General features: G+C 64.7%; 57 protein-coding genes, 1 tRNA gene and 1 other RNA gene (2 of these 59 running past the window's edge). 28 read left to right on the top strand and 31 right to left on the bottom strand.

Annotated elements, in window-relative coordinates; translation table 11 throughout:
- Together ACIPUD_RS32460 and ffs are read right to left on the bottom strand one after the other, a co-directional pair.
- A protein-coding gene (locus tag ACIPUD_RS32460; protein ID WP_247820943.1) for a DNA polymerase III subunit gamma/tau crosses the window boundary here: on the bottom strand, positions 1–514 show its start. The gene continues 1,304 nt to the left of window position 1, outside the view; 514 of the gene's 1,818 nt are visible here — the first part of the coding sequence; its start codon is at positions 512–514; the stop codon falls past the left edge of the window.
- 95 nt (positions 515–609) lie between these two features.
- Positions 610–706: signal recognition particle sRNA small type (ffs, locus tag ACIPUD_RS32455), an RNA gene on the bottom strand.
- Between the two features lie 193 nt (positions 707–899).
- On the opposite strand from ffs, the gene ACIPUD_RS32450 reads away from it, so the two are divergent.
- The 9 genes from ACIPUD_RS32450 to ACIPUD_RS32410 all read left to right on the top strand — a co-directional run bounded on the left by ACIPUD_RS32450 (position 900) and on the right by ACIPUD_RS32410 (position 8,383).
- Positions 900–1,745, top strand: coding sequence for a transporter substrate-binding domain-containing protein (locus ACIPUD_RS32450; RefSeq protein ID WP_446482266.1), 846 nt, complete (start codon positions 900–902; stop codon positions 1,743–1,745).
- Positions 1,746–1,870: 125 nt separating this feature from the next.
- Positions 1,871–2,533 (top strand): amino acid ABC transporter permease, encoded by a 663-nt coding sequence (locus tag ACIPUD_RS32445; protein WP_018453014.1) that lies wholly within the window; start codon positions 1,871–1,873, stop codon positions 2,531–2,533.
- Positions 2,530–3,327, top strand: a complete 798-nt coding sequence (locus tag ACIPUD_RS32440; protein ID WP_085351590.1) for an amino acid ABC transporter ATP-binding protein — start codon at positions 2,530–2,532, stop codon at positions 3,325–3,327. Before ACIPUD_RS32445 ends, ACIPUD_RS32440 begins: the two co-directional genes overlap by 4 nt.
- The gene (locus ACIPUD_RS32435; RefSeq protein WP_446482265.1) at positions 3,327–4,082 is read left to right on the top strand and encodes an SDR family NAD(P)-dependent oxidoreductase; all 756 of its coding nucleotides are present in this window, start codon (positions 3,327–3,329) and stop codon (positions 4,080–4,082) included. Before ACIPUD_RS32440 ends, ACIPUD_RS32435 begins: the two co-directional genes overlap by 1 nt.
- Entirely contained in the window at positions 4,079–5,206 is a 1,128-nt protein-coding gene (locus tag ACIPUD_RS32430; RefSeq protein WP_446482264.1) for a muconate cycloisomerase family protein, read from the top strand. The genes ACIPUD_RS32435 and ACIPUD_RS32430 overlap by 4 nt, the downstream gene beginning before the upstream one ends.
- Positions 5,207–5,481: 275 nt before the next feature.
- Complete coding sequence (locus ACIPUD_RS32425; RefSeq protein WP_018453010.1) at positions 5,482–5,901, top strand: HIT domain-containing protein; 420 nt, start codon at positions 5,482–5,484, stop codon at positions 5,899–5,901.
- Between the two features lie 11 nt (positions 5,902–5,912).
- Positions 5,913–6,851 carry an NAD(+) diphosphatase gene (nudC, locus tag ACIPUD_RS32420; protein ID WP_446482263.1) on the top strand — a complete coding sequence of 313 codons (939 nt, stop codon included), beginning with the start codon at positions 5,913–5,915 and terminating at the stop codon, positions 6,849–6,851.
- A gap of 7 nt (positions 6,852–6,858) precedes the next feature.
- Entirely contained in the window at positions 6,859–7,806 is a 948-nt protein-coding gene (locus ACIPUD_RS32415) for a sugar kinase (RefSeq protein ID WP_446482262.1), read from the top strand.
- Between the two features lie 67 nt (positions 7,807–7,873).
- Complete coding sequence (locus ACIPUD_RS32410) at positions 7,874–8,383, top strand: Lrp/AsnC family transcriptional regulator (RefSeq protein ID WP_018453007.1); 510 nt, start codon at positions 7,874–7,876, stop codon at positions 8,381–8,383.
- A gap of 145 nt (positions 8,384–8,528) precedes the next feature.
- Here ACIPUD_RS32410 and ACIPUD_RS32405 read toward each other — a convergent pair whose 3' ends face one another.
- The 6 genes from ACIPUD_RS32405 to ACIPUD_RS32380 form a co-directional block, all read right to left on the bottom strand.
- On the bottom strand, positions 8,529–10,028 hold the full coding sequence (locus ACIPUD_RS32405) for a phosphomannomutase/phosphoglucomutase (protein WP_446482261.1): 1,500 nt from the start codon (positions 10,026–10,028) through the stop codon (positions 8,529–8,531).
- A 190-nt stretch (positions 10,029–10,218) separates the two neighbouring features.
- Positions 10,219–10,728, bottom strand: coding sequence for a TIGR02281 family clan AA aspartic protease (locus tag ACIPUD_RS32400; RefSeq protein ID WP_204512763.1), 510 nt, complete (start codon positions 10,726–10,728; stop codon positions 10,219–10,221).
- Between the two features lie 260 nt (positions 10,729–10,988).
- Positions 10,989–11,924: a transporter substrate-binding domain-containing protein gene (locus tag ACIPUD_RS32395; RefSeq protein WP_018453004.1), complete on the bottom strand. Its 936-nt coding sequence runs from the start codon at positions 11,922–11,924 to the stop codon at positions 10,989–10,991.
- A 92-nt stretch (positions 11,925–12,016) separates the two neighbouring features.
- The gene (locus ACIPUD_RS32390; RefSeq protein ID WP_018453003.1) at positions 12,017–12,607 is read right to left on the bottom strand and encodes an SCO family protein; all 591 of its coding nucleotides are present in this window, start codon (positions 12,605–12,607) and stop codon (positions 12,017–12,019) included.
- Between the two features lie 24 nt (positions 12,608–12,631).
- Positions 12,632–12,826 (bottom strand): hypothetical protein, encoded by a 195-nt coding sequence (locus tag ACIPUD_RS32385; RefSeq protein WP_026232437.1) that lies wholly within the window; start codon positions 12,824–12,826, stop codon positions 12,632–12,634.
- Positions 12,827–13,079: 253 nt separating this feature from the next.
- On the bottom strand, positions 13,080–13,550 hold the full coding sequence (locus ACIPUD_RS32380; RefSeq protein WP_018453000.1) for a hypothetical protein: 471 nt from the start codon (positions 13,548–13,550) through the stop codon (positions 13,080–13,082).
- Between the two features lie 293 nt (positions 13,551–13,843).
- Between ACIPUD_RS32380 and ACIPUD_RS32375 the strand changes: the two genes are divergently transcribed.
- The 4 genes from ACIPUD_RS32375 to ACIPUD_RS32360 all read left to right on the top strand — a co-directional run bounded on the left by ACIPUD_RS32375 (position 13,844) and on the right by ACIPUD_RS32360 (position 17,439).
- Positions 13,844–15,502 (top strand): FAD-binding dehydrogenase, encoded by a 1,659-nt coding sequence (locus tag ACIPUD_RS32375; protein WP_204514025.1) that lies wholly within the window; start codon positions 13,844–13,846, stop codon positions 15,500–15,502.
- The gene (locus ACIPUD_RS32370) at positions 15,503–16,423 is read left to right on the top strand and encodes an extracellular catalytic domain type 1 short-chain-length polyhydroxyalkanoate depolymerase (RefSeq protein WP_085383583.1); all 921 of its coding nucleotides are present in this window, start codon (positions 15,503–15,505) and stop codon (positions 16,421–16,423) included.
- Between the two features lie 133 nt (positions 16,424–16,556).
- Positions 16,557–16,907, top strand: a complete 351-nt coding sequence (locus tag ACIPUD_RS32365) for a RidA family protein (protein ID WP_007599359.1) — start codon at positions 16,557–16,559, stop codon at positions 16,905–16,907.
- A 166-nt stretch (positions 16,908–17,073) separates the two neighbouring features.
- A complete protein-coding gene (locus ACIPUD_RS32360; RefSeq protein WP_018452997.1) occupies positions 17,074–17,439 on the top strand; it encodes a nuclear transport factor 2 family protein in 366 nt (121 codons plus the stop codon).
- A 72-nt stretch (positions 17,440–17,511) separates the two neighbouring features.
- Here ACIPUD_RS32360 and ACIPUD_RS32355 read toward each other — a convergent pair whose 3' ends face one another.
- Together ACIPUD_RS32355 and ACIPUD_RS32350 are read right to left on the bottom strand one after the other, a co-directional pair.
- The gene (locus tag ACIPUD_RS32355) at positions 17,512–18,432 is read right to left on the bottom strand and encodes an amino acid ABC transporter substrate-binding protein (RefSeq protein WP_247820938.1); all 921 of its coding nucleotides are present in this window, start codon (positions 18,430–18,432) and stop codon (positions 17,512–17,514) included.
- 12 nt (positions 18,433–18,444) lie between these two features.
- Positions 18,445–19,740: a dicarboxylate/amino acid:cation symporter gene (locus ACIPUD_RS32350; RefSeq protein WP_027569994.1), complete on the bottom strand. Its 1,296-nt coding sequence runs from the start codon at positions 19,738–19,740 to the stop codon at positions 18,445–18,447.
- Between the two features lie 207 nt (positions 19,741–19,947).
- On the opposite strand from ACIPUD_RS32350, the gene ACIPUD_RS32345 reads away from it, so the two are divergent.
- From ACIPUD_RS32345 to ACIPUD_RS32330, 4 genes are all read left to right on the top strand, one after another.
- Positions 19,948–20,949 (top strand): NADP-dependent oxidoreductase, encoded by a 1,002-nt coding sequence (locus ACIPUD_RS32345; protein ID WP_085351601.1) that lies wholly within the window; start codon positions 19,948–19,950, stop codon positions 20,947–20,949.
- Positions 20,950–21,100: 151 nt separating this feature from the next.
- Positions 21,101–21,946: a cysteine rich repeat-containing protein gene (locus tag ACIPUD_RS32340; RefSeq protein ID WP_446482260.1), complete on the top strand. Its 846-nt coding sequence runs from the start codon at positions 21,101–21,103 to the stop codon at positions 21,944–21,946.
- A gap of 267 nt (positions 21,947–22,213) precedes the next feature.
- A complete protein-coding gene (locus tag ACIPUD_RS32335; RefSeq protein WP_446482259.1) occupies positions 22,214–23,353 on the top strand; it encodes an FAD-dependent monooxygenase in 1,140 nt (379 codons plus the stop codon).
- Positions 23,350–24,963, top strand: a complete 1,614-nt coding sequence (locus ACIPUD_RS32330) for a benzoate-CoA ligase family protein (protein WP_018452991.1) — start codon at positions 23,350–23,352, stop codon at positions 24,961–24,963. Before ACIPUD_RS32335 ends, ACIPUD_RS32330 begins: the two co-directional genes overlap by 4 nt.
- 45 nt (positions 24,964–25,008) lie before the next feature.
- On the opposite strand, the gene ACIPUD_RS32325 is transcribed toward ACIPUD_RS32330, so the two are convergent.
- Complete coding sequence (locus tag ACIPUD_RS32325) at positions 25,009–25,521, bottom strand: MarR family winged helix-turn-helix transcriptional regulator (RefSeq protein WP_018452990.1); 513 nt, start codon at positions 25,519–25,521, stop codon at positions 25,009–25,011.
- Positions 25,511–26,143, bottom strand: coding sequence for a maleylacetoacetate isomerase (gene maiA / locus ACIPUD_RS32320; protein ID WP_018452989.1), 633 nt, complete (start codon positions 26,141–26,143; stop codon positions 25,511–25,513). The genes ACIPUD_RS32325 and maiA overlap by 11 nt, the downstream gene beginning before the upstream one ends.
- Before the next feature lie 90 nt (positions 26,144–26,233).
- On the opposite strand from maiA, the gene gtdA reads away from it, so the two are divergent.
- Complete coding sequence (gtdA, locus tag ACIPUD_RS32315; RefSeq protein ID WP_018452988.1) at positions 26,234–27,274, top strand: gentisate 1,2-dioxygenase; 1,041 nt, start codon at positions 26,234–26,236, stop codon at positions 27,272–27,274.
- Between the two features lie 108 nt (positions 27,275–27,382).
- On the opposite strand, the gene ACIPUD_RS32310 is transcribed toward gtdA, so the two are convergent.
- Genes ACIPUD_RS32310 through ACIPUD_RS32295 form a run of 4 tightly spaced genes read right to left on the bottom strand, consistent with a single transcriptional unit; the run spans position 27,383 to position 31,393 of the window.
- Complete coding sequence (locus ACIPUD_RS32310; protein WP_018452987.1) at positions 27,383–28,207, bottom strand: ABC transporter permease; 825 nt, start codon at positions 28,205–28,207, stop codon at positions 27,383–27,385.
- On the bottom strand, positions 28,200–28,973 hold the full coding sequence (locus tag ACIPUD_RS32305; RefSeq protein WP_247299209.1) for an ABC transporter ATP-binding protein: 774 nt from the start codon (positions 28,971–28,973) through the stop codon (positions 28,200–28,202). The genes ACIPUD_RS32310 and ACIPUD_RS32305 overlap by 8 nt, the downstream gene beginning before the upstream one ends.
- 16 nt (positions 28,974–28,989) lie before the next feature.
- On the bottom strand, positions 28,990–29,994 hold the full coding sequence (locus ACIPUD_RS32300) for an ABC transporter substrate-binding protein (protein WP_018452985.1): 1,005 nt from the start codon (positions 29,992–29,994) through the stop codon (positions 28,990–28,992).
- Between the two features lie 34 nt (positions 29,995–30,028).
- Positions 30,029–31,393: an FAD-dependent oxidoreductase gene (locus ACIPUD_RS32295; protein ID WP_018452984.1), complete on the bottom strand. Its 1,365-nt coding sequence runs from the start codon at positions 31,391–31,393 to the stop codon at positions 30,029–30,031.
- 113 nt (positions 31,394–31,506) lie between these two features.
- On the opposite strand from ACIPUD_RS32295, the gene ACIPUD_RS32290 reads away from it, so the two are divergent.
- Positions 31,507–32,391 carry a LysR family transcriptional regulator gene (locus ACIPUD_RS32290; protein WP_018452983.1) on the top strand — a complete coding sequence of 295 codons (885 nt, stop codon included), beginning with the start codon at positions 31,507–31,509 and terminating at the stop codon, positions 32,389–32,391.
- A 47-nt stretch (positions 32,392–32,438) separates the two neighbouring features.
- Here the strand turns inward: ACIPUD_RS32290 and ACIPUD_RS32285 are convergent, their stop codons facing one another.
- On the bottom strand, positions 32,439–33,242 hold the full coding sequence (locus ACIPUD_RS32285; RefSeq protein ID WP_085351611.1) for an enoyl-CoA hydratase-related protein: 804 nt from the start codon (positions 33,240–33,242) through the stop codon (positions 32,439–32,441).
- A gap of 154 nt (positions 33,243–33,396) precedes the next feature.
- Between ACIPUD_RS32285 and ACIPUD_RS32280 the strand changes: the two genes are divergently transcribed.
- Positions 33,397–34,371 carry a ketopantoate reductase family protein gene (locus ACIPUD_RS32280; RefSeq protein WP_446482258.1) on the top strand — a complete coding sequence of 325 codons (975 nt, stop codon included), beginning with the start codon at positions 33,397–33,399 and terminating at the stop codon, positions 34,369–34,371.
- Positions 34,372–34,375: 4 nt separating this feature from the next.
- Here ACIPUD_RS32280 and ACIPUD_RS32275 read toward each other — a convergent pair whose 3' ends face one another.
- Positions 34,376–35,074, bottom strand: a complete 699-nt coding sequence (locus ACIPUD_RS32275; protein ID WP_446482257.1) for an alpha/beta hydrolase family protein — start codon at positions 35,072–35,074, stop codon at positions 34,376–34,378.
- A gap of 121 nt (positions 35,075–35,195) precedes the next feature.
- On the opposite strand from ACIPUD_RS32275, the gene ACIPUD_RS32270 reads away from it, so the two are divergent.
- A complete protein-coding gene (locus ACIPUD_RS32270; protein ID WP_018452979.1) occupies positions 35,196–36,341 on the top strand; it encodes an acyl-CoA dehydrogenase family protein in 1,146 nt (381 codons plus the stop codon).
- A gap of 26 nt (positions 36,342–36,367) precedes the next feature.
- Here the strand turns inward: ACIPUD_RS32270 and ACIPUD_RS32265 are convergent, their stop codons facing one another.
- The 6 genes from ACIPUD_RS32265 to ACIPUD_RS32240 all read right to left on the bottom strand — a co-directional run bounded on the left by ACIPUD_RS32265 (position 36,368) and on the right by ACIPUD_RS32240 (position 41,391).
- A complete protein-coding gene (locus ACIPUD_RS32265) occupies positions 36,368–37,507 on the bottom strand; it encodes an amidohydrolase/deacetylase family metallohydrolase (RefSeq protein WP_018452978.1) in 1,140 nt (379 codons plus the stop codon).
- Positions 37,508–37,631: 124 nt separating this feature from the next.
- Positions 37,632–37,708: transfer RNA gene (locus ACIPUD_RS32260), tRNA-Arg, on the bottom strand.
- A gap of 97 nt (positions 37,709–37,805) precedes the next feature.
- The gene (locus ACIPUD_RS32255) at positions 37,806–38,762 is read right to left on the bottom strand and encodes a tripartite tricarboxylate transporter substrate-binding protein (RefSeq protein ID WP_018452977.1); all 957 of its coding nucleotides are present in this window, start codon (positions 38,760–38,762) and stop codon (positions 37,806–37,808) included.
- 48 nt (positions 38,763–38,810) lie between these two features.
- Positions 38,811–39,182 carry a cupin domain-containing protein gene (locus tag ACIPUD_RS32250; protein WP_018452976.1) on the bottom strand — a complete coding sequence of 124 codons (372 nt, stop codon included), beginning with the start codon at positions 39,180–39,182 and terminating at the stop codon, positions 38,811–38,813.
- 26 nt (positions 39,183–39,208) lie between these two features.
- Positions 39,209–39,847 (bottom strand): RraA family protein, encoded by a 639-nt coding sequence (locus ACIPUD_RS32245; protein WP_204514026.1) that lies wholly within the window; start codon positions 39,845–39,847, stop codon positions 39,209–39,211.
- A gap of 26 nt (positions 39,848–39,873) precedes the next feature.
- On the bottom strand, positions 39,874–41,391 hold the full coding sequence (locus ACIPUD_RS32240; RefSeq protein WP_446482256.1) for an AMP-binding protein: 1,518 nt from the start codon (positions 41,389–41,391) through the stop codon (positions 39,874–39,876).
- Positions 41,392–41,599: 208 nt separating this feature from the next.
- On the opposite strand from ACIPUD_RS32240, the gene ACIPUD_RS32235 reads away from it, so the two are divergent.
- Positions 41,600–42,232 carry a hypothetical protein gene (locus tag ACIPUD_RS32235; protein WP_018452973.1) on the top strand — a complete coding sequence of 211 codons (633 nt, stop codon included), beginning with the start codon at positions 41,600–41,602 and terminating at the stop codon, positions 42,230–42,232.
- 117 nt (positions 42,233–42,349) lie between these two features.
- Here ACIPUD_RS32235 and ACIPUD_RS32230 read toward each other — a convergent pair whose 3' ends face one another.
- Positions 42,350–42,565: a hypothetical protein gene (locus ACIPUD_RS32230; RefSeq protein WP_083926313.1), complete on the bottom strand. Its 216-nt coding sequence runs from the start codon at positions 42,563–42,565 to the stop codon at positions 42,350–42,352.
- A 28-nt stretch (positions 42,566–42,593) separates the two neighbouring features.
- Positions 42,594–43,601, bottom strand: coding sequence for a 2-dehydropantoate 2-reductase (locus tag ACIPUD_RS32225; RefSeq protein WP_446482255.1), 1,008 nt, complete (start codon positions 43,599–43,601; stop codon positions 42,594–42,596).
- A gap of 158 nt (positions 43,602–43,759) precedes the next feature.
- Here ACIPUD_RS32225 and ACIPUD_RS32220 point away from each other — a divergent pair, with 158 nt between their 5' ends.
- Positions 43,760–44,341, top strand: a complete 582-nt coding sequence (locus tag ACIPUD_RS32220; protein ID WP_026232432.1) for a YidB family protein — start codon at positions 43,760–43,762, stop codon at positions 44,339–44,341.
- A 30-nt stretch (positions 44,342–44,371) separates the two neighbouring features.
- Positions 44,372–44,644 carry a GlsB/YeaQ/YmgE family stress response membrane protein gene (locus ACIPUD_RS32215; protein ID WP_085384090.1) on the top strand — a complete coding sequence of 91 codons (273 nt, stop codon included), beginning with the start codon at positions 44,372–44,374 and terminating at the stop codon, positions 44,642–44,644.
- Positions 44,645–44,827: 183 nt separating this feature from the next.
- Here ACIPUD_RS32215 and ACIPUD_RS32210 read toward each other — a convergent pair whose 3' ends face one another.
- Positions 44,828–45,613: an SDR family NAD(P)-dependent oxidoreductase gene (locus ACIPUD_RS32210; RefSeq protein ID WP_085358831.1), complete on the bottom strand. Its 786-nt coding sequence runs from the start codon at positions 45,611–45,613 to the stop codon at positions 44,828–44,830.
- Between the two features lie 238 nt (positions 45,614–45,851).
- Here ACIPUD_RS32210 and ACIPUD_RS32205 point away from each other — a divergent pair, with 238 nt between their 5' ends.
- The 3 genes from ACIPUD_RS32205 to ACIPUD_RS32195 are packed head-to-tail and all read left to right on the top strand — an operon-like array spanning position 45,852 to position 48,928.
- Positions 45,852–46,916, top strand: a complete 1,065-nt coding sequence (locus ACIPUD_RS32205) for an acyl-CoA dehydrogenase family protein (RefSeq protein WP_247820925.1) — start codon at positions 45,852–45,854, stop codon at positions 46,914–46,916.
- Between the two features lie 17 nt (positions 46,917–46,933).
- Entirely contained in the window at positions 46,934–48,094 is a 1,161-nt protein-coding gene (locus tag ACIPUD_RS32200) for an acyl-CoA dehydrogenase family protein (RefSeq protein WP_446482254.1), read from the top strand.
- A gap of 15 nt (positions 48,095–48,109) precedes the next feature.
- Positions 48,110–48,928: an enoyl-CoA hydratase/isomerase family protein gene (locus ACIPUD_RS32195; RefSeq protein WP_204512777.1), complete on the top strand. Its 819-nt coding sequence runs from the start codon at positions 48,110–48,112 to the stop codon at positions 48,926–48,928.
- A 101-nt stretch (positions 48,929–49,029) separates the two neighbouring features.
- Here ACIPUD_RS32195 and ACIPUD_RS32190 read toward each other — a convergent pair whose 3' ends face one another.
- The 4 genes from ACIPUD_RS32190 to ACIPUD_RS32175 form a co-directional block, all read right to left on the bottom strand.
- Positions 49,030–51,198 carry an acetate--CoA ligase family protein gene (locus ACIPUD_RS32190; protein ID WP_446482253.1) on the bottom strand — a complete coding sequence of 723 codons (2,169 nt, stop codon included), beginning with the start codon at positions 51,196–51,198 and terminating at the stop codon, positions 49,030–49,032.
- A 90-nt stretch (positions 51,199–51,288) separates the two neighbouring features.
- Complete coding sequence (locus ACIPUD_RS32185) at positions 51,289–52,041, bottom strand: hypothetical protein (RefSeq protein WP_446482252.1); 753 nt, start codon at positions 52,039–52,041, stop codon at positions 51,289–51,291.
- A 2-nt stretch (positions 52,042–52,043) separates the two neighbouring features.
- Complete coding sequence (locus ACIPUD_RS32180; RefSeq protein ID WP_446482251.1) at positions 52,044–52,835, bottom strand: enoyl-CoA hydratase; 792 nt, start codon at positions 52,833–52,835, stop codon at positions 52,044–52,046.
- 132 nt (positions 52,836–52,967) lie between these two features.
- Positions 52,968–54,173, bottom strand: coding sequence for an ABC transporter substrate-binding protein (locus tag ACIPUD_RS32175; RefSeq protein ID WP_018452962.1), 1,206 nt, complete (start codon positions 54,171–54,173; stop codon positions 52,968–52,970).
- 254 nt (positions 54,174–54,427) lie between these two features.
- Between ACIPUD_RS32175 and ACIPUD_RS32170 the strand changes: the two genes are divergently transcribed.
- Positions 54,428–54,977, top strand: partial view of a thermonuclease family protein gene (locus tag ACIPUD_RS32170; protein WP_446482250.1) — the 5' portion only. It continues 290 nt past the right edge of the window; the window shows 550 of its 840 coding nt (coding positions 1–550); it begins with the start codon at positions 54,428–54,430; its stop codon lies beyond the right edge, outside the window.

The following is a 54,977-nucleotide window of genomic DNA, read 5'->3' as shown; positions in this document are numbered from 1 at the left end:
GCTCCGGCGGTTCCTCCAGCGTCTTCAGGAAGGCGTTGAACGCCGCCGTCGACAGCATGTGGACTTCGTCGATGATGTAGACCTTGTAGCGGGCGCTGGCCGGCGCGTAGCGGACGCTGTCATTGATCTGACGGACGTCGTCGACGCCGGTGTGCGAGGCCGCGTCCATCTCCAGCACGTCCATGTGCCGGCTTTCCATGATGGCCTGGCAATGCACGCCGAGCGTCGGCATCTGGACCGTCGGGCCCTTCACCGAGCCATCCGGCATCTCGTAGTTGAGCGCGCGGGCAAGGATGCGCGCAGTGGTGGTCTTGCCGACCCCGCGGACGCCGGTGAGGATCCAGGCCTGCGGAATGCGACCGGTCTCGAATGCATTTGAGACGGTGCGGACCACGGCTTCCTGGCCGATCAGATCGTCGAATGAGGAAGGACGGTATTTCCGCGCCAGCACCCGGTAGGGCGTGCTGGCCCGGCCGGCGCTTTCAGGGTTGGGAGGGGCGCCAGCGTCGGTCATCGGTCGATCCGCAATGAAGTGTCTTTCGGCCGGCTTTGCGGAAAGGAGCGCGCTGGCGGCCCGAGCCGCCGGCGCAATTCGCTCGGAAAAAACAGGTAGGAGACTGACGAGCGACCCGATCCGGACCTCGTTAGGGCTGCTTCCTTCCGGACCTGACCCGGTTGGCGAGTGGCTCGTCCACCGCCAATCTCCCGGCCCCTATTTGGGGCCAAAAGGACCGGAAAGCAAGCGGGTATCGGCTTGAACAGGCGCGGCTTCATGGTGGCTTGCCCAGCATCCGGGCAATTCCTGGTCTGCCCAGCCGATAGGCTGTGCTTTCACTGCCGGAGGCGCCTTGGTAAGAACGCTGCCGGAACTTCTTCCAACAGAAAAGCGATTGATCCCAATGGTTACACGTCGTGATGTTGCATCGATTGTCGGACTTGGCGCGATTGGCGCGGCGACGCTGGCCTCCCCTGCCGTGGCGCAGACCGCCGATACCAACGAATCGACCTTCGCCCGCATCCGCCGCACCAAGAAGATGCGGATCGGCGCGGTCGGCGGCGGCGCGCCCTATTACATGAAGGATCTTTCGACCGGCCAGTGGAAAGGCTTTTACGTCGACATCGCCAAGGCGCTCGCCGAGGACATGGAGGCCGAGCTCGAGATCACCGAGACCACCTGGGGCAATTCGGTGCTCGACCTCCAGTCCAACAAGATCGACATCTTCTTCGGCCTCAACCCGACCCCGAAGCGCGCGCTGGTGGTCGACTTCTCGGTGCCGGTCTTCAACAACGCCTTCGGCATCCTCTGCAAGAAGGACTTCAAGCCGAAGAGCTGGGCCGAGCTGAACTCGCCCGACGTCAAGATCGCGGTCGACCAGGGCTCCTCGCACGACCAGGTCGTGAGCCGCCTGACGCCGAAGGCGCAGATCTCGCGGCTGAAGACCGCCGACGACGCCACCGCCGCGCTCCAGACCAGCCGCGTCGACGCGCAGTGCCTGATCACCATGCTGTCGCTCACGGTGCTGAAGAAAAATCCCTCGCTGGGCCAGTTCGTGCTGCCGACGCCGATCTTCGCCACCACGTCGAACGCCGGCTTCCGCCGCGAGAGCGACAAGACCTGGCGCGACTACGTCAACACCTGGATCGACTTCAACAAGGGACTCGGCTTCATCCGCAACGCCATCATCACCAACATGGAGCTGGTGGGCGTGACCGAGGCCGACATTCCGCCGGGCGTTTCGCTGTAGTCTTCCACTGTCATTCCGGGGCGCCCAAAGGGCGAACCCGGAATCTCGAGGTTCCGGGCTCGATGCTTCGCATCGCCCCGGAACGACAATGCCGGCGATCAAGGCGTTCGACGAGTAACACACGCATGTATCAGTGGGACTTCGGCATCCTCTGGAGCTATCGCTGGCTCTTTCTCAACGGGCTCGGCGTCACCGTAGGCTTCACCGTGGTTATCGTCGTGCTCGGCCTCGTCTTCGGCCTGTTCGGCGCGTTCGGTACCCTGTCGCGCTTTCGCGCGGTGCGCCTGCTCGCGCTGACTTTCATCGAGGCGTTCCGCTGCACGCCGATCCTGGTGCAGCTGATCTGGTTCTATTACGCGCTGCCGATCCTGGCCGGTGTCGAGATGACGCCGATCACGGCTTCCGCACTGGCGCTCTCGCTCTACGGCGGCTCGTTCTATTCGGAGATCATCCGCGGCGGCATCATCTCGATCGACCGCGGCCAGTCCGAAGCCGGTGCCGCGCTCGGTATGACCCCGGGACAGAGCATGCGGCGCATCGTGCTGCCGCAGGCGATCAAGCGCATGATCCCGGCGCTGATGAACCAGTCGATCATCCAGTTCAAGAACACCTCGCTGGTCTCGGTGCTGGCGGTGCCTGATCTGGTCTATCAGAGCCAGGTCGCCGCCCATGACAGCTACCGTCCGCTGGAAACCTACACCGCCGTCGCGGTCGCCTATGCGGCGATCCTGATCCCCCTGACCATCATGGTCCGGCGCGGCGAGAAGCGACTGGCGGTCGGCGAATGAGCGACACCTCTTCCAAGATCGAGATCCGGGCGCTGCGCAAAAGCTTTGGCAGCAACGAGGTTTTGAAGAGCATCAGCCTGGATGTCGCGAAGGGCGGCGTCGTGGCGCTGATCGGCCCGTCCGGCTCCGGCAAGTCGACGCTGCTCCGCTGCATCAACCTCCTGGTGACGCCCGACGGCGGCAGCGTTCGCGTCGGCGACACCCGCTTTTCGTTCGGCGAGGGTACGAAGCTCCCCGATGTGAAGACGCTGGCCAAATTCCGTACCACCACCGGCATGGTGTTCCAGCATTTTAATCTGTTCCCGCACATGACGACGCTGCAGAACGTGATGGAGGGACCGGTCACGGTGCGGCGCATGGCCAAGGCGGACGCCGAGAAGCTGGCGCGGGCCCAACTCGCGAAGGTGGGCCTTGCAGAGAAGGCCGACCAATATCCGGCAACGCTCTCCGGCGGACAGAAGCAGCGCGTCGCGATTGCGCGGGCGCTCGCCATGGAGCCGGACGTGATGCTGTTCGACGAGGTCACCTCCGCGCTCGATCCCGAGCTTGTCGGCGAGGTCTTGAACGTCATGCAGCAGCTGGCGTCGGAGGGCATGACCATGGTGATCGTCACCCACGAGATCGCCTTTGCCCGCGAAGTCGCCGACCGTCTGATCTTCATGCGCGACGGCGTCGTGGTCGAGGAAGGCCCGGCGCGACAGGTGATCGACAATCCGCAGGAAGGAGCGACGCGCGCGTTCCTCAGCCATTTCCACCGCACCGGCGCGCTGCCGCCGGTTACAACGGCATCGTGATGTCCGAAATCGATCGCGTCTATCTCGTCACCGGCGCCGCCAGCGGCATCGGCCGCGCCACCGCAAAACTGCTCGCGGGGCCCGGCACTGCGCTGCTGCTGCACACGCGCTCCAACGCAGCCGGCCTCGACGCCACGGCGGCGGAAGCCGAAGCGCAAGGCGCGATCGTCGCAAAATGCCTCGGCGATCTCGCCGAGGAGACCGCGGCCACCGACGCCGTCGCCGCTACGCAACGTGCCATCGGCCGGCTCGACGGATTGATCCTGATCGGCGGCCATGCCCGGCGCGGCAGCGCCATCGGTACGCCGGCGGATCAGTTCCGCAAGGCAATGGACGAGTCGGCGCTGGCGTTCACACGGTTGGTGGACGCCGCGCTGCCGCTGCTGCGTGCAGGGCGAGATTCGCGGATCGTGGCGGTGTCGTCGTTCGTCGCTCACGCGATCCGGCCGGAGTTCGCGCCCTTTGCAGCGACGGCCGCGAGCCGCTCCGCGCTCGAAGCGCTGGTGCGGCTCACCGCAGTCGAGCTCGCCAGGGAGGGCATCACCGTCAACGCCGTCGCGCCGGGCCTGATCGTCAAGGACAAGCCCAGCGAAAGCCGGCTTACACCCGAGCAGATCGCCGCGACCGAGACGCTGATCCCGATGGGCCGCCGCGGGCGACCGGAGGAAGTCGCCGAGATCATCGCCTTCCTGGCATCCCCAAAAGCATCCTACGTCACCGGCCAGGTCTGGCACGTCAATGGAGGCCTGACATGACCGAAGCCACCATCGAACGTCTCAGGCTGTTCCTGATCGAGAGCCCGATCAAGATGGCGCGCCTCCAGGGCGTCGGCAACGTCAAGGGTACGGTGAAGCGCGTGCTGCTGGAGCTCACGTCGAGCGACGGCGTGATCGGCTGGGGCGAGGCGGCACCATGGGAAGTGTTCACGGGAACGCCGGAAGCGGCGTTCGCCGCGCTCGACATCTATTTGCGGCCAATCGTGCTCGGCAAGTCGGTGCGCCGCATCCGCGCGCTGATGGCCGAGCTCGATCGTGCGCTGGTCGGACATGCCGAAGCCAAGGTCGCGATCGAGATGGCGCTGCTCGACATCGTCGGCAAGTCGTCGGGACTTTCGGTCGCCGACCTGCTCGGCGGGCGCGTACGCGACACGATCCCGCTGTCGTTCTCGATCGCCGATCCGGATTTCGCCGCCGATCTCGAACGCATGCGGAAGATGGTTCCGGACGGCAATTTGATCTACAAGGTCAAGACCGGCGTGAAGCCGCATCGCGAGGATCTCGATCATCTCGCGGCGATCCGGAAAGAATTCGGCGACAAGGTCGATCTACGCGTCGATTACAACCAGGCGCTGGCGCCGTTCGGCGCCATCAAAATCCTGCGCGATATCGAGCAGTTTGCGCCGACCTTCATCGAGCAGCCGGTGCCGCGCAAATTTCTCGACGTGATGGCGCAGCTCACCGCGGCGCTGGAAACGCCGGTGCTCGCCGACGAAAGCTGTTTCGACCGCCGCGACATGATGGAGGTGGTGCGCCGCGAGGCGGCAGATGCCGTCTCGATCAAGCTGATGAAGGCCGGCGGCCTGTTCGAGGCGCAGGCGATCATGGCGATCGCTGACATCGCGGGCCTGCCCGGCTATGGCGGCACGCTGTGGGAGGGCGGCATTGGGCTTGCCGCCGGCACGCAGCTGATCGCGGCGACGCCGGGCATCTCGCTCGGCTGCGAATTCTACATGCCGCACCATGTGCTGACCGAGGACGTGCTGGAAGAGCGCGTCGCCAACCGCGGCGGCCATGTCGTGGTGCCCGACGGTGCCGGCCTCGGCATCCGCGTCAGCGAAGCCTCGGTCCGCGCCAATGCGCGGGTGCTGGCGGAGAGGTAAAGGCACGCCCCCACCGTCGTCCTGGCGAAAGCCAGGACCCATTACCCCAAAGAGAAGTTGCGGCACGAAGTCGGTAACCCCGAATCTTCGCCAAACCCAATCCGATGGTAATGGGTCCTGGATCGGCGCTGCGCTTGTCCAGGACGACGATCGCGTATGCCGCCTCTGCGGAGCGCCATCCTTCCCCAATCAGATTCCGTATCGTATGGTCGCAGCAAATATTCAGGGGTTCCGCCCCGCCATGCCCGATCCCGTCGGGCCATCCGGAAACCTTTATGTCCGAACCCGCCTGGTCGCTGCACTCCCGCCTGAAAGAGGACACTATCGACATCGGCGATTTGCCGCTGTGCAAGGTCTTGGTCATCAAGGACGCGCATTATCCCTGGCTGCTGCTGGTGCCGCGACGCGCCGATGCAGTGGAGATCATCGACCTCGACGAGGTGCAGCAGGCGCAGTTGATGACCGAGATCTCCCGCGTCTCGCGCGCGCTGAAGGAGATCACCCAATGCGACAAGCTCAACATCGCGGCACTCGGCAACCTCGTGCCGCAGCTTCACGTCCACATCATCGCGCGCCGCACCAGTGACGCCGCCTGGCCGCGGCCGGTCTGGGGCGTGATGCAGCCCTTGGCGCACGACGCTACCGAGGTGCAGAGTTTCATCAGCGCGCTTCGCCGCAAGATCTGGTTGGGTTGAAAGAACAAGAAATGTCAGCATTCGACTCGTTTCCACTGGGACAACCCGCCTTCGTCACCAACATTCTCGACCGCGCCGCGCATCTGCGCCGCGACGACGAAAAGCTGTTCGCGATGGAGCAGAAGCCGTCGTCGCGCGCCTATGTGGTCTATCGCGACTCACTGCTGGTGAAGCGCGAGGGCGACACAGTGCGCGCGCTGCTCGGAATCGACGAGGCGCTGAAATGCGGCGCCAATCCCGGCACGATCTTCTTAGGCTTGCGCGACGGCGCCGCGATGTTCGGAATGGGCCTGTCGCAGGCCGCGTCCGAGAAGCTGATCGGGCGCGAAGACTACGCCCTCAGCGAGCTGCGCGGCATGGCGATGCAGGGCGCGGTGCCGCCGCAGGAGCTGTCGGCGATCGCGATGGCGAAGTCGATGGTGAGCTGGCATCAGCGCCACGGCTATTGCGCCAATTGCGGCACGCGTACCGCGATGAAGGAAGGCGGCTGGAAGCGGGAGTGCCCGAGTTGCAAGGCCGAGCATTTCCCGCGCACCGACCCTGTCGTGATCATGCACGTCGCCGCCGGCGACAAATGCCTGCTCGGCCGCCAGAAGCAGTTTCCGCCGGGCATGTATTCCTGCCTCGCCGGCTTCGTCGAGGCCGCCGAAACCATCGAGGACGCGGTGCGCCGCGAGATTTTGGAAGAATCCGGGATTCGCTGCACCGAGGTGCAATATTACATGACCCAGCCCTGGCCCTATCCGTCGTCGCTGATGATCGGGTGCAGCGCGCGGGCGGTGAGCGAGGACATCGTCGTCGATCACTCCGAGTTGGAGGATGCGCGCTGGTTCACGCGCGAGGAGGCGGCCTTGATGCTGACGCGGACGCATCCTGACGGGCTCGCCGGCCCGCATCCGTTTGCGATTGCGCATCACCTGCTCGGCCGCTGGGTGCACGACAAGAGCTGAGACGGAGATGGCTGCACCAGGGATCGCGCCGCGCATCCTCTGCATCGGCATTCCCGTGCGCGACCTGACCTTTCGTGTCGAAACCGTGCCCGCGCGCGGCAGCAAGGCGAATGCCAGGCATCTCGCGGAGATTTGCGGCGGCAACGCACTCAATGCCGCTATCGCTCGGCTTGGTGGCCGCGTCGCGTTCGCAGGTCCGATGGGCGATGCGCAGGAGACGTCGAGCGGCTTCATTCTCGACCGCATGACATCCGAAAATATCGACACAAGCCATATCGTGCGCATACCTGATGCGAGCACGCCCGTCTCTGCCATCATCATTGACGCGACGGGCGAGCGAACGCTCACGATCTATCGCGATCCGGCCCTGTGGACAGTCGAGCTGCCCGACGCCGACAAGCTGCTCGACGATTGCCGGGCGGTTCTCGTCGAAAGCCGCTGCGCCGCGTTCGCAACTTCGCTCTGCACCGAGGCACGCCGGCGCGGCATTGCCGTCATCGTCGGCGTCGACCGCGCGATGTCGTTGCAGGACAGCCTGCTCACGGCCGCCTCACATCTGCTGTTCGCCAGTGACCAGTTGCAGGAGACAGCCGGCATCCCCGATGACGGCGCGGCATTGAAGCGCCTGGCCGCGCTCACGCCCGCCTTCCTCGCCGCCACCCGCGGTCCGTATGGCACGATCTGGCTGAACGAGACCGGCGCATTGGAGCAGACGCCGGCCTTCCCGGTTCAGGCCGTCGATACGCTCGGCGCCGGCGACGTCTTCCATGGCGCCTTCACGCTTCGCTTCGCCGAAGGTGGCGGCGTGCGGCAGGCGCTGCGATTCGCCGCGGCCGCCGCGGCGCTGAAATGCACCCGTCATGGTGGCGGCCTGGCCGCCCCGCAACGCGTTGAAGTTGAAGAGCTTTTGAGCATGTCGCCGGCGGCGACGTTGGAGCGGGCGCCAAGATTATAGACTTGCTATAGAAAGATTTTCTCTATATCAGGGAAAACGTCCCTTGAAATGGAACAAAGTTCTTCAAATGACCGATCTCGCCGTCCCACTCCCCGAGACCAGCCGCCGCCTCGACGCCATCGACCGCAAGATTCTGATGGTGCTGCAGGACGATGCCTCCCTCTCCGTCGCCGAGATTGGCGACCGCGTCGGCCTGTCCTCGACCCCCTGCTGGAAGCGCATCCAGCGCTTGGAGGCCGACGGCGTGATTACCAAGCGGGTGGCGCTGGTCGACCAGAACAAGATCGGGCTCGGCATCTCCGTGTTCGTGTCGGTCGAGAGCTCCGACCATTCCGACGCCTGGCTCAAGAGGTTCGCCGACGCCGTCAGCGCCATGCCTGAGGTGATGGAGTTCTATCGCATGGCCGGCGACGTCGATTACATGCTGCGCGTCGTCGTCGCGGACATGCAGGCCTATGACGTGTTCTACAAGAAACTGATCAGCGCCGTGCCGCTGAAGAACGTCACCTCGCGCTTCGCGATGGAGAAGATCAAGTCGGTCACCGCGCTGCCGATCCCGGCTGTGGTTGCGGCTTAAGGCTCACCACACGCAAACTGTCGTCGCCCCGCTTGACCGGGCGATCCAGTATTCCAGAGACGATGATGGGGTACGGATAAGCCGCGGCGTACTGGATGCCCCGGTCTAGCCGGGGCATGACAGCAGGTGAGACTAGCCTCGCGCCTCAAATCTTCTGATTGTACTCGCCGACTTCGGGATGGATGCGCAGCACGCTGTTCACCATCTCGAACATGTCGTGCATGCGCTGCTCGGAGACGGGGCTCTCGACCACGACAACGAGCTCGGGCTTGTTGGAGGAGGCACGCACCAGGCCCCAGCTGCCGTCCTCGACCGTGACGCGGACGCCGTTGACGGTGACGAGATCGCGGATCGACTGGCCGCCGATCTTGGCGCCCTTGGCCTGCAAGGCCTCGAAGTGCTTTACCACCTTGTCGATGACGCCGTATTTGGTCTCGTCGGCGCAATGCGGCGACATCGTCGGCGACGACCAGGTCTTCGGCAGCGCGTTCTTGAGATCGGCCATCGACTTGCCGGGGGCGCGGTCAAGCATATCGCAGATCGCCAGCGCCGAGACGAGACCGTCGTCATAGCCGCGTCCATACGGCTTGTTGAAGAAGAAGTGGCCGGACTTCTCGAAGCCGGCGAGCGCACCCGTCTCATGGGTGCGGCGCTTCATGTAGGAATGGCCGGTCTTCCAGTAGGTGGTTTTTGCACCCTGCTTCTGCAGCACCGGATCGGTGATGAACAGGCCGGTCGACTTCACGTCGACGATGAACTGCGCGTCCTTGTGGATCGCGGACATGTCGCGCGCCAGCATCACGCCGACCTTGTCGGCAAAGATCTCCTCGCCGGTGTTGTCGACGACGCCGCAGCGATCGCCGTCGCCATCGAAGCCGAGACCCACATCGGCCTTGTGCTGCAGCACCGCGTCGCGGATCGCGTGCAGCATCTCCATGTCTTCGGGGTTCGGATTGTATTTCGGGAAGGTGTGGTCGAGCTCGGTGTCGAGCGGGATCACCTCGCAGCCGATCGCCTCCAGCACCTGCGGCGCGAATGCGCCGGCGGTACCGTTGCCGCAGGCCGCGACGACCTTGAGCTTGCGCTTGAGCTTCGGGCGGCTGGTGAGATCGGCGATGTAGCGCGCCGGATAATTCTCGTGGAATTGATAGGAGCCGCCGGCCTTGTTCTTGAACTCGGCGCCCAGCACGATCTCCTTCAGCCGCGTCATCTCGTCGGGACCGAAGGTCAGCGGGCGGTTGGCGCCCATCTTCACGCCGGTCCAGCCATTGTCGTTGTGTGAGGCCGTGACCATGGCGCAGCAGGGCACGTCGAGGTCGAACTGCGCGAAATAGGCCATCGGCGTCACCGCGAGCCCAATGTCGTGCACCTTGCAGCCTGCTGCCATCAGGCCGGAGATCAGCGCATATTTGATCGAGGCCGAATAGCCGCGGAAATCATGACCGGTGACGATCTCCTGGCTGACGCCGAGTTCTGCGATCAGCCCGCCCAGCCCCATGCCGAGCGCCTGGATTCCCATCAGGTTGATTTCCTTCTGGAACAGCCAGCGCGCGTCGTATTCGCGAAAGCCCGTGGCCTTCACCATCGGCTCGGATTCGAAGGCATAGGTGTTGGGCAGCAACACGGATTTCGGCTTGGGGAACATTGAGACGGTCTCGTGAAAAAGAGCCAGGATTTGATGCAGCCTTAGCGAATGCCGGGCTGCAGCGGAAGGCGGGAATGGCAGCTTATGGATGATAATTGCGGCAGTTTGGTAACGGGGAAATCTGTCCGCGAGAGCGATCGAAATAGAGATTTTCTTGAAATATGTGTCGCCGTCGCCTTTGGGAGGACCTTTACTGCTCCAGCACCATCTGACCGTTGGCGTATTCGAAGCGCCTGAGGCGGGAGAGGAAGGAGAGACCGAGCAGGTTCTCGGACAGTGCTTCGTCGGGCAGCACCATGGCATCGACGTCGCGCACGATTAGGCCGCCGACATCGAGCATGGCGATGCGAGTGCGCGCGGCCTTGATGGTGCCGTTGGCGGTGGAGACGGTGGCGTTGTAATCGCTGCGCGAGGGACGCAGGCCGAAGCGGGCGGCCGAGGTCTCGTTCAGCGCGACCACGGAGGCGCCGGTGTCGACCATGAAGCCGATGCGCTGGCCTTCGATCCGGCCCTCGGTTTGGAAGTGGCCGCGGCCGTCGCGGGGGATGTTGAGGCTGCGGCCGCCGGCCGGCGCGGTGGACGCGACTGCGACCGTACGCGGCACCGACGTCGCCGAGGCGGAGCTCATCCTGTCCGCCATCTGCGCCATGAAGGTGCCGAGGCCGATCATGATCGCCGCGAAGATCATTATGTTACGCATCACACCACTCGAAGCCGAAGCTCGATTTCACCACGCGGAAGGCCGCTCCGCGAGCGACGCTGCGGCCAGAGCGGTGCTATTTTGACGAAAAGGATGAGCGGACGGTTAATGCGCCGGTGTCGCGGATACGACATATCCTCATCCTGAGGTGCCCGCGAAGCGCGGGTCTCGAAGGGCCCGGCCACCAGCGGGGCCGTCATCCTTCGAGACGCTTGCTACGCAACCTCGTCAGGATGAGGAATTGGCAACGGCGCCTGGGACTAGAACGGGCTCACCGAGAAATACCGCAGCCACAGATCGGTGTAGCGGCCCTTCTCCCAGACGCGGAACATCGCCCAGTTCAGGGCCTGGCGCAGCACGTCGTTGCCCTTGCGTACGGCGATGCCAATGCCCTCGCCGAAGAAACGGCTCTCGACGAAGGGGCCGCCGGAGAAGGCGCAGCAATCGCCGGAATCCGTGCCGTTGATCCAGAACGCGAGCGCGATGGCGTCGCCGAAGATGAAATCGACCTCGCCCTTGCGCAAGGCGCCGCGCATAGCGTCGTCGTTGGGATAAGGGTGCAGCTCGGCGTCGGTGAACAGGGCCTTGAGATAGGCCTCATGCGCGGAGCCGGCGATGACGCCGACCTTCTTGCCTTCGAGATATTCGGGCCGGATCTCCGGCATCACCGCGTCCTTGCGCGAAGCAAAGCGCGCAGGCACGCGGTAATAGGGATCGGTGAAGTCGACCCGCGCGCGGAGCTGCGGACTCACCGCCATCGAGGCGATGATGGCATCGCCCCGGTTGGAGGCGAGCGCATCGACCAGCGTCTCGAAGCGCCGCATCTGCACCGTGCAAGTGACCTTGATCTCCTCGCACAGCGCGCGCGCGAAGTCGACGTTGAAGCCGGCCGGATTACCGTCGGCGCCGGTGTAGTTGAACGGCGGATAGTCGGTCTCGGTCAGGAAACGGATCACGGTCAGGCGCGACAGGTCCGGCCGCTCCGGCCGCCGCCGCGGGTCCCAGAAACCCGGCACCGCCTGCGGGGCGGCTTGCGGCGCGACCTGAGGTGAGGCTTGCGGCGCCGTTGGGGGCTGCTTGGCCGGGGCCTGCGCCTGCGCGGACGGCGCAGCAGCGAGCGCGCAGACGCCGACGATCAGCCCGGTCAGCAAGCCACGGGCGGATTTGGACGATTTCGCCTGTTGCGATGGAGCCATCGGCTGAAATGAACGATTTTCGTTGGGATCGGAGGGCCTTATAGCCCATCCGGCCGGGAACGCGAGCGCGGATTGCGGTCAAATAGGGGAGCCTACAGATACCGCTTCAACTCCCCTGCGGCTTCTTCCGGCGTGCGCTTCAGGTTGAACGGCGAGACGAAGCGGCCGTCGCGATCCATCAGATAGATCAGCGCCGTGTGGTCCATGGTGTAGTCGCCGTCCTTGGTCGGGACCTTCTTGGCATAGACCCGGTAGGAGGTGATCACCTTGGCGGTCTCGGCAGGATCGCCGCTCAGCCCTTCGAGGTGCGGGTCGAAGCTCGACAGATAATCCTTCATCGCGGCCGGCGTATCGCGCTCGGGATCGACCGAGATGAAGACGGCATTGACCTTGTCGGCGTCCTTGCCCATCGCGCGCAGCACTTCCGAGATCTCGAACAGCGAGGTTGGGCAGACGTCGGGACAATGGGTGTAGCCGAAGAAGATCAGGGTCGGCTTGCCCTTGAGGTTCTTGTCGGTGACGGTCTTGCCGTTCTGGTCGGTGAGCTGGAACGGGCCGCCGATCGCGGCCGGCTGCGCCACCTTGCCGACCCCGCCCATGGCCCAGAATACGATCAGCAGCCCGAGGACGAGGCTTGCGGCGAAGGCGGTCGCGATCACCAGCGGACGGGCGGTAGGGCTCATGAGCGGAAAACTTCCTGTCGCGTGTCAGAAGCAGGCGGCAAGACCGGTCCTGATCATTTCGAAGAACACCTGGCTGCCGTAGTGGAACCAGAGCGCGAGCGCGCCGAGCACGACCAGGCCGCCGACGCCAGCACCTGCCAACAGCAGCACGACCGGCGTCCGGCCGGCAGTGGGCGAATTGTCCGATACAGGATGGGTAGGGTGCAGTGGTTGAGCCATGACAACGATCGGGGTGAAGGGTTCCCTGCCTTTCAAATAGGCGCTGGGACCGGGCCGGGCAAGCGCGGCGGGCGGGCTGGAGAACTTGTGATACGGAGGTTCTCCGTCATGCCGGGCTTGCGCGGCCGAAGCCGCTTCCGCGAGGCGAAGGCCCGGGCATCCACGGACTTTCCAGCCGGGCCCAAGAACGTGGATGGCCGGGACAAGCCCGGCCATGACGACAGATTAGTGAAAGGCGAATGACTGCCGCGGCCTACCGCGACGATGGCTTGTTGGCCGAGGCCTGCGCGTCGAGGTAGCAAGGCTTGTACATAGCCTGGAGCTGCCGGCCCTTCAGGAAGAGCATATGCGGGGTGAGGCCGCCGCGCTGATTGATCCAGCGCTTCACCTGCGAGGGATACATCGCATAGAGCATCTGGGTCGCTTCGGTATTGGTGACGGCGCGGCCGTTGCTGCCGAAATCCCACGCGGCGTGGAAGCCCAGTGTGGCGTGCGACGTCACGCAGATGCGGTCAGGCGGGATGGCGCCGAGGACGATGGTGCAGGCAGAGGCGCAGAGACCGTCGATGATGACGGTGTCGCCCGACTGCCGCAGGTCCTGGTATTTGTCGACGTAGGTTCCGATCCGGCCACCGCGGTCATCCGCAATCCGAACCACCGCGTGAGAAGCGCCCATGCTCGCGATCAGGAGAACCGCCGCAAGCAACCCCGTCAGAAACTTCATTGGCCCCCGCCCCAGTCGAATTCGAATCTGTGTGTCAGGTGGTGATGCCCTGCTAGGGTCCGTCGTAACCGCGGTTTTGTCTAGGCATGCCGGCTCGCTCAAAACAAATTCAAATCCAGTGTTGCGCCGGCGCTGCACTCAGCCGGTCTTTTTCCCGAAGTGGAACAAGTTAACGATGTCTTACGCGCCGTCCTCTTGATCTCAGTTGCAACCGCCGGCTTCAATCCGGGCAACTACAGGGAGGAACCTGTGGAGGGCGAAACACATGGAGGGGGAAACATATGGCCGAACAGATGGCTGAAGAGACTGACGTCATCGTTGTCGGCGCAGGACTGTCGGGCCTGGTGGCCGCAACCGAGATCGCGGACGCCGGCAAGCGCGTAATCGTGGTCGACCAGGAGGGCGAGCAGTCGCTCGGCGGCCAGGCGTTCTGGTCGTTCGGCGGATTGTTCCTGGTCGATTCGCCGGAGCAGCGCCGGCTCGGCATCAAGGACTCCTTCGACCTCGCGATGCAGGACTGGCTCGGCACCGCCGGCTTCGACCGCGACGAGGATTTCTGGCCGCGGCAATGGGCCGAAGCCTATGTGGCGTTCGCGGCCGGCGAGAAGCGTGCATGGCTGCGAGCGATGGGCCATCGCATTTTCCCCGTGGTCGGATGGGCCGAGCGCGGTGGTTATGACGCGATGGGCCACGGCAATTCGGTGCCGCGCTTTCATGTCACCTGGGGCACCGGGCCCGGCATCGTCGAGCCGTTCGAGCGCCGGGCGCGCGAGGCGGTCAGAAGCGGCCGGCTGAGCTTTCGGTTCCGCCATCGCGTCGATGCGCTCTCGATCACCAACGGTACGGTGGATGGCGTCGGCGGCGCCATTCTCGCCCCCGACAATGTCGAGCGCGGCAAGAGTTCGTCGCGCAATGTTGTCGGCGAGTTTGCGTTGAAGGCCCAAGCCGTGATCGTGGCGTCCGGCGGCATCGGCGGCAATCACGAGCTGGTGCGGCAGAACTGGCCGAAGCGACTCGGCGCGCCGCCGAAATTCATGATCTCCGGCGTGCCCGAGCATGTCGACGGCCGCATGATCGGCATCACCGAGAAGGCAGGCGCGCGGCTGATCAACCGCGACCGCATGTGGCATTATGTCGAAGGCATCCAGAACTGGTCACCGATCTGGCCGCGCCACGGCATCCGCATCCTGCCCGGCCCCTCCTCGATGTGGTTCGACGCCACCGGCACGCGCCTGCCGGCGCCGTTGTTTCCCGGCTCCGACACGCTCGGCCAGCTCCAATACATCATGTCCACCGGCTACGATTATTCCTGGTTCATCCTGACCCAGAGCATCATCAAGAAGGAGTTTGCGCTGTCGGGCTCGGAGCAGAATCCCGACCTCACCGGCAAGAGCTGGCGCATGACCATCAAGCGCGCCACCAACAAGGGCGCGCCGGCGCCGGTGGAAGCGTTCAAAAGCCATGGTGTCGACTTCATCGTGCGCGACAAGATCGAGGATCTCGTTGCGGCCATGAACAAGCTGGCCGGCAGCGACCTCCTCAAGCTCGAGCACATCAGGATGCAGATCGAGGCGCGCGACCGAGAGATCGCCAACCCTTACGTCAAGGATGCGCAGGTGATGAACATTCACAATGCGCGGCGCTATATCGGCGACAGACTGATCCGCACCGCCTCCCCTCACCGCATCCTCGATCCCGCGCAAGGGCCGCTGATCGCGGTCAAGCTCAACATCCTCACCCGCAAGACGCTCGGCGGTTTCGAGACCGACCTCTCTTCGCGCGTGTTCGGCGAGGAGGGCAGCGTCATCCCCGGCCTCTATGCAGCCGGCGAAGCCGCCGGCTTCGGCGGCGGCGGCGTGCACGGCTATCGTTCGCTGGAAGGCACGTTCCTCGGCGGCTGCCTGTTCTCGGGCCGCAATGCGGGCCGGGCCGCGGCGAAGGCCGTGGGCTAGATGATGCGGCCGCGGCTGCGCATCGGGGCGTTTGTTGCGGCATTAGCCGCTGCCTCGGCTGCGTCCGCGGATACGATCGATATTGACGGTGTGAAGCGGTCCTACACTGTGCAACTGCCGTCGAAGCGGCTCGTGCCGCTCGTCGTCGTGCTGCACGGCAAGACGCAGCGCGGAGCCGACATGATGACGCGGACGGCGTGGCCGCAGGTCGCAAAGCGCGAAGGGTTTGCGGTGGTCTTTCCTGATGGCCTCAACCACGCATGGGCCGATGCGAGGACCAAGGCGGGACCGGCGCTCCGTGGCCCGCCCGCAGGCACCGACGACGTCGCCTTCATCGCAAAGCTCGTCGAGAAGCTGGTGGCGAACGGCACCGCCGATCCTCGCCGCGTCTATGTCACCGGCATCTCCAATGGCGGCGCCATGGCAATGACGCTGGTCTGCGCCCGCGCCGATCTGTTTGCTGCCGGCGCGAGCGTGAGCATGAACCTCACTGATGAGACCGCTGTCACGTGCCATCCGTCGCGGCCGTTGCCGATGCTGCTGATGAACGGCACCGCCGATCCGCTGGTCCCCTACGAAGGCGGCCGCGGATCGAGCTATTATGCCGCAGACAGTTTTTGGTCCACCGACGAGACGCTTGCGTTCTGGCGCAAGCTCAACGGCTGCGAGACCGATAATGCCGACATGACCGATTTGCCCGACAGGGCGCCAGCAGACCAGTCCACGGTGACGCGGATCTCCTCGCGCTGTCCTGAAGGGCACGACGTCGTGCTTTATCGCATCAATCAAGGCGGTCATCGCATGCCCGGATTTTTTCCGGATGCCCGCTTCCCGAAGGTCGCCGCCAGCTTGCTCGGGTCGCAGAACGGCGACATCGACGCAGCCGAAACGATCTGGACGTTCTTCGGCCAGTTTCCCTGAAGTGCAACTCAGGCATCGCCGACGACGCATGCGTGCCTGGCAACGCATGCGTGCCCGGCAACGCATGCGTGCCAGGGGTGGCACAGGGCAAGCCGCTGCGCTAGACAGGGCCGCCATTCAAAGGAGACCCCCAATGAGCATTCAGCGTCTTGAAACCGGCCCGCGCATGAGCCAGGTCGTCGTGCACGGTAACACAGTCTATCTCGCCGGTGTCGTCGCCAACAACGCCGCCGGCGAAAGCGTGACGAAGCAGACCCAGGACATTCTGGCGACTATCGACAGCCATCTCGCCAAGGCCGGCACCGACAAGTCCAAACTTCTTTCGGCCACGATCTACATCACCGACATGAAGACGTTTGGCGAGATGAACGCGGTGTGGGACGCCTGGGTCTCGCCCGGCAACACGCCGGCACGCGCCACCGTCGAAGCCAAGCTCGCGGCGGCACAATACACCGTCGAAATCATGGTCACGGCGGCCAAGTAAGTTCGCGACAAACATTTGCGCGCGCTTGTCGGCGCATGATCCGATCGGGAAACCGCTTCACACTTTCCCGCATCATGCGCATGACCTCCGAGGTAATCGATCAGCGCGCGCAAACCTTCGATAATCATGTCAGCCGAACGACACGGCGCCATCGAAGGAGACGACAATGACCGATCCCATCACCATCGCTCGCCGCTACATCGATCTCTGGAACGAACGTGCAGCTGACCGCCGGCGCGAACTGCTGAGCCAGAACTGGACGGCGGATGCGAGCTATGTCGATCCCCTGATGAAGGGCGACGGCCATGACGGCGTCGATGCGCTGATCGCAGGCGTGCAGCAGCGCTTCCCTGATTTCAAATTCAAGCTGATCGGCGAGCCCAACGGCTACGGCGACCATGTCCGCTTCAGTTGGGGCCTTGGTCCTGACGGCATCGACAGCCCGATCAAGGGGACGGATTTCGCCGTGCTGAAGGACGGCCGTATCAGGAGCATCACGGGATTTCTGGACCAGGTGCCCGCCGGCACGTGAGCGCGCGCTGCTCGTTGCTGCGCCCTCTCCCCCGGTAAGGGAGAGGGCACACTTTCGTTCGTCGCACAGGCGCTAGTTATTCGCGCTCGCGGAATCGTCCATCGCCTTGAAGGCTTCCTCCAGCTGCAGCGAGATCGGCACGTTCAGCCGTTCGCCGGTCGGAAGCCGTGCGGTGAACCATTTGTTGTAGAGCGGGACGAGGTCGTGGTTGGAGCCGAGCTTGCGGAAAGTGCGATCGACCACCGCCGCCAGTTGCGGTTCGCCCTTGCGGAACATGATGCCGTAGGGGTCGTAGGACAGGTAATCGCCGGTGACGCGGAACTTGTCCTGCGCCTTGTGACGCACGATCAGGCTGGACAGCAGGATGTCGTCGGTCGCGAACGCATCGGCCTTGCCGTCGACGAGCATCTGGTATGACTGTTCGTGATCGGCACCGACAACGATGTTCAGTCCCAACGATGACTTCTTGTCGGCCGCCTGGATCGCCTGCTCGTTGGTGGTGCCCTTCGTCACCACGACGGTCTTGCCCTTCAGATCAGTCAGTGACTGGACGCTGGACGCCTTCGGCACCATCAGCTTGGTGCCGGCGACGAACATCAGCGGCGAGAAGGCGACGCGCTTGCCGCGCTCGGCATTGGCCGTGGTCGAGCCGCATTCCAGGTCGATCTTGTTCTGGAGCACGGCGTCGATGCGGTCATCGGAGGTGACCTTGACGTAGGCGATCTTCAGATTGGGATCGTCGACCTCGACGCCGATCTCCTCGACAATAGCCTCGCAAAGCTCGAGGCTGTAGCCGATCGGCCGGTTGGCCTGGTCGAGGAAGGAGAACGGCGGCGAGCTCTCGCGATAGCCGAGGCGCACGGTGTGCGCGGTCTTGATCGCCGACAGCGTCGGGCTAAGCCCTTCGCTGCCACCGGTCTGGGCGGAGGCACCCGTGGCCAGCAGGCACGCTGCCAGCAACAGGCCGCCCGATATCGCCATTGAAAGGCGCATGATGCACTCCGATCAATGGCCGGCCATCGCAGGCACTTCGCCGGGGATCATGTCCCCCGGCACGGCATCGCCAGGTTCAAGCTCGTGCTCGGGCCCGAGCTCGCCTTCCCACTTGGCCACGACCGAGGTCGCGAGCGTGTTGCCGATCACGTTGGTGGCGCTGCGGCCCATGTCGAGGAAGGTGTCGATGCCCATGATCATCAACAGCCCCGCCTCGGGGATGCCGAACTGCGAGAGCGTCGAGGCGATCACCACGAGGGAGGCGCGCGGCACGCCGGCCACGCCCTTCGAGGTGATCATCAGCGTTGCCAGCATCGCGAGCTGGGTGCCGAGCGGCATGTCGATGTGATAGCTCTGCGCGATGAAGACGCTCGCGAAGGTGCAGTACATCATCGTGCCGTCGAGATTGAAGGAATAGCCGAGCGGCAGCACGAAGCTCGATATCCGCGACGAGGCGCCGAACTTGTTCAACCCCTCCAGAGTTTTCGGATACGCCGCTTCCGAGCTCGCGGTGGAGAACGCGATCATCAGCGGCTCGCGGATCAGCTTCAGCAGATGGGCGTAGCGCGGCCCGATCACGATGAAGCCCACGACCACGAGGATGCCCCACAGGAGCGCGAGCGAGAGATAGAAGCCACCCATGAAGACGATGAGCTTCCAGAGCACCAGCAGGCCGTTCTTGGCCACCGTCGCGGTGATCGCGGCCCAGACCGCGAACGGCGCGAACAGCATCACATAGCCCGTCACCTTGAGCATGATGTGGCCGATGTCGTCGATCAGCGCCAGGATCGGCTTGGAGCGCTCGGGCATCGAGCCCATCGCCACCGAGAAGAACACGGCGAAGATCACGATCTGCAGGATCTCGTTCTGCGCCATCGCATCCGCGATCGAGGTCGGGATCAGATGGGTCAGGAATTTTTCGATCGAGAAGGCGGAAACCGGCAGGCCGGTCGACTGCGCCTTGTCAGGCAGCGTACCCGGGAAATTCGCGCCGGGCTGGAGCAGATTGACCATCACGAGGCCGAGCATCAGCGAGACGAAAGAGGCGCTGACGAACCAGCCCATGGTCTTGGCGAAGATGCGGCCGAGCTTGGAGCCCGAGCCCATATGAGCAATGCCGCCGACCAGGGTCGCAAATACCAGCGGCGCGATGATCATCTTGATCAGGCGCAGGAAAATCACGGCGATCAGGTTGATGGACGAGGCCCAGTCGCCCCGCGTGTCGGGCAGGAAATTGTAGATCGCCGCGCCCATGATGATGCCGAGCACCATCGCCACCAGAATGAATTGCGTAAACCTGTTCGACATTGAACACCCCCGCTACACCGACCGCTTCATGATGTCGCAGATATGACGACTGCGCAACACGCTTGGCGTGCGATCGTCGGGCGGATGTTCCCGTTGCGAAACTGGCGCCCGCGATCTAGCCTTCATGCAGCGCACAACGAAAGCGGCTTGCACGTTTTTCTTGCGGCCGCTGCATCAATAATCGTCAAACGACCGAGGGGAAACATCATGAGCGGCAGCATCAATCGTCAGATTCTTTTGGTGGAAAAGCCCAGCGGCAAGCTCGGTCCCGAGCACTTCAAGCTGGTCGAAGGTGCGGTGCCCGAGCCGAAGGACGGCGAGGCCTTGCTGCGCGTGCGTTACATCTCGCTCGACGCCGCCAACCGCGCCTGGATGCACGGCGCGACCTATCGTTCAGCGGTGGAGGCCAACAGCGTGATGGCCGGCGGCGCCATCGCCGAGGTCATCAGCTCGAAGGCTCCGGAGCTTGCGCCGGGCGACATCGTGTTCGGCGACACCGGCTGGCAGGAGTTGGCGACAGTGCCCGCCAAGCATCTCACCAAGATGCCGAAGCTCGAGCCGATGACGCATCTGCTCAGCGTGTTCGGCATTGCCGGCCTCACCGCCTATTTCGGCCTGCTGGAGATCGGCAAGCCCAGAGAGGGCGAGACGGTCGTGGTCTCCGCGGCCGCGGGCTCGGTCGGCTCGATCGTCGGGCAAATCGCGAAGATCAAGGGATGCCGGGTCATCGGCATCGCCGGCGGCGCCGACAAGTGCAGCTGGCTGACCTCCGAACTCGGCTTCGATGCCGCCGTCGACTACAAGGACGGCGCGGTGTTCAAGGCGTTGCGCGCGGCGGCTCCGAAGGGCATCGATGTCTATTTCGACAATGTCGGCGGCGACATTCTCGAAGCCTGCCTGCCGCAGATGAACAATTACGGCCGCATCGCCTGCTGCGGTGCGATCTCGCAATATGACGGCGCGCCCTCGGCACACGGCCCGCGCGGTGTGCCCGGCCTGATCGTGGTGAAGCGGCTCGTCATGCAAGGCTTCATCGTGATGGACTACATGAAAGAGAGTCAGCGAGCGCTCGCCGACCTCCAGGCCTGGGTCACATCCGGCAAGCTGAAGGTGCAGGAGGACATCATCGACGGCCTCGAGAACACGCCGAAGGCGCTGATCGGATTGCTGGCGGGCGAGAACCGCGGCAAGCGGATGATCAAGCTCTGACGACGTAGTTACGTCGCAATTGCAAAGCCAATATCTACTTGCGGTAGAGGTCGCGGCGGCCAATGATGTCGCGCGCGGCATCACCCGCGACGATTGTTTGCATCACATTTGAAAAATTGTCGGCGTTGCCGACAGGGCAGGAATTACTCGGATGTTCAACACGTTGAAACATGCGTCGGCATGCGGGGCGTTGCTGGCGGCGGCTCTCTTCGCAACTGCAGCAGGCGCATTCGCACAAGCGCCGACCGAGGCGCAGAAGAGCGCGATCCGCTCCGCATGCCGCTCGGATTTCATGGCGCACTGCGCGAGCGTCACGCCCGGCGGCGTGGAAGCCTATCAATGCCTGCAGAAGAACATGTCCAGCCTGTCCTCGGGATGCCAAACCGCGGTCCGCGCCGTCGAGCCTGCTGCGGCGCCGAAGACCGAGGCTGCCCCCAAAGAGGCTGCACCCAAAGAGGCTCCACCCAAGGCGGAGGCCGCGCCTGCCGCGCCGAAGGCTGAAACCGCCCCCGCCGCAAAGCCGGCATCTGGAGCAGCGCCGAAGGCCGCGGCAGCCAAACAGCCGAGCAGCGCGCAGGTCGCTGCCGTCAAGAGCGCGTGCCGCGCCGATTATCCCAAGGTGTGCGCCAGCGTGCCGCCAGGCGGCGCGCCTGCGCTCGAATGCCTCGAGAAGAACAAGGCAAAGGTTTCGCCGGCCTGCGAGAAGGCCGTGAGCGCCGCGGCCGGCGGCGGTGGCACGGCAGCAACGGCGGCACCTCCGGGCGCGGCTCCCGCGGCGGCGGCAGCACCGGCAGCCGCGCCCGCCGTGATCGCGTTGCGCCCGCTGCGGCCGCGCGAAGAGCTGTTCATCGTCCGCTCCGCCTGCGGTGCCGACATCCGCACGCTGTGCGCCGGCGTAGCGCCTGGCGGCGGCCGCATCGTGCAGTGCATCGCCAGCAACGCCGCGTCGCTGTCACCTGCCTGCAAGGACGTGCTGGCGCCGTTCGCGGCACGCTAGAGAAGCGTGCCATCCGGCGGTCCGCTGCACCACCGTGCTCGTGGGCGGCGTACGGGTGAAGCGCTGCGTCTGACGGGGCGGATGGCCAAGCCGCCACGGTTTGGCTATGCTTCGCAAGGTCACTGCTTCGGACACGCGCCAAACGCGCGTTCGGACGTGAGCTGTGGTGTGCCGCGCGGCTTGCCGATAATTCCGCTGGCGCGGGTGGCCGGAGCACATTAGTCTACCCCTAGATAGTAAGTATACTGTCAATTAGGGAGGCAGACGTTGCGGATCGCCGTGATTGGCGGGGGGCCCGGTGGGCTCTACTTCGCCTATCTCTGGAAGAAGCGCCACCCCGAGGATCAAGTCGACCTGTTCGAACAGAACCCGGCCGACGCGACCTGGGGCTTTGGCGTGGTGTTTTCTGATCAGGCCCTGGAATTCCTGCGCGCCGACGACCCCGAGACGGTCGACGCGATCGCGCCGCACATGGAGAGCTGGGAAAACATTACGCTGAACCTGAGCGGCGACAGCGTGGCCATCGACGGCGTCGGCTTCTCCTCGATCGGCCGGCTCGAGCTCTTGCGATTCCTGCAGCAGCGCGCGATTGATGCCGGCGTCACCCCGCGCTTTGACACGCCGATTCATGCGATCGATCAGCTCAACGGGCACGATCTGATCGTCGCTGCCGACGGGCTGAACTCGCTGGTGCGCCGCGCCTTCGAGGGCGATTTCGGCACCTCGCTGTCCTACTCCTCCAACAAGTTCGTCTGGTACGGCACCTCGAAGCGCTTCGACACGCTGTCGCAGACCTTTGTGAAGACCGACCGCGGCGCCTTCAACGCCCACCACTACCGCTACTCGCCGACCATGAGCACGTTCCTGGTCGAATGCGATCATGCGACGTGGCAGGCCTACGGTTTCGCCTACAAAGACGTGGAGCAGTCCAAAGGTGTCTGCGAGGAGGTGTTCGCCGACACGCTCGGCGGCCGCTCGCTGGTCTCCAACAAATCGGTCTGGCGCAACTTCCCCTGGGTCTGGAACGAGCACTGGTCGTTCAAGAACATGGTGCTGCTCGGTGACGCCCTGCACTCGGCGCATTTTTCGATCGGCTCGGGCACGCGGCTCGCGATCGAGGACGCCATTGCACTGGTCAAGGCGCTGGAATCGGACGCCCATCTCTCGACCGCCCTGCATCGCTACCAGGCCGCGCGAAAGCCGGTGGTGCAGAAGCTCGTCAATGCCGCGCGGACCAGCGCTTTCTGGTACGAGCACTTTGCTCAGCACATGCAGCAGGGCCTGATGGACTTTGCCTATAGCTACATCACCCGCTCCGGCCGCATCGACGACTCCCGCCTGCGCGCGATGTCGCCGGGCTTCATGGCGCGCTACGAAGCCGCCAAGAACGGTGGGGACGAGGCATGAGCCGGCAGATTCACGACCAGGTGCCCGCCGACTGCGCGGGCGCGCGCGAGATCGGCTTTTCCGTTCCGCAGGTCTACAATGCCAGCCGCGTGCTGTTCGACAATGTCGGCAAAGGCCACGGTGACAAGCTCGCGCTCATCGGCCCCGCGAGCACGCGCACCTACGCGGAGCTCTGCGCGGAAGCCGGGCGCTGGGGCAACGGCTTTGCCTCGCTTGGCCTCAAGCGCGGCGATCGCGTGCTGTTGTTCCTCGATGACACTCCGGCCTACCCGGCCGCGTTCTTCGGCGCGGTGCGCGCCGGCTTCGTGCCATTGCTGATCAACACGCTGACACCGCCGGATCTGCTGCAATTCTATCTCGCCGATTCCGGCGCGACTGTTGCGGTGGCGGACGCCGAGTTCTGTGCACGTTTCAACGCCGAGGCCTGCAAGGACACGGCCCTGCATACCCTGGTCGTCGTCAATGGCCCGGCGAGCGATCACGCCGCGCCGAACGCCGTTTCCGCCGCCGGCTGGCTCCCCCAGTTTCCGACTGAGCTCGCGGAAGCCGACACGCATCGCAACGAGATGGCGTTCTGGATGTATTCGTCCGGATCGACCGGCCGCCCCAAGGGCATCGTGCATCTCCAGCACGACATGGCCTATAGCGAAGTCGCCTTTGCGCAGAACGTCTTGAAGCTGACGCCGGATGACATCTGCTTCTCGGTGCCAAAAATCTTCTTCGCCTATGGCTTCGGCAACGCGATCACCTTCCCGTTCTCGGCGGGCGCGACGACACTGCTGTTGCCCGGCCAGCCGAAGCCCGTGGCAATCTTTTCGGCGATCGAGCAGTACAGGCCGACGGTCTTCTTCGGCCTGCCGACGCTTTATACATCGCTGACCAAGGCCGAGGGTGCGAACAAGACCGACTTCTCCTCACTGCGCATGGCGCTCTCGGCCGCCGAGGTGCTCTCGGCCGACGTCTTCAACGGCTGGAAGACGCTCACCGGTCTCGAGATCGTGGAAGGCCTCGGCTCGACCGAGGTGCTGCACATCTATCTCTCCAACCGCCCCGAGCGGAAGAAGCTCGGCGCCGCCGGCCTGCGCGTGCCCGGCTACGAGGTCGCGCTGCGCGACAAGGACGGCCGCGATGTCGCCGACGACGAGGAAGGCATCTTGTGGGTGCGCGGCGATTCCAACACGCCGCTGTACTGGAACCGGCCGGACAAATCCGCCGAGACCATCCGCGAAGGCGGCTGGATCTACACCGGCGACCGCTTCGTCCGCGATGGCGATGGCTTTCACTTCTTCCGCGGCCGCGCCGACGATCTCATCAAGATCTCCGGCCAATGGGTCTACCCGCTCGAGGTTGAGCTTTGCCTCGCCGACCACCCGGACATCCGCGAATGCGCGGTGTTCGCCGCCGAGCTGCCGGACCGGCGCATGACGCTTAAGGCAGTGGTGGTGATGAACACCCGCGCGGCGGATCAAAGCGAAACGACCCGGCGGCTGCAGGATTACGTGAAGGGCAAACTGCTTCCTTACAAATATCCGCGCGAGGTGATCTTCATCGACGAGCTGCCGAAGACCGGCACGGGGAAGATCGACCGGCAGGCGTTGCTGAGGATGTGAGCCACCGCTGCCATCGCCCGCGAAGGCGGGCGATGACAACCAGGATTAAGGTGCCTTCCCCAGATGCTCCATCGCGTCCTCCGCCCGGAGCGGCACCCGCGACGCCTCGTTGTTGAGATCGACGAGCTGCGCCAGGAGCCCCATAAGCGCCTTGCGGTCCGCTGGCTTGAGCGGCTCGAGCATCCGCGCCTGGGCGCGTTCGACGGCGGGAATGATGTCGCGCAGGATCGCCGCGCCTGATTTGGTCAAATAGAGCAGCTTGATCCGCTTGTCTTCCGGCGCCGGCCTGCGCTCGACGAAATCCTTGGCCTGAAGCCGCTCGATCACGCTGCCGAGCGTGGAGCGATCGAAGGCGATCACCGCGGACAGCCGCGTCGCGTCGATGCCGGGGTGGGTGTGGATCGCGATCAGCGCCGCGTATTGCACCGGCGTGAGGTCGAACGCCTTGCACTCCTCCATGAAGATCGAGACCGCGATCTGCTGCATGCGCCGGAACAGATAGCCCGGCGCCGCATAGACCGCGTCTATCGTGATTGGAGGGGCAGGCTTACTCGGCATCGGGCTGCTTCTCCGGCGCGGCGTTGACGAACGCCGGCAGGGCCTTGGCCGCAGCTTCCGCTTCAAGCAGGCGCGGATAGGCGGAGACGTCGACGCCGAAGCGGCGCGCATTGGCGAGCTGCGGCACAAGACAGAGATCGGCGAGCGTCGGCACATCCCCGAAGCAGAACGGGCCCGGCTCGTTTCTGATCAGCGTCTCGCACGCCGCGAGCCCCTCGCGGTTGACCCAGGCCGCCCAGTCCTGAACCTTCTCCTCGGCAAGGCCGAGCTCGCGCAGCCGCGCCAGCACCTTCAAGTTCTGCACGGGGTGAGTGTCGCAGGCGATCGCCAGCGCGAACGCCCTCACCTTGGCGCGCTGCAACGCATCCCTCGGCAACAGGGGCGGGTTGGGATGGGTCTCGTCGAGCCATTCGATGATGGCGACCGATTGGGTCAGCACTGCGCCCGCATCGTTCTCCAGCGCCGGCACCAGGCCTTGCGGATTGATGGCGAGATAGGCTGGCGCACATTGCTCGCCCTTGCGAAGATGATGCGGCAGGTGCTCGGCACCGCGGCCTTTGAGGTTCAGCGCGATGCGTACCCGGTAGGCGGCGCTGGAGCGGAAATAGCCGTGCAGCTTCATCGGAACCCTCCCGTTTCGTTCTTGTTCGCACGTTGACGCTACCCAGATCGTAAGTATACTGTCAATCAACAAAGCGACGGGAGCCGCACCATGGAAGCCGTGACCAAGACGCCGGAACGCGAGGCGTTCTACAAGAAGATCGACGGCGAGAATCTCACCGCGCTCTGGACGGTCATGAGCGATTTGATCACGCCGGAGCCGAAGAGCGCCTGCCGGCCGCATCTGTGGAAGTTCGACATCATCCGCGACTACATGACCGAAGCCGGCAAGCTGATCACGGCGAAAGAGGCCGAGCGGCGCGTGCTGGTTCTGGAAAACCCCGGCCTGCGCGGACAGTCGAAAATCACCACGTCGCTCTATGCCGGCGTGCAGATGGTGGTGCCCGGCGACGTCGCGCCCGCGCACCGGCACAGCCAATCGGCACTGCGCTTCGTGCTCGAAGGCAAGGGCGCCCACACCGCCGTGGACGGCGAGCGCACCGCGATGGAGCCCGGCGACTTCATCATCACGCCGTCGATGACCTGGCACGATCATTCCAACGAGACCGACCAGCCGATGTTCTGGCTCGACGGTCTCGACATTCCGCTGGTGCAGTTCTTCGACTGCTCTTTCGCGGAAGGCTCCAACGAGGATCAGCAGAAGATTACAAGGCCGGCCGGCGACAGCTTTGCACGCTACGGCCACAATCTGCTGCCGGTCGACGTGAAGCGGAGCTCGAAGACTTCCCCGATCTTCAGCTATCCCTATGCCTACACGCGCGAGGCACTGGAGAAGGCTCGCGCGAGCCAGGAGTGGGATGCCTGTCACGGGCTGAAGCTGAAATTCAGCAACCCCGAGACCGGCGACTTCGCGATGCCGACCATCGGCACGTTCATCCAGCTGCTGCCGAAGGGCTTCAAGACCGCGCGCTATCGCGCGACGGACGCGACGGTGTTCTGTCCGATCGAGGGCCACGGCCGTACCCGCATCGGGGATGCGACGTTCGAATGGGGCCCGCGCGATTTGTTCGTGGTGCCGAGCTGGCAATGGGTCACGCACGAGGCTGATATGGATGCGGTGCTGTTCAGCTTCTCGGATCGCCCCGTGCAGCAGAAGCTGGATTTGTTCCGGGAGGATCGCGGGAATGCGTGAGGTACGCTGCTGGTAGCATCGTCATTGCGAGCGCAGCGAAGCAATCCAGAATCTTTCCGCGGCGACAGTCTGGATTGCTTCGCTGCGCTCGCAATGACGGAGTAAACCTCACCGCCAGTGCAACAGCCGCGTCTCCAGCCAGTTGATCACCCTCCCCACCATCAACCCAAACACCGACAAAATCACCACGCCCGCGAGCAGCTGATCCGTCTGCATCAAATTGCCAGCCTGCAGCACGAACGCGCCGATGCCGTACTGCGCGCCGATCATCTCGGCGCTGACGACGAGCAGCAGCGCCACCGACGAGGTGATACGGAAGCCGGCGAGGATCGCGGGCAGCGCGCCCGGCCAGACCACCTTGCGCACGATGGTGGCGAACGGCACGTTGAAGCTCTGCGCCATGCGGATGAGGTTGCGCGGCACCGCGTCGACGCCGCTATAGACCGAGATCGCGGTCGAGAAGAACACCCCGAGCGCAATGGTCGCGATCTTCGGCTCTTCACCGATGCCGAGCCAGAGGATCAACAGCGGCAGCAGCGCGATCTTCGGGATCGGGAACAGCGCCGAGATGAAGGTGATGCCGACGCTGCGCGCCAGACGCGACAGGCCGATGGCAAAGCCAACGGCGACACCGGCTGCCGTGCCGAGCAGCCAGCCGACACCGATGCGCAGGAGCGACGCGGAAAGGTGCTGCCACAGCGCACCCGAGATCGCGAGCTGGTAGATCGCCCGCGCGATCGCCGATGGCGGTGGCAGGAATAGCGGATTGACCAGGCCGGTGCTGCCGGCGGCCTGCCAGATCGCAATGACCAGCGCGAGCGCGATCCAGCCGCCGAAACGGCTGCTCGCCGGCACGAAGCCGGCGCCGCGAAAGCGGACGCGCCGGACCGCTTCATCCTTCGTCGATGTTCCCGCCGGAGCGCGATCAAGCATGCTGGACCTCGCGCTCGGCATCGATCGCCTCGTTGCGGATCAGCGACCAGATCTGGTTCTGAAGCGCGAGCAGCTTTTCACGGGCTGCAATGTCACCGCGCTCAGTGCGCGTCATCGGCACGCTCACGACCTCGCGAATACGGCCAGGGCGCCGCGACAGCACCACGATGCGGTCGGCAAGCCTCGCCGCCTCTTCGAGATTATGCGTGACATACACGGCGCCCATGCCGCCATCGGCGAGCAGCCGGACGAAATCCTCCATCAGCAGTTCGCGGGTCTGCGAATCCAACGCCGACAATGGCTCGTCCATCAGGAGAATGGCCGGCCTGACCGCGAGCGCGCGCGAAATGCCGACGCGCTGGCGCATGCCGCCGGAAAGCTGCTTTGGATAGGTTTTGCGAAAATCGGTCAGGCCGGTGCGGCGCAAGGCGTCCTCGACCAGCGCGCGGCGCTGCACGGCCGAGAGCTGGGTGTGCAGCAGCGGGAATTCGACGTTCTCCTCCACATTCGCCCAGGGCAGCAGCGCAAAGTCCTGGAACACGAAGGTGAGCGGATTGAGGCTGTCCGCCGGCGGCGATCCACGCAGCTCGGGCGCGCCGGAGGTCGGCAGCAACAGCCCGCCGAGGATCGACAGCAACGTGCTCTTGCCGCAGCCCGACGGCCCCACGATCGCCACCACCTCGCCCGCGCTGACGGTGAACGAGACGTTGTCGAGCACGGCGAGATCGCCGAAGCGATGGGTGATGTGGTTGGCGATCAGGTCCATGGACTGCGTTCTACTCTCAATCCGCCTTCACGAATTCCTTGGCGATGATCGCATTCGCGTCGAAGCCCTTGTCGGCAAAACCCTGCTCCTGGAGCCATTTGATCTGGTTGTCGACGTTCTTCACATCCAGCTTGCCGTCGGGATCGATATAGGCGCAGTTGCCGACCACCTGCTCGACCGGGAGGTTCGTATATTTGGCGATGATCTCCAGCAGCGGCTTTGTCTTGTCATTGATCGGCGCGACACCGTCCTTCATCGCGGCGAGGATGACGTCGTGATATTCGCGGTCGGCCTTTGCCAAGGCGCCGAGCAGCTTCGTCACCAGCACCTTGTTGGTCAGCGTCTTCGGCGAGGCGAACACCGCGCCCAATTGCCAGGGTGTCTCGTCGCCGACCCAGCCGAGAAACTTCGCACCACCGTCGTCCATCAGCTTTCGCGCGGTGGAGATCGGCAGCAGCGCTGCATCCACGGTCTCGCCCTTCAGCGCGGCCGCCGCATTCGACAGCGATTGCAGCGGCACAATCTTCACGTCGGCGAGCTTGAAACCGTATTTGTCGGCAAGCAGGCCGAGCGAATAGTGAAAGGAGGAGCCAACCTGCGTCATCGCCACGCGCTTGCCCGCGAGGTCCTTCGGCGTCTTCAGACCGCTCGCATAGGCGTTGTTGCTGGCGAAATAGCCGATCAGGGGATAACCAGCCTTCTCGCGGCTCATGCCGCCGATCACCTTGAGCACGCCCTTGCCGGCGAGATTGTAAAGACCTGCGGTGAAGGCGGTGACGCCGAAATCGATGTCGCCCGAGGTCGTCGCCACCGCGATCGGCTGCGCCGCGTCGAAGAATTTCAGCTCGACCTCGAGGCCGGCCTCGCGGAAATAGCCCTTGTCCTGCGCGATGAACACCGGCGCGGAGGAAGATAGCCTGAGCACGCCGATCCTGGCCTTCAGCGCGTCCTCGGCTCGGGCCGTGCCCATTGCTGTGATCGCCATCAGGCCAGCTAGCGCGAGCCGCACAATCCCGATCATTTCGTTTCCTCCGCCGTCGATATCTTGCAGTCGGTTACAGGCCTTCAGGCACGGGCTGGTCCCGTCCGATAAAGGCGCCCTGTTGTTTCAACGTTTCCTGCAGCTTTTCAACGGGGATGTCACGCGGGATCCGGTTTCCGGAGAGCGCCAGCGCTGCCGCGGAACCGGCCGCCTCCCCCATCACGAAACAGGCACCGGAGACCCGGGCCGCCGATTGGCCCTCATGGGTCATCGAGGCGCAGCGGCCGGCGACCAGCAGATTATCGACGCCTTCGGGCACCAGCATGCGGTAAGGCAGCTCGTTATAGCCGCGCGATTCCGGGATCGGCGGGAAGGTGAAGACGACGTCGCCGGGGACATGGGCCTCGATCGGCCAGCCATTGACCCCGATGGAATCCTCGAACGAAGCGCAGCCGAGCACGTCCTCGCCGCTGAGCTGATAGCCGCCCGTGATGCGGCGGGTTTCGCGGATGCCGAGCTGCGGCGGCAGGTCGACGATGTAGGATTTTTCAAAGCCCGGCACGGTGCGCAGGAATTCGAACGCAGCCAGCGCCTGCTTGCGGCCCTCGATCTCGCCGCGGGTGAGATCATCAGGCTCGATGCCGTTGATGGCATGGCCGTCCTCGCGCGCCACTTGCGTAAAATTCACCCGCCATTCGATGCCGGACTTCTGCGGCCGCACGATCGCGCTCTTGCGCGGGAATGTGTGGGTGCCGGCGGCGGTGGCCTGCTCCATCAATTGCGGAATGGTCCGCCAGGCTTCGCCTGCCCTCTCCGGGTCGATGTTGTTGAGACGGAGCATCATCGAGGGATACATCGGATGACCGTGCTCGTCGCCGAATTCGAACGGCGCGCCGGCCCAAACCGCGAGATCGCCGTCGCCGGAGCAATCGATGAAGATCTCCGATCGCACCGCCTGCCGGCCGGCCTTGGTCTCGACCATCAGCGCATCGATGCGGCTGTTAGCGCCCATCACCACACCGGCACCAAGCGCGTGGAAAAGGATGTGCACCTTGTGACTGGCGAGCAGTTGGTCGGCCGCGATCTTGTAGGCGGCGGTGTCGTAGGCCTGGGCGAAGACCTTGCCGAGAATCAGATGCGGCGCGTTGAGGCCGTTCAAGCGATCGATCCGCGCCAGCAACTCCGACGCCATGCCCTGCACCAGCCGGTGGGCCTCGCCGTGGACATTGCCGTGCAGGCCGCAGAAATTGGTGACGCCTGCGGCGGTGCCCATGCCGCCAAGGAAGCCGTACCGCTCGATCAGCAGCGTCTTCCGTCCCGCGCGTGCGCTTGAGGCCGCCGCCACGATGCCGGCCGGACCGCCGCCGAGGACGACGACTTCATATTCGCCGTAAAGCGGCACCTGGCGCGCCGGTTCTTCGATCGTCATGGCCTGCATGGCGCGTCCTGTCCCTGAAATCCTTTGCTTGGGCCGGACTATGAATTAACCCGGATCGAGCTACAATCCGCCAAAATAGGCGATCACCTTTCTCGAATCGCGAAAGGCCGAAGATGGACATCCTGGTAAACCTTCAGGCGTTCCTCGCGACCGCCGACGCCACCGGCTTCTCCGCGGCCGCGCGAAAACTCGGCGTCTCGACGTCGGTGGTCGCCAAGCGCGTCACGCAGCTGGAGGCGCGGATCGGCACGCCACTGTTTCATCGCTCGACCCGGCAATTGCGGCTGACCGAGGCCGGCCAGCGCTACGTGCATCGCGCCCGCGGCGTCGTCACCGACGCCGCCGATCTGCTGTCGCGCATGGGCGAGAAGGGCCACGATCTCGTCGATCATCTGCGCATCAAGGCCCCGACCTCGCTGACGGTCGCGCGGCTTGCGGACGTCTTCACCGCCTTCCAGACCCAGAACCCGCGGCTCAAGCTCGAGATCGTGCTGTTCGACCGTCCGGTCGATCCCGTCACCGAAGGCTTTGACATCGCCATCGGCGCCTTCCCGCATTCCTTTGGCGGTGTCGTCGACGAACCCTTGTGCCCGCTGAAGCGGCTGCTCTGCGCCTCGCCTGCCTATTTGAAGAAACACGGCACGCCAAAACATCCGCGTGATCTGGTCGATCATCGCTGCCTCAGCTTTCTACCGACCGGCCCCGAATGGATCTTTGACGGGCCGCGCGGCCGCATCAGCGTCCAGGTCAGTCCGCTGCTGTCCTGCAACGAGGGCCAAGTGCTGGCGCGCAGCGCCATCGCCGGCAACGGCATTGTGTTGATATCGGACTATCTCGTCGCGGGCGCCTTGCGCGACGGCGCGCTCAAGCCGGTGCTGCGCGAGTTTCCGATTCCGGAATTGTGGGTGAAGGCTGCGATCCCTGAACGGCGGCGCAATGCCGCCGCGGTACAGGCGCTGCTCACTTTGCTGAAAAGGTCACTCGCGACGTCGCTGTAAAAGCCCGTAGCCCGGATGGAGCGAAGCGTAATCCGGGCTACTCGCGTTCAGCTTTTAGCACCTGCCCAATTCGCGGCGCGCTTTTCCGCGAACGACGCCAGCCCCTCGGCGGCTTCCGCGCTCTGTCGCTTCAGCGAATGCAGATGCACGAGCCGCTTGTAAGCCGCATCGTCCACCGCCATGCCGCCGAACGAACTTTCCAGCGCGAGCCGCTTGGTCTCGGCCATCGCCTCCGATCCGTTGGCAAGCAACTGCTCGACCACCTTGGCGCCGGCGGCGTCGAGATCGGCGAGCGGCACCACCTCGTGGACGAGGCCGATACGACGGGCGTCCTCGGCGCCGAAACGTTCACCTGTCAGCGCGTAGCGGCGGACTTGCCGTACACCAATGGCATCGCAGAGCTGCGGGATGATGATGGCCGCGGTCAGGCCCCAGCGCACTTCGGTGATCGAGAACAGCGCGTTGTCGGCCGCGATCACGACGTCGCAGGCCGCGATCACGCCGGTGCCGCCGCCAAAGCAGCCGCCCTGCACCAGCGCGACCGTCGGGATAGCCAGCGTATTGAGCCGCTGCACGGCCTCGAACGTCGCCCGCGACGCGGCCTCGTTCGCCTCGCTCGATTGCGGCCGCACGCCGTTGATCCATTTGAGGTCGGCGCCAGCCTGGAAATGCTTGCCATTGCCCTTGAGCACGACGACGCGAAGGTTGGGCTTGCTGCCGAGATCGTCCATGGCCGCGAGCACGCCTGCGATCAACGCGCCGTCATAGGCATTGTTAACCTCCGGCCGGTTCAACGTGACGGTCGCAACCCCACGCGCATCCAGGGTCCACAGGACGGGGCTGTCGGTCATCGGTGTTCCTCCGCTCGTTTGTTTGGCGCGCACTATGACCGAGGCTCCGCGCCCTGATCCATATCTTTCGAGCGTAGGGCAGCCGCGTCCATCGCATGGCGGCTTGTGTCATGCTGCCGCGGGGCGGCATCAAGGGATCAGGGACGGACATCACATGCGCATCTGCATTTTCGGCGCGGGCGCCGTCGGCAGCCATCTTGCAGTTCGGTTGGCCCGCGCCGGCCACGAGGTCTCGTGCGTGATGCGGGGCGCGCACCTGGAGGCGGTCCGGGCCAACGGCCTCAAGCTGCGCGTCGGCGATTCCGAGGTCTCCGCCAAGGTGAACGCCTCCGGCGATCCGGCCCAGCTCGGCCCGCAGGACGTCGTGATCAGCACCTTGAAGGCGACCGCGTTGACCGGGCTGGTCTCCAGTCTCAAGCCGCTGCTGCAGGACAACACCGCGATCGTGTTCGCGCAGAACGGCATTCCCTGGTGGTACCGGATCGGCCTGCCGCCGCGGCACCCGACCCCGCCGGACATTTCCTTCCTCGACCCGGGCGGACGCCTGCGCGCCTGCATTCCGAAAGAGCGGATCGTCGGCGGCGTAGTCTTCTCCTCCAACGAGGTGATCGCGCCCGGCGTGGTGCAGAACCTGACGCCGGACCGCAACCGCCTGCTGATCGGCGAATGCGACGATCGCAATTGCGAACGCATCACGATGCTCCGCGGTGTCTTCAGCGACGCACGACTGGAATCGCCGCCGGTCGCCGAGATCCGCGAGGCGATCTGGTCAAAGCTGCTGACCAACATGTCGCTGTCGGTGCTGTGCCTGCTCACCGGCCAGACCGCGCGCGGCGTGCGCGATGACCCTGCGTTCGCCGAGGTCATCCCGCGGATGCTGAACGAGGCCAACGAGATCGCTCAGCATTTTATCCCCGAGGTCAAGCGCGTATCACGCAGCGGCCCCGCCCCCAACCACAAGCCGTCGCTGCTGCAGGATTACGAGCTCGGCCGCGCCATGGAGATCGACGTCCTGGTAAAGGCGCCCCAAGCCTTCGCGCGCACCGCCGGCCTGTCGACGCCGACGCTCGACTTGATCGCCGCGCTCGCGATCCAGAAGGCGCGCGACAAGGGGCTATATTCGGCGTGAGATTTCAGGCGAGGCTGTCGATCCAGGCCGCGAGCGTATCAAGCACCTCTGTCAGCGCCTCTTCATTGGTGCGGCCGGACTTTTTCAGCACCGCGAAGGAGTGATCGCCGCCTTCAATCTCATGCAGCGTCGCCTTCGGGGCAAGAGCGGCGATGACCGGCTTGAGGAGGCCGAGATCGGCGAGCCCGTCGCGGGTGCCTTGCAGGAACAGCATCGGGATCTCGACACGGGCGAGATGCTCGGCGCGCTCCGTCGACGGCTTCTTGTCGGCGTGCAGGGGAAAACCGAGGAAGGCGAGCCCTTTGACATCAGGCAGCGGAGCCTTGGACTGCGCCTGCGAGGTCATGCGCCCGCCGAAGGATTTTCCACCCGCAACGAGCATCACACCCGGGCAGAGCCGCGCGGCTTCCTCGACTGCCACGCGGATCGTGGCGTGGGCGACCGCAGGCTGGTCGGGACGGCCCTGCTTGTTTTCCATGTAGGGAAAATTGAAGCGGAAGGTTGCGATGTCGCGAGCAGCGAGCCCCTCCGCAATCTTGTCCATCGATGCATGCCGCATCCCTGCACCGGCACCATGGGCCAGAACGTAGCAGGCGCGCGCCCTGTCCGGCTGCATCAAGATCGCGGAGACCGTGCCGATGCGCGCGATGTCGAGCTTGAGCTCTTTGGTTTTGACGGTTTGAATTTTGACAGCCACAATCAACCATCCCGATAGACGCTGCTCCGGCCGCCTTGGTAGCGTCACCGGCACAGCCTGAAAACACAATAATTGCCGCCAAATCCTGGCCTAACCAGGCCGACAAGCCGCATTGACCGAGGTGACCATGTCCTACCGCTCCTCCTGGATGACCGAAGAGCTCGAAATCTTCCGCGATCAGTTCCGGAAGTATCTTGCCAAGGATCTGGCACCGCATGCCGAAAAATGGCGCGAGCAGAAGATGGTCGACCGCTTCGCCTGGCGCGGGCTCGGCGAGATGGGCGCGCTGCTGGCAAGCGTGCCGGAGGAATATGGCGGCCTTGGTGCCACCTTCGCCTATGATGCCGCCGTCCTCGACGACCTCGAAAGCACGGTGCCGGAGCTGACGACCGGCGTCTCCGTGCACAGCGCCATCGTCGCGCACTACATCCTCAATTACGGCTCGGAGGAGCAGAAAAAGCGCTGGCTGCCGAAGATGGCCTCGGGCGAGATGGTCGGCGCCATCGCCATGACCGAGCCCGGCACCGGCTCGGATTTGCAGGCTGTCAAGACCACGGCCAGGAAGCAGGGCAATTCCTACGTCATCAACGGGCAGAAGACTTTCATCACCAACGGCCAGGCCGCCGATCTCGTCATCGTGGTCGCACGCACCGGCGATGTCGGCGCCAAGGGCATTTCGCTGATCGTGGTCGAAACGTCAGGCGCGGATGGATACAAGCGCGGGCGCAACCTCGACAAGATCGGCCTGCATGCCTCCGACACGTCTGAGCTGTTCTTCGACAACGTCGCGGTGCCGCCGGACAATTTGCTCGGCGGCGAGGAAGGCCAGGGCTTCGTGCAGCTGATGCAGCAATTGCCGCAGGAGCGCCTCGCGCTCGCGGTCGGCGCGGTCGCGGCTATGGAGCGCGCGATAAAACTCACCGTCGACTACACCAAGGAGCGCAAGGCCTTCGGCAAGCCGCTGATGGATTTCCAGAACACCGCCTTCAAGCTCGCCGAGCGCAAGACCGAAGCGATGATCGCGCGCGTCTTCGTCGACTGGTGCATCGAGCGGCTGGTCGCAAAGGACCTCGACACCGTCACGGCGTCGATGGCGAAATATTGGTGCTCGGAGAAGCAGGTCGAGACCGCCGACGAATGCCTGCAGCTGTTCGGCGGCTACGGCTATATGCAGGAATATCCGATCTCGCGCATCTTCATCGATTCCCGCATCCAGAAGATCTATGGCGGGACGAACGAGATCATGAAGCTGTTGATCGCGAGGTCGTTGTAATCAAGCCGGCGTGAACGGCCTGCCGCTCAATTCGGATGCCACCACCGGCCGCCGATCACGACGCCTTCGGAGACGATCTTGCGGTCGCCGATCAGGTGCTCGCCGACGACGTCCTCATAGTCGAACTGGCCTTCCCTCACCGAGATCAGCGTGGCGTCGCCGACGCTGCCCGGCTTGAGGCTGCCGAGCTCGGGGCGCCGCAGCGCCATCGCGGCGTTGACGGTCGAGGTTGCGATGACGTCGGACAGCGGCATGCCCATGCACAGGAATTTCGACAGGGTCGTCACCTGATCGAAGGCCGGGCCGTCGATGCAGAGCTGATGAATGTCGGACGAGATGGTGTCGGGATAGAAGCCGTTGGCGAGCATCGCACGCGCGGTCTTGAATGCGAACGAGCCCTTGCCGTGGCCGATGTCGAACAGCACGCCGCGCTCGCGGGCGTCGAGCACCGCCCGCTTCACCGTGCCCTGCGCGGTCGCAGGCGTGTTGGGGAAGGGACGGAACGCATGGGTGAGCACGTCGCCGGGGCGCAGGCGCGCCAGCACCTCCTCGTAGCTCGGCGGCGGATGATCGATATGCGCCATCAGGGGCATGCCGACCTCGTTCGCGACCTCGAGCGCGATGTCGAGCGGCACGACGCCCGACGTGCCCGAGGAATGCAGCCCCACGCGCACCTTGATGCCGACGATGAGATCGCGGTTGGCGTCGGCCACCTTGGCCGCCTCGATCGGATTCATCAGCCGCAGCTCCTCGCTCTCGCCGACCATGATCCGGTGCGAGAAGCCGAAAATGCCGGCATGCGAGACATGCAGATAAGCGAGGATACGAACCTGGCTCGGCTCGATCACATGCTTGCGGAAGCCCGCGAAATTGCCCGGCCCCGCACTGCCGGTATCGACCGCGGTGGTGACGCCGGAAAGACGGCAGAACTCCTCGGCGTCGATGCCGAGCGACGTGCCGCCCCAATAGACATGGGTGTGGAGATCGATCAGTCCCGGCGTCACGATGTAGCGAGAGACGTCGCGCACCTCGGTGCCCGGATCCGCCTTGAGCCCACTGCCGATCGCCGCGACCTTGCCGCCGGAAAAGGCGACATCGGTCACGGCGTCGAGCTTCTGGGACGGGTCGACCACACGGCCGCCGCGCAGGATCAAATCGAAAGGCATTGTCGTCTCCGGATATGGCAGCGAGGCGGGGCGGCAGTCAGCCCGGGCCAGGAGGAAGCTTCGCGCTTCTAGCAATTTTTGCGCCGACGAGCGTATCAAACGCGACGATTGCTCACTGAAAAACTGGCGATCCCGGGAAGACTCGAACTTCCGACCTACGGTTTAGGAAACCGTCGCTCTATCCGGCTGAGCTACGGGACCGCGGAACCCGCAGAGCGGGTTACCGGGGCTTCATATCAAAGCGGAAGGGGGATCGGAAGCCCTCCGCGTTGCTCAATGCGGAGGGCTGCCGGTCATCTCATGCCCGGATATTGTTGTCCTTGACCACCTTGCCCCAAATGGCGACCTGCTTGTCGAAGAAGGTCTTGAAGGCGGGAGCGTCCTCGAGCAGCAGCGTCATCTGCTGCGTTTCCTTGAGCTGGGCGGCGGTCGCGGGCTCGCTCAGGATCTCCTTGGACGCCGTCGCGAGGCCTGCGACGATGTCCGGCGGCGTGCCGGTGGGCGCGAAGATGCCCCACCAGGCCAGCGTCTCGAAATCCGGAAAGCCCGCCTCGATCGCGGTCGGCGTATCCGGCAGGCCCGGCAGCCGCTCGCGGCCGAGCTGCAGGATCGGACGCAGCATGTTGGTGCCGAGCTGGGCTGCGACCAGCGCCGCAGATCCCGCGATCAGGTCGACATGGCCGCCGAGCACGTCGTTCATTGCGGGGCCTCCGCCGCGATAGGGCACGTGCATGATCTCGACGCCGGCCTTGTTGCCGAGCACGGTCATGGCGAGATGGCCGAGCGTGCCGATGCCGACGGAGGCATATTTCACCGCGCCGGGCGTCGCCTTGCAGGCCGCCACCACGTCGGCAAAGCTCTTGTAGGGGCGGCCTGCACCGGCAGCGATCACGTAAGGCGCGGTGCCGACCAGCAACACCGGCATTAGCTCGCGCTCGACATCGACGGGCGGCTTGTCGAGGATGGAGGGGATCACCGCATGGGAATCGAAGGTGACCAGGAACGTCGAGCCGTCAGGCGGGCTCTTGGCGACCTGCGCCGCGCCGAGCGCGCCTGCCGCGCCCGACTTGTTCTCGACAATGACGATGCGGTTGAGCTTGGTTTGCAGATGGCTCTGGAGCAGCCGCGCCATCGCATCGGTGGATCCGCCCGGCGGAAACGGCACCACCAGTGTGATTTTTGAAGCCTGCGCCAACGCCGGCGTCATCGCGAGAATAGCCGGCGCTGCCAGCAGCGTCCGTCGTGTGATCGTCATGGTATCCCTCCCCTGTTTTCTCGCGCCCGGCTTTTGCTCTTTGGCGCTTTAAGTGGTCCCGAAACCGGATCCCGCTTTTCTGTATTCTGGCCGCGGCGGACTGAAGATGTCCAGCACGCGGGCGCCGTCGGGGCCGGCGCGCATGGTGTGCGGCACATTACCCGGCGTGCGCCAGAAGTCGCCTTTCTTCACGGCAATCTCCTCATCACCCTGGACGCGGATGGCGGAGCCGTCGAGCAGCACGCCCCACTGCTCCTCGGGATGATGGTGCAGCGTGCCTTGCGCATGCGGCGCCAGCGTCACCACCGACAGCATCGCCTGCTCGCCGGAGAAGATGCGCGTGGTCACCCCTGCCGCGAGCTCGCGAAACAACCCGTCGCCGTTATCGTCGAGATTGTGGAATTCGTCCTGCTGGCTCACGCCGCCCTCCTCTTCATTCTCGCTGATCAGGATTTGCCATACGAGCCTTGATAACGGCCCTCGCGGATCGCCTTCAGCGTCTCCTCCTCGCGCGCGACCTGGGCTCGCACGGCGTCGAGCAGCGCCGCGGCACCGGCGGCGGCAAACGACACCACGCCGTCCTCGTCTCCGACGACGATGTCGCCGGGCGAGATCACGCTGCCGCCGATCGAAACAGGCACGTTGATCTCGCCGGGGCCGTTCTTGTAAGGGCCGCGGTGGATCACCGCGCGGGCATAGCAGGGAAAGTCATCGGCAGCGAACGCCGCGACGTCGCGGATCGCGCCGTCGATGACGTAGCCTTCGGCTTTGCGCCATTGCGCGATGTTCTTCATGATCTCACCGACCAGCGCGCGGGTCTCGTCGCCGCCGCCATCGACCACGATGACGTCGCCGGGGCCCACCAGCTCGAGCGCGCGGTGGATGGCGAGATTGTCACCGGGACGGGTGCGGACCGTGAAGGCCGTGCCCACCAGCTTGGCACCGCGATGATAGGGTTTGAGCCCCACGGCGCCCGGCAGCCGGCCGAGATTGTCCGAAATGACCGGGGTCGGCGCACCGCGAAAGCCCTCGATGATCGCGGCCGGCGGCTTCGGCACAGCGTTCGCGGCGATGGTGATGGTCATAATCTCGGTCCTTCCCATGAATTCTCTTAATCGGCGTCCGCCCGCGCCTTCGCCGGCCAAATCCGGAACGCGCGCCCCTCCTTCATCCACGCCGCGCGCTCGTCGCGCAACAGCGTGCGGCGAACTTTACCGGAATCGTCGCGTGGTGGGACGGTGACGATCTCGAAGCTCTCCGGGTGCTTGTAGCGGCTGAGCCTGTCTTTGAGGAAATCCGCCATTCCGTCGGCGATGGCTTGGCCGTCCGCATCGCTCTCCGGCTCGATGATGGCGTGCACGCGCTGGCCCAATTCCGGATCGGGCAATCCCACCACCACGCAGGAGCGCACGCCCGGACAGGCGGAGACGGCAGCTTCGACCTCGGCGGGATAGATGTTGGCGCCGCCGCGCAGCACCATGTCGGCGAGGCGGTCACCGAGATAAAGGTAGCCTTCCGCATCCAGCCTGCCGATATCGCCCAGCGATTCCCAGCCGTCGGCGCGGCGCTTCGGCTCGGCGCCGAGATAGTGATAGGTGGCGTCATTGCCGTCATTGTTGAGGAAGTAAATCTCGCCGGTCTCACCCGGCGCAACGTCGTTGCCGTCCTCGCCGATGATGCGCAAGCGCGCCGTCTCGCCGATCTTGCCGACCGAGCCCTGGTGCGTCAGCCATTCCTTGCCGGAGATGATGCAGGAGCCCTGTCGCTCGGTGCCGCCATAGAGCTCCCAGATCCGCTCAGGCCCGAGCCAGGCGATCCAGTTCTCCTTCAGCCAGGGTGGCATCGGAGCGGCCATGTGGAAGACGGTTTGCAGGCTCGACACATCGTAGGCGTTGCGCACGTGCTCCGGGAGCGCCCAGATCCGGTGCATCATGGTCGGCACGAAATTGACCCATTGCACGCGCTCGCGCGCAATTTGCCGCAGCGCCTCCTCGGCGTCGAACTTGACGAGGCCGGTGAGCTGGCCGCCGGTGAACAGCGCGTAGTGCGACACGATGAACGGCGCATTGTGATAGAGCGGACCGGGATTGAGCAACGAGACCCCGAAGGGGATGTTGAGCGGCGGCGCGGCGACCGTGTCGATCACCGCCGGCTGGTGATCGAGGATCACCTTCGGGCGGCCGGTCGATCCGCCGCTGGTCATGGCTTTCCAATAGCGCGCCACCGGTGCGGTGAGCGGCTCGTCCGAAAACCCTTCCGGCACGAAATCCGCGGGCAGACGGTTCGGCGCGTTCCAGTCGGCTTCGCCGCCGACCACCAGCGCCGGCTTCAGGATGTCGAGCACCGCGGCGGCTTCGCCGCGCGGCAGCCGCCATGACAACGAGGTCGGCGTCGCTCCGCATTTCCACACTGCAAACGAGGTCTCGAAAAACGCATTGCAGTTGGGCAAACCGATCGCGACAAAGTCGCCGGGCTTGACACCCTTGGCCATGAACGCCCGCGCGCGCCGGTTGGCGCCGCGTTCGAGCGCGTCCCATGTCAGCGTATCCTGCCCGTGACGGACGGCGATCGTGCCTTGCGGTTTGCGTTCGGCGTACCAGCGCGGCACATCGGACAGGCGCAGCAGCATGAGGCGTTTCCACTTCGTATTCTTGGCGTCGCCGATGAGGCGAGCGCAGGATGAAGTGACGCTGTGACTCCTGCGCCACGTCAAGCAAAAAATGTCAGCATCACAGCCATGAAATTCCCGGGTTCCATGGGTGACAAGCAGGCCATAAAGGGGCAAAAATCAGCCCGACTCAGTTCGGGTTGAGTTTTGCAAGGAATGCTCTCGTAGAATGTCGGACGTAGTTGCATCGCGTCGTGCGGCGCTTGTCGTTGCTGCAGCAGGATTTTTCCTGCTGGCGCCGTCGCATGCCCAGGCACAATGGTGGAAGCGCGCGCCTGTTGACTTCGAGGCCTGCGCCGACGCCGCCGAGAAAGCTACGACCAAATCCGAGAAGACGGCTGCGCTTGCCGACTGCAACGCCAAATTCGCCGGCCGGCGCAAGGCGGGCGGCGGCTATTCCTATTACGATTTCCTCCAGGACCGCAGCTTCGACATCGCCGGGCCCAATCCGACGCCGGAGGAGCAGAAGAAGATCGACGAATCCTACACCGCCTATCTCGCCAATCAGCGCCGCAGCAATGAAGCCGCGCAGGCCACCGCGCGCCAGCAGCGCGAGCAGCAGGAACAACAGGTGCAGCAGCTCCAGCGGGTCGCGTTGCGAACCGAGGTCGAGCGCGTGCCCGTGCCGGTCGAGCGGCCGAAAGTCCAGCAGGCCGCCATCGGCGACGCGCGGCCGCGGCCGAAGGGCACACCCTGCACCAAGGGCTCGTTCTCCTGCGAATGGCCGCGGCTGTCGGATGGATTGAACGACATCAAGAAGCTGTTCAGCCCGACGCCGAGCAAGCCCGCGAAGAAGGGCTGAGCTGCGTCGCCGTCATTGCGAGCGCAGCGAAGCAATCCAGCATCTCTCCGCGGAGGCAGTCTGGATTGCTTCGCTACGCTCGCAATGACGAACTGGGCGGGGATCCGTCTCCTAGCCTCAGTTCGTGTGCTTCTTCTTGCTGCGCTTCGGTTGAGCAACCGGCGCATTCACCGGCGCCGTTGTTGTCGGTGAACTACCCAACTGCGAACGACTCTCCTTCAGGCGCGCGTCATAGCCGGGCGAATTCGTGACGGTCGGCGGCCTTGCCTGAGCAAACGTGGAAGCTGCACATAAGGCGGCGAGCACGACCCCGATCGTCAAACAACGTTTCATCGCACGTCTCCCGTCAGCCGGCGTGAACTCATGCAGCGCCGCGAACCTGCTGCGGCGTCAGCCGCGGCGGACCCTTGCCCGCGGCCTCAGCCTCGTTGATCAGCGCAACAATGCGGCGCGACAGCGGCACGTCGACACTGTTCTGTTCGGCGAGGGCGATGATCGCGCCCTGGAGATAGTCGATCTCGGTCTTGCGGCCCTGCTTCAAATCCTGCCACATCGAGGAACGCGCCTCGGGATCGATCTTCATGGTCCTTCCCAGGATCAGGTCGAAAATCGGATCAGGCAGTCTCAGCAAGGCGGGCGTCCAGGACGACGGGATCGGCGTCGCCGCGACCGGTGTGATGCCGGCGGCCCTCATCGCAGCCAGCCCCTCCGCCATCTGATCGGCGAACAACCTTCGCCATTCGCGGTTCGCCAATTGCGCAGCGAGGGGCATGTCGGACAAGGCGCTGAGCGCGTTGTTCAAATTGATGATCAGCTTGCCCCATTGCACGCCGGTGATGTCGCGGCTCGCGCGCATCGTGAGCCCCGGCACCGACAGAGCTGCGGCCGCGTTCGTGTCATCCTGGCCAACATGAATGTCGCCAGAGGTCGAGCGGTGGAAGCGGCCCTCGCCCATCCCGACCACGTTGAAAGGCACCATGCCGGCGAGCACGCGGCGATCGCCGAGGCGATCGCGCAGCACCGCGACGTTGCCGACGCCGTTTTGCAGCGAGACGATGACAGCGTCCTGCGGCGCATGCTGCGCGATCTGCTTGGCGACAGCTGCCGTGTCGGCGCTCTTCACCGTGACCAGCACGATGCCGGCGCTGTGCAAGATCGCGGGATCTTCCGATAGCGCGAGTTGGCCCGGATCGAGCTTCTTCTCGGAGCCGTCGAAATCGGTCAGAAGCAGACCGAACCGCTCGATCTCGGCCTTCACCCGCGGTCGCACCAGGAACGCGACGCGGCGACCGGCAGCCGCCAGGGTGCCGCCGACAAAACATCCGATGGCGCCCGCGCCGGCCACCACGATCGGTCGATCCGTCATCATCTTGGCTTGCCCCCTCAACGATCCGCCCTCGATAGCAGAGGCTGTGTCTGCTGCCCATTCCCGCAGTTGCGGCGCAATCGCCTTGTAACCGTCATGACGGCCTCATATGTTTTCGAACGGGGCTTGTTACCGGCAACAAAGCGCCAAGGGAGAACGCCATGGGTTTGCTCGACGTCCTCAACGGCATGCAGAACGGCCCGCGCGGGCCAAGCACGCCGAGTTCACAATCCTCATCCAGTGGCGGCATGTCGCCCATGACCATGGCGCTGCTTGGCCTGCTCGCCTGGAAGGCATTCAAGCATATGAGCGGCAACCAGAGCGGCAGCGCGCCGCAGCCGTCCCCGGCACCGACGCCGACGCATCTCCCCCCGCCGGTGAATGCAGGCGCTGGTGGTGGCCTCGGCGACCTGTTGAAGGGCGGCCTTGGCGGCCTGCTCGCGGGCGGCGCGGCCGGCAGCGTGCTCAGCGGCGGGCTCGGCGATCTCCTCAACCAGCTTCAGCACAGCGGTCATGGCGATACTGCCAATACCTGGGTCGGCAAGGGCGAGAACAAGGCGATCGCTCCAGGCGATCTCGCCAATGCGCTCGGCGCCGACCAGATCGAGAGCCTGTCCGCCCAAAGCGGCCTGTCGCGTGACGAGTTGCTCTCGGGCCTCAGCCAATATCTGCCGCAGGTGGTCGACCATCTGACGCCGGACGGACGGCTGCCGACCGAGCAAGAGATCGCGGGCAGAGTCTGATTGGTTTAGTCAAACGAGGGGAGCACGGACATGAGCATGGGTGGCTTGTTGTGGATCATCGTCGTCGGCTTCGTCGCCGGCCTCATCGCGCGTTGGCTGGCGCCGGGACCGAACAATCCGAGCGGCTTCATCCTCACCACCATCCTCGGCATCGCCGGCGCGTTTCTCGCGACCTTCATCGGCCAGGCCATCGGTCATTACGGCCCCGACCAGGGTGCAGGATTCATCATGGCCACCATCGGCGCCGTGGTGGTGCTGTTCATCTGGCACCGGCTGGTGGCGAGCGGCGTGATCAAGGGGTGACGCTTCAAAACGCGGAAAGCGGCACACCGCCACCTCATCGTCATGCCCGGGCTTGACCCGGGCATCCACGTTTTTTGATCCGCGCGGCGACACGTGGATGGCCGGGTCAAGCCCGGCCATGACGTGGAGAGAGCGGAGGCCGGGTCAAGCCCGGCGACGACGTGGAGAGAATGTGCCGCGCGATCACGTCACCAAATGCATCCCCGCATCCATGCGCACGACTTCGCCGGTCATGTTGCTGGAGGCCGGCATCGCCAGGAAACAGACGAGCTGCGCGATGTCTTCCGCCGATGACGCGACCTTCAGCGGCACCTTCGCCACGACGCTGTCGCGCACCTGCTTGGCGCCCGCCTCGCCGCGGCCCTTGGTGAACCAGGGTGTATCGATATAGCCCGGGCATACCGTGTTGACGCGGATCAGCGGCGCCAGCGCGCGCGACAGCGACAGCGTCATGGTGTTGAGCGCGCCCTTGCTCGCGGCGTATGCGATCGACGATCCGACGCCGCTGATGCCGGCGACCGAGGAGATGTTGACCACGGCGGACGGCCGCCCAGAAGCTTTGGCGCCGGCCTCGAGCAGGCTGCGCGCCGCGCGCACCATCTGGAACGGGCCGATGGTGTTGACGCCGTACAGGCGCTGGAAATCTTCCGCCGACAATCCGTCGAGATCGGCATGGACGACATGCTTGGTGGTGCCGGCATTGTTGACGAGCACGTCGAGCCGGCCCCAGCCGCCAGCTGCCGCGACAATCTTGCGGCAATCGTCATCCTTCGAGACGTCGCCCTGCGCGACCAGAACTTCCGGTGAGCCCGCCTTGCGGCAATGCTCCGCGGTCGCCTCCGCTTCCTTCTGGCTCGAGGAATAGTTGATGACGAGCCGCGCCCCGCTCCGTGCGAGAATTTCCGCGGTCGCAGCACCCAGGCCGGAGGCGGACCCCGTCACGATTGCGCACAAACTGTCCTTTGCCATCCGGATTTCCTTCCCCTTGATTGAGTATCGACGTTCTGTTTAGCGAGTTTGCCGCGCCCTGCAAATCGAGCAAACTCCGCTAGGCGGAATTAGCTCATCGCCCATGCCCGCGCCGCAGGTTGACCTGCGATCAGCGCTTGTCAGGGCCATGGCTTTTTTGGATCATCGGGCGCAAGAAGAACCTGCGCGCCCGCCCCACTGGGGCCGGATGCGCCAATGGCAAAACACGGGGAACGCTGTGGCGGAGAGTGACAATATCGTCGTCGAGACCGCGGAGAAAATCTTCGCCGATCTCGCCGATCCGCAGACCGTCAACAACGACAAGAAGGATTCGTGGCAGGCGCCGCTGTGGCAGGCGCTGAGCGAGGCCGGCCTGCCGCTGGCCTGGGTGCCCGACGATCTCGGCGGCTCCGGCGCGAGTCTGGCCGACGGCTTTGCGCTGCTGAACGCGGCCGGCCGTTTCGCAGTCGCGGTTCCCCTGGCCGAGACCATGCTGGCCGGCTGGCTGCTGGCGCAGGCGAAGATCGCTTCCCCGGAGGGGGAGATGACGGTGCTGCCGGCGTCGCCCAAGGATCGCATCACCCGCGATGCCGATGGTGCGCTCTCCGGCCGCGCCCGCGGCGTGCCCTTCGCAAAGGCGGCAAAGCACTTCGCACTGCTGGCCCACGGCAAGGACGGCGTCTCGGTCGCGCTGGTCGATGCGAGCAAGGGTCGGATCGAGACCGGACTCAATGTCGGCTACGACCACAGCGACACCGTCACGCTCGACAAGGTCCAGCCCGTCACCATCAAGCCCGCCCCGAGCGGCTTTGACCAGACCACAATGATGCTGATGGGCGGCGTCGCGCGTAGCCTTCAGATCGCGGGCGCGCTGGAATCGATGCTCGACATCTCCGTGCGCTATTCCAACGAGCGCGTCGCCTTCGAGAAGAAAATCTCCAAATTCCAGGCGGTGCAGCACAATCTCGCCCGCCTCGCCGGCGAGTCGGCTGCTGCGCTTGCGGCTGCGACTTCCGCGGCCGACGCCATCGCCAACGCAAAGTCGTTCGATGACGCGGTCTATCTCGAAGCCGCCTCCGCAAAGATCCGCTGCGCGGAAGCTGCGGAAAAGGGCGGCGCCATTGCGCACCAGGTCCATGGCGCGATCGGCTTCACCCTGGAGCACATCCTGCACCGCTATTCGCTGCGGGCGCTTGCCTGGCGCGACGATTTCGGTTCGGAAAGCCACTGGGCCGTCGAGCTCGGCAAGCTCATTGCCAACCGCGGCGCCGACGAATTGTGGCCGCTCGTGGCTTCGCGCTGATCAGGGACGAGACAACAATGACCGCTGCCCTCCGTTTCGATCCGATCCGCCTGCCCGAGAAATGCGAGCAATTGCGCAAGGAAGTACGCGCCTTCCTCGCGGAGGAAATCGCCGCCGGTACCTTCGATCCGCACAAGCCCAACCGCGAAGACACCGACGCGCCGGAATTCTCCCGCCGGGTCGGCGCCAAGGGTTGGCTCGGCATGACATGGCCGAAAAAATATGGCGGCCAGGAGCGCTCGTTCCTCGAACGTTACGTGGTGACGGAGGAGATGCGCGTCGCCAACGCGCCGACGCGGCGCTTCTTCGTCGCCGATCGCCAGAGCGGGCCGGTGCTGCTGAAATACGCCCCAGAGCACATCAAGATGGACATCCTGCCGCGCATCTGCCGCGGCGAGATCTGCTTCGCGATCGGCATGAGCGAACCGAACTCCGGCTCGGACCTGTTTGCCGCGAAGACCCGCGCGACCAAGACCGACGGCGGCTATCTCATCAATGGCACCAAGATCTGGACCTCGTCGGCGCATATCGCCGACTACATGATCGCGATCTTCCGGACGTCGCAGCCGACCAAGGAAAACCGACGTCACGGCCTGACCCAGTTTCTGGTCAAGATGAAGCAGCCGGGCATCCAGGTGAACCCGATCGGCCAGATCACCGGCCAGTACGAGTTCAACGAGGTCGTGTTCACCGACTTCTTCGTGCCCGACGATCACGTGCTCGGCGAAGTCGACGGCGCCTGGAAGCAGGCGACGAGCGAGCTTGCCTACGAGCGTTCGGGCCCCGAGCGCTTTCTGGAGACCTATTACGTGCTGACCGAGCTGGTTCGCGCCGTTGGTCCCAATCCGGATACGCGCAGTGCCGAAGGGATCGGCCGGCTGGTGGCGCAGCTCCACACCATGCGGCGCATGTCGGTCTCGGTCGCGGGCATGCTGCAAGCCGGCAAGGAGCCCGTCGTCGAAGCCTCCATCGTCAAGGACATCGGCACGGTGTGGGAGCAGCGGCTGCCGCACCGCGTGCGCGATCTCGCCGCCTTCGTCGAGGAGACCGCGACCAACCGCGAGACGCTGGAGCGGCAGCTCGACTTCGCCATCAAGACCGCACCGAAACTCACCATCCAGGGCGGCACCACCGAGGTGCTGCGCGGCATCATCGCCCGCGGGCTTGGCTTGCGCTAATCATTCGAGGACATCATGAGCACCTATAAAGATATCGGCGTCGAAACAGTTGGTCACGTCGGCACCATCGAGATCCGCCGCCCGCCGCTCAACTTCTTCGACATTTCGCTGATCAACCAGATCGCGGACGCACTCGACGAGTTCGATCGCGACATCGAGATTCGCGCCTCGGTGCTATCGGCCCAGGGCAAGGCGTTTTGCGCCGGCGCCAATTTCCAGGACCCGGCACGACAGGCGCAAGAGGCGCGCGAAGCCGATAAGACGGCCAAGGGCGATCCGGCCGACAGCCTCGGGGCGATCAATCATCTCTACATCCAGGCCGTGCGCATCTTCCGCGCCAAGAAGCCGATCGTCGCGGCCGTGCAGGGCGCCGCCATCGGCGGCGGACTGGGCCTCGCGGTCTCGGCGGACTTCCGGGTCACCTGCCCCGAAGCGCGCTTCTCCGCGAACTTTACAAAGCTCGGCTTTCATCCCGGCTTCGGCCTGACTGTGACGCTGCCCGAGCTGATCGGAAAGAACAACGCCGAGCTGATGTTCTACACCAGCCGCCGCGTCACCGGTGAAGAGGCCTTCAAATGGGGCCTCGCCAACGAGCTGGTGCCGCAGGACCAGGTCAAGGCGGCCGCACTGAAGCTCGCCGGTGAAATCGCCGAATGCTCCCCGCTCGGCCTCGTCTCCACCCGCGCCACGATGCGCGCTGGCCTCGCCGATCGCGTGATGGCCGCGACCAATCACGAGCTCGAGGAGCAGACCCGACTGCGCGCCACGGAAGACTTCAAGGAAGGCGTGAAGGCCACGGAAGAGCGGCGGGTCGCGAATTTCAGGGGGCGGTAGGTCCTTTCTTCCTTCTCCCCTTATGGGAGAAGGTGGCGCGAAGCGCCGGATGAGGGGTTGTCTCCGCAAGCCATTCTCTTGCGCTTGTGGAGAGAGACCCCTCACCCGTCTCGCCGCTTCGCGGCGAGCCACCCTCTCCCACAAGGGGAGAGGGATGATCTCCGCCCCACCACCAGCGCGTCCACGATCGTCACGCCCTGCCCTTCCGCGTGCACCAGCACCGGGTTGAGCTCGATCTCCGCGATCTCCTCTGCATGTTGCGCGGCAAGCACGGAAATGTCCGCGATCAACTGCGACACCGCCGCAACATCCGCCATCGCCGCCCCGCGAAATCCCGTCAGCAGCGGCGCGGCTTTCAAGCGCGCCAGCATCGTGCCGGCTTCTTCTGCGCTGACCGGCGCCGGGCGGTAGACGACGTCGCGGAACAATTCGGTCGTGATGCCGCCAAGGCCCACCATCACCATCGGCCCGAACGTCGCGTCTGTCATGGTGCCAATGATGATCTCGACACCCTGCTTCGCCATCGGGCAGACCAGCACGCCCTGAATGGCCGCCTCAGGCCTGTGCTGGCGCACATTGTTGAGCAGCGCCTCGAACGCCAGAAACGCTTCGCCCTTTGTGGTGATATTGACGCGCACGCCGCCGACCTCGCTCTTGTGCGCGATGTCCGGCGACTGGATCTTCAGCACCACCGGAAAGCCGACGCGGGCGACGGCATCATCGAGCTCGCCCTTGTCCTTCACCAGCACTTCATCCGGCAGCGCGATGCCGGCGGCGCGGAGCAATGTCTTGCTGTCGGCTTCCGAGAGCGCAGGCGATTTCAGCTGTGCTGAGATGTCCCGCGCGGGGACTTGCGCCCCGTCCGCGGGCCTCTGCAGCTCGAAGGTGGCATAATCGACGAGCTGCCGCATCGCGACGCCGACATAAGTGAGGCCGGAGAGCACCACGACGCCGGATTTGGCAAGCTCGCGCCGCGCGAAATCGGACGGTACCGTGTAGGAATAGAACACCACCGGCTTGTGCTGCGCGGCCAGCACCGGCGTCAGCTCGGCTTCCTTGAAGGGCTTCCGGACGTCGCTCGACAGCGACAGCACGATCATGATTGCGTCGATCTCGTCCGACGCGGTGAGCACATCGACGCTCTTTTGCAAGCCGCCCGAGGTCACGCCCTGCGCCGTGACGTCGATCGGGTTGCGCGCGGTGCCGTAGGACGGCATCAGCGCGCTGATCTCCGCCTGGACTTTTTCGGAGAGCTCCGGCACCTGCAAGCCTTGCAGCGCCACGGCATCGGCGCCCCAGATGCCGGCGCCGCCGGAGACGGTGACCACGGCGACGCGATCGCCTTTCGGCAACGGATTGCTCGCAAGCACAGCTGCGATCGTCAGCGCCTCGTCGAGATCGTTGGAGACGATGAAGCCATATTTGGCGAACACCGCGTCGTAGGCCGCCGACCATCCGGCCATGCTCGCGGTGTGCGAGGCGGCCGCGCGCATCCCGGCGCCGGAGCGGCCGACCTTCGTGACGATGACAGGCTTTTTCAGTTCGGCGGCGCGCCGCGCTGCCGCGAGAAACTTGTCGACGTCGCGAATGCCTTCGATGAACAGCAGGATCACGTCCGTTGAAGCGTCCTGCACCATGTAATCCAGAAACTCGCCGGCCCCGAGATCGGATTCGTTGCCGGCACTGACGACATAGCTCACGGCAATGCCGAGCGCACTGGCGCGGTGATAATACGCAAAGCCGATGCCGCCGCTCTGCGCCACGATGCCGATCCGCTTCGTCGTGGCGACCAGCGGCACCACGCTCGGCTTGACGTCCACGGCGGGACTGAACGTCGCCGCCACGCGCTGCTTCTGGCTGAAAAAGCCTTCGGCATTCGGACCGGAAATCCGCATGCCGGTGCGCCTCGCCAGCGCCGCGATCGCGTCCTGCATCGCCGCGCTCTCCCCGCCCTCCTCGGCGAAGCCGGAGGAGATGATAACAGCGTTCTTCACGCCGGCGGCGGCGCATTGTTCGAGCGCGGCGAGCACCGCGCGGGCGGGGATGAGGATGATTGCGAGATCGACCGGCGCGCCGATGTCGGTGATCGATTTGTAGCAAATGAGGCCGTCGATCTCGGCGTAGTTCGGGTTCACCGGATAGATTTTTCCGGGATACTCGTTCTTGCGCAACATCGACAGCAGCCGGCCCGGGATCTTCTCGTGATCGCGCGAGGCGCCGATCAGCGCGATGCTGGCGGGTGCGAAGAAGCTATCGAGCGGATGCGGCATGTACAGATTCCAATTGTCGGTCCGGCGCTATCCCCGTCATGGCCGGGCCTGTCCCGGGCACGACGAGCCAACTGACAACCTACCAAGCGATCAAGCAACGAGCCGGAACGTCACCCCGCCCAGCAAAAACTCGTTGCCTGCAACGGCATGTCCCTTCGCCCTGGCGGCATGCAGCACGCGCGCGACATCTGTCACCCGAAACTCCAGCGCGCTCATGATCTCGGTCGCGCCTTTGACGAAACGAAAGCGCGCATTGGGCAGCGCCAATTCGGCTTCGCCGCTCGGCGCAACGCCGATGAGCTTGCCCCAATGCTCGGCCAGCCCTTGCGGGTCCGGGCTCTGCATTTCCACGCAAGTCAACGCCTGCGTCACGTCCTTGCGGATGAATTTATGCCAGTCTGGCCCCGCTGGCGGATAAGGCCCCAAAATGTCGTCGCTGCCTTCGGTGTGGTTGAACTCGATGAAGGCGGCGCGACAGTCGCGGGGATGGAGCTGCACGCCGTGATAGGGCGCGTGGTCGATCACGTTGGCGGTGCGCACGCCCAGAGCGTTGGCGTTACGGCCGCGCTCGTCGGGATCGTTGCAGCAGAAGATCGCCATGTAGCCGCCGCGGCCGCCGCTCTTCTCGATGAAGCGGCCGGCCGTGGTGCCCTCCTTGAACGGCACGACCACCTCCAGCAGGATCGTGTCGACCGGCAGCAGCGCGTTCTCCAGGCCGTATTTCGCGACGTTGCCGTCGCGGTAGCAGACAGCGAGGCCCATGATGTCAGCGATATCCGCGATCACGGGCGCGAGCTGCGGCGCGACCAGGCAGATCTGCCGCAACCGCATATAGGGCGCCATCGTCATGCGCCCTTGAAGGTCGGCTTGCGCTTCTCGACGAACGCCTTTGCGGCCTCCTTGTGATCCTCGGTATCGCTGCAGCGGGTGTGATGGATCGCCTCGCCGTCGAAGCAATCCTCCAGCGCGAGATGTTCGGCATTGTTGATGTTGCGCTTGATGAAGCCAAGCGCGATCGACGGGCCCTGCGCCAGCGACAGTGCGAGCTCGTGCGCGGCCGTATCGATCTCGGCGTCGGGGACAACCTTGGTCACCATGCCGATCGCATGTGCCTCCTTCGCGGTCAGCACCGGCGAGGTCAGATAGAGCTCGCGCGCCCGCGCACTGCCGAGCAGCTGGGTGAGGAAATAGGTGCCGCCGTAATCGCCGGAGAAGCCGACTTTTGCGAAGGCGGTGGTGATCTTGCAGGATTCGGAAGCGACGCGGAGGTCGCACGACAGCGCCATCGACAGACCCGCGCCGGCCGCAGCACCATCGAGCTGTGCCACCACGGGCTTTGGCATCTGGTGCAGGATACGCGACACTTCCATGCCGCGGCGCAGGTTCGCCATTTTCACTTCGAACGGCAGCGGCGCCCGGCCCTCCGCCATCGACTTGACGTCGCCGCCCACGCAGAAGGAGCCGCCCGCGCCCTTGAACAAGACCGCGCGCACCTCCGGATCATCCGCCGCGCGCCGTGCCGCAGCGACCAGCCCAGCCACCATGTCCGGGTTGAGCGCGTTCTTCCGCTCGGGCCGATTCATGGTGATGGTGAGCAGCCCGCCTTCGAGCTTCTGCAGGACCATGTCGTTGCTCATGGGGCTCTCCTTGTTGTTGTTTGGCTCGGTCTATCGATGTTCGTCATTGCGATCGTAGCGAAGCAATCCAGAAACGTTTCCGCGGAGACAGCCTGGATTGCTTCGTCGCTTCGTTCCTCGCAATGACGGTGTTTATTTCTTCACCAGCGGGCAGCGCGACTGCTCCAGCGACTGGAACGCCTCGCTGCCGGGCACGGTGGCGAGCAGCTTGTAGTCGTCCCAGCGGCCCTTGGATTCCGACGGCTTCTTGACCTCGAACAGATACATGTCGTGCAACATGCGGCCGTCCTCGCGGATCTTGCCATTCTTGGCGAAGAAGTCGTTGATTGGCGTCTCCTTCATCACTTTCATCACCGTCGCGGCGTCTGTCGTGCCGGCGGCCTTCACGGCCTTCAGGTAGTGCGTCACGGACGAATAGACGCCCGCCTGCGCGGAGGTCGGCGGCCGCTTCATACGCTCCTGGAAGCGCTTCGAGAACGCGCGGGTGTCATCGTTGAGATCCCAGTAGAAGGCTTCCGCCAGCAACAGGCCCTGCGCGGTCTCGAGTCCGATGGAGTCGATATCGGTCACGAAGGCGAGCAGCGGCGAGACCTTCTGGCCGCCCTTGGTGATGCCGAACTCGGCCGCCTGCTTGATGGCGTTGACGGTGTCGCCGCCGGCGTTCGCAAGCCCGATCACCTTGGCTTTCGAGGCCTGGGCCTGCAGCAGGAACGACGAGAAATCCGACGTGTTGAGCGGATGGCGCACGCTGCCGAGCACCTTGCCTCCGGTCTTGGTCACGACGGCGCTGGTGTCCTTTTCCAGATCCTGGCCGAAGGCGTAGTCGGCGGTGAGGAAGTACCAAGTGTCGAGGCCCGACTTCACGGCCGCAAGGCCGGTCACATTGGCCTGACCGTAGGTGTCGAACACGTAGTGAATGGTATAGGGACCGCAGGCCTCGTTGGTGAGCCGGATCGAGCCCGGGCCGTTGAACATGATGATCTTGTTGCGCGCTTTCGCGATCTCGCCGGCGGCGAGCGCGGTCGCGGAGGCCGCGACGTCATAGATCATTTCGACGCCCTGATTGTCGAGCATGTCGCGGGCGATATTGGCGGAGAGATCGGCCTTGTTCTGATGGTCGGCAGCCAGCACCTGGATCTTGCGGCCGAGCACCTCACCGCCAAAGTCCTCCACGGCCATCTTGGCCGCGGTCTCGCTGCCGGGGCCGGTGATGTCGGCATACAGGCTCGACATGTCGAGGATGCCGCCGATCTTCAGTGGCGGCTTGTCCTGGGCCTGCACGGCGCTCGCGCTCAGCGCCAACGCAGCGGCAAAAATGCCCGACAAAACATGCTTCATCGAAAAGACCTCCCTTATCGCGCCGTACTCTGATGGCGGCTTGGTTATTGCTGTTACCGCAATCATGCCGCATGCGCGACAGCGCAGCAAGCGCACGGGACGATGCAGATGAACGATCAACACGCGCTTTCCGCAAAGCGGAATGACGAGATGCGGAAGAGTGCCTCCGCCGTCATTGCGAGCGCAGCGAAGCAATCCAGGATCTTTCCTCGGAGGGACTCTGGATTGCTTCCCTGCGCTCGCAATGACGGAGTATGAACAAACAGTCTTCGCGCCCCACCGCGCTTGAGTTATGGTTGGAGCGCAACGCAACCTTTCCGGGCAACGTGACGCGACTGCTTCATCTCATCGTCGCATGTCTTCTGGTCGCGGCTCGCGGTGCGTCCGCCACGCCGTGCCAGTTCGAGTCCCAGGGCGAAGGCCGCGTCACCGCGATCGATGCGCGCAGTCTGCGTCTCGATGACGGCCGGGAAATCCGCTTGACCGGCATCGAGCCGACCGCGACCACGAAGCAGGCGCTGACGACGCTGCTCGTCGGTCGCGACGTTATTTTGCGCAGCGCCGACGACACGCCCGACCGCTATGGCCGCCAGGGCGCGCTGGTCTTTGTCGGCGAGAGCGGCATCTCCGTGCAGGCGACGCTCCTCGCCCAGGGCGACGCCATCGTCTCCGCCGAGATCGCCGATAAGGACTGCGCGGCCGCCCTGATGGCGGCGGAGGCCGAGGCGAGGCGCCAAAAAAAGGGCAGCTGGGCTGACCTGTCGGCCATAAAAAACGCGGAAAGTCCGGACGATATTTTGGCGG

The organism is Bradyrhizobium sp. CAR08 (genome assembly GCF_052871955.1).
The sequence above is the reverse complement of the archived record's forward strand: the minus strand, read 5'-3'. Positions and strand labels throughout refer to the sequence as shown.

Coding starts and splice junctions, on each gene's coding strand:
- ACIPUD_RS32450 (WP_446482266.1), top strand. CDS start 900: ATGGTTACACGTCGTGATGTTGCATCGATTGTCGGACTTGGCGCGATT.
- ACIPUD_RS32445 (WP_018453014.1), top strand. CDS start 1,871: ATGTATCAGTGGGACTTCGGCATCCTCTGGAGCTATCGCTGGCTCTTT.
- ACIPUD_RS32440 (WP_085351590.1), top strand. CDS start 2,530: ATGAGCGACACCTCTTCCAAGATCGAGATCCGGGCGCTGCGCAAAAGC.
- ACIPUD_RS32435 (WP_446482265.1), top strand. CDS start 3,327: ATGTCCGAAATCGATCGCGTCTATCTCGTCACCGGCGCCGCCAGCGGC.
- ACIPUD_RS32430 (WP_446482264.1), top strand. CDS start 4,079: ATGACCGAAGCCACCATCGAACGTCTCAGGCTGTTCCTGATCGAGAGC.
- ACIPUD_RS32425 (WP_018453010.1), top strand. CDS start 5,482: ATGTCCGAACCCGCCTGGTCGCTGCACTCCCGCCTGAAAGAGGACACT.
- nudC (WP_446482263.1), top strand. CDS start 5,913: ATGTCAGCATTCGACTCGTTTCCACTGGGACAACCCGCCTTCGTCACC.
- ACIPUD_RS32415 (WP_446482262.1), top strand. CDS start 6,859: ATGGCTGCACCAGGGATCGCGCCGCGCATCCTCTGCATCGGCATTCCC.
- ACIPUD_RS32410 (WP_018453007.1), top strand. CDS start 7,874: ATGACCGATCTCGCCGTCCCACTCCCCGAGACCAGCCGCCGCCTCGAC.
- ACIPUD_RS32405 (WP_446482261.1), bottom strand. CDS start 10,028: ATGTTCCCCAAGCCGAAATCCGTGTTGCTGCCCAACACCTATGCCTTC.
- ACIPUD_RS32400 (WP_204512763.1), bottom strand. CDS start 10,728: ATGCGTAACATAATGATCTTCGCGGCGATCATGATCGGCCTCGGCACC.
- ACIPUD_RS32395 (WP_018453004.1), bottom strand. CDS start 11,924: ATGGCTCCATCGCAACAGGCGAAATCGTCCAAATCCGCCCGTGGCTTG.
- ACIPUD_RS32390 (WP_018453003.1), bottom strand. CDS start 12,607: ATGAGCCCTACCGCCCGTCCGCTGGTGATCGCGACCGCCTTCGCCGCA.
- ACIPUD_RS32385 (WP_026232437.1), bottom strand. CDS start 12,826: ATGGCTCAACCACTGCACCCTACCCATCCTGTATCGGACAATTCGCCC.
- ACIPUD_RS32380 (WP_018453000.1), bottom strand. CDS start 13,550: ATGAAGTTTCTGACGGGGTTGCTTGCGGCGGTTCTCCTGATCGCGAGC.
- ACIPUD_RS32375 (WP_204514025.1), top strand. CDS start 13,844: ATGGCTGAAGAGACTGACGTCATCGTTGTCGGCGCAGGACTGTCGGGC.
- ACIPUD_RS32370 (WP_085383583.1), top strand. CDS start 15,503: ATGATGCGGCCGCGGCTGCGCATCGGGGCGTTTGTTGCGGCATTAGCC.
- ACIPUD_RS32365 (WP_007599359.1), top strand. CDS start 16,557: ATGAGCATTCAGCGTCTTGAAACCGGCCCGCGCATGAGCCAGGTCGTC.
- ACIPUD_RS32360 (WP_018452997.1), top strand. CDS start 17,074: ATGACCGATCCCATCACCATCGCTCGCCGCTACATCGATCTCTGGAAC.
- ACIPUD_RS32355 (WP_247820938.1), bottom strand. CDS start 18,432: ATGCGCCTTTCAATGGCGATATCGGGCGGCCTGTTGCTGGCAGCGTGC.
- ACIPUD_RS32350 (WP_027569994.1), bottom strand. CDS start 19,740: ATGTCGAACAGGTTTACGCAATTCATTCTGGTGGCGATGGTGCTCGGC.
- ACIPUD_RS32345 (WP_085351601.1), top strand. CDS start 19,948: ATGAGCGGCAGCATCAATCGTCAGATTCTTTTGGTGGAAAAGCCCAGC.
- ACIPUD_RS32340 (WP_446482260.1), top strand. CDS start 21,101: ATGTTCAACACGTTGAAACATGCGTCGGCATGCGGGGCGTTGCTGGCG.
- ACIPUD_RS32330 (WP_018452991.1), top strand. CDS start 23,350: ATGAGCCGGCAGATTCACGACCAGGTGCCCGCCGACTGCGCGGGCGCG.
- ACIPUD_RS32325 (WP_018452990.1), bottom strand. CDS start 25,521: ATGCCGAGTAAGCCTGCCCCTCCAATCACGATAGACGCGGTCTATGCG.
- maiA (WP_018452989.1), bottom strand. CDS start 26,143: ATGAAGCTGCACGGCTATTTCCGCTCCAGCGCCGCCTACCGGGTACGC.
- gtdA (WP_018452988.1), top strand. CDS start 26,234: ATGGAAGCCGTGACCAAGACGCCGGAACGCGAGGCGTTCTACAAGAAG.
- ACIPUD_RS32310 (WP_018452987.1), bottom strand. CDS start 28,207: ATGCTTGATCGCGCTCCGGCGGGAACATCGACGAAGGATGAAGCGGTC.
- ACIPUD_RS32305 (WP_247299209.1), bottom strand. CDS start 28,973: ATGGACCTGATCGCCAACCACATCACCCATCGCTTCGGCGATCTCGCC.
- ACIPUD_RS32300 (WP_018452985.1), bottom strand. CDS start 29,994: ATGATCGGGATTGTGCGGCTCGCGCTAGCTGGCCTGATGGCGATCACA.
- ACIPUD_RS32295 (WP_018452984.1), bottom strand. CDS start 31,393: ATGCAGGCCATGACGATCGAAGAACCGGCGCGCCAGGTGCCGCTTTAC.
- ACIPUD_RS32290 (WP_018452983.1), top strand. CDS start 31,507: ATGGACATCCTGGTAAACCTTCAGGCGTTCCTCGCGACCGCCGACGCC.
- ACIPUD_RS32285 (WP_085351611.1), bottom strand. CDS start 33,242: ATGACCGACAGCCCCGTCCTGTGGACCCTGGATGCGCGTGGGGTTGCG.
- ACIPUD_RS32280 (WP_446482258.1), top strand. CDS start 33,397: ATGCGCATCTGCATTTTCGGCGCGGGCGCCGTCGGCAGCCATCTTGCA.
- ACIPUD_RS32270 (WP_018452979.1), top strand. CDS start 35,196: ATGTCCTACCGCTCCTCCTGGATGACCGAAGAGCTCGAAATCTTCCGC.
- ACIPUD_RS32265 (WP_018452978.1), bottom strand. CDS start 37,507: ATGCCTTTCGATTTGATCCTGCGCGGCGGCCGTGTGGTCGACCCGTCC.
- ACIPUD_RS32255 (WP_018452977.1), bottom strand. CDS start 38,762: ATGACGATCACACGACGGACGCTGCTGGCAGCGCCGGCTATTCTCGCG.
- ACIPUD_RS32245 (WP_204514026.1), bottom strand. CDS start 39,847: ATGACCATCACCATCGCCGCGAACGCTGTGCCGAAGCCGCCGGCCGCG.
- ACIPUD_RS32240 (WP_446482256.1), bottom strand. CDS start 41,391: ATGCTGCTGCGCCTGTCCGATGTGCCGCGCTGGTACGCCGAACGCAAA.
- ACIPUD_RS32235 (WP_018452973.1), top strand. CDS start 41,600: ATGTCGGACGTAGTTGCATCGCGTCGTGCGGCGCTTGTCGTTGCTGCA.
- ACIPUD_RS32230 (WP_083926313.1), bottom strand. CDS start 42,565: ATGAAACGTTGTTTGACGATCGGGGTCGTGCTCGCCGCCTTATGTGCA.
- ACIPUD_RS32225 (WP_446482255.1), bottom strand. CDS start 43,601: ATGATGACGGATCGACCGATCGTGGTGGCCGGCGCGGGCGCCATCGGA.
- ACIPUD_RS32220 (WP_026232432.1), top strand. CDS start 43,760: ATGGGTTTGCTCGACGTCCTCAACGGCATGCAGAACGGCCCGCGCGGG.
- ACIPUD_RS32215 (WP_085384090.1), top strand. CDS start 44,372: ATGAGCATGGGTGGCTTGTTGTGGATCATCGTCGTCGGCTTCGTCGCC.
- ACIPUD_RS32210 (WP_085358831.1), bottom strand. CDS start 45,613: ATGGCAAAGGACAGTTTGTGCGCAATCGTGACGGGGTCCGCCTCCGGC.
- ACIPUD_RS32200 (WP_446482254.1), top strand. CDS start 46,934: ATGACCGCTGCCCTCCGTTTCGATCCGATCCGCCTGCCCGAGAAATGC.
- ACIPUD_RS32195 (WP_204512777.1), top strand. CDS start 48,110: ATGAGCACCTATAAAGATATCGGCGTCGAAACAGTTGGTCACGTCGGC.
- ACIPUD_RS32190 (WP_446482253.1), bottom strand. CDS start 51,198: ATGCCGCATCCGCTCGATAGCTTCTTCGCACCCGCCAGCATCGCGCTG.
- ACIPUD_RS32185 (WP_446482252.1), bottom strand. CDS start 52,041: ATGGCGCCCTATATGCGGTTGCGGCAGATCTGCCTGGTCGCGCCGCAG.
- ACIPUD_RS32180 (WP_446482251.1), bottom strand. CDS start 52,835: ATGAGCAACGACATGGTCCTGCAGAAGCTCGAAGGCGGGCTGCTCACC.
- ACIPUD_RS32175 (WP_018452962.1), bottom strand. CDS start 54,173: ATGAAGCATGTTTTGTCGGGCATTTTTGCCGCTGCGTTGGCGCTGAGC.